Source organism: Amycolatopsis sp. NPDC051061 (genome assembly GCF_040682935.1).
GTDB lineage: Bacteria > Actinomycetota > Actinomycetes > Mycobacteriales > Pseudonocardiaceae > Amycolatopsis.
Map to the genome: position 1 here is coordinate 1 of NZ_JBFBBZ010000018.1, position 56,548 is coordinate 56,548.

Annotated in this window: 48 protein-coding genes and 1 pseudogene (1 of these 49 cut by a window edge); 16 read left to right on the plus strand and 33 right to left on the minus strand. The window is 71.2% G+C overall.

What is annotated here, in order from left to right:
* Window positions 1-151: 151 nt before the first annotated feature.
* Window positions 152-967, minus strand: coding sequence for a substrate-binding domain-containing protein (locus AB0N03_RS24265; RefSeq protein WP_364375842.1), 816 nt, complete (start codon window positions 965-967; stop codon window positions 152-154).
* Between the two features lie 253 nt (window positions 968-1,220).
* Between AB0N03_RS24265 and AB0N03_RS24270 the strand changes: the two genes are divergently transcribed.
* Window positions 1,221-2,660: a DUF1996 domain-containing protein gene (locus AB0N03_RS24270; protein WP_364375845.1), complete on the plus strand. Its 1,440-nt coding sequence runs from the start codon at window positions 1,221-1,223 to the stop codon at window positions 2,658-2,660.
* 6 nt (window positions 2,661-2,666) lie between these two features.
* Here the strand turns inward: AB0N03_RS24270 and AB0N03_RS24275 are convergent, their stop codons facing one another.
* The 17 genes and pseudogenes from AB0N03_RS24275 to AB0N03_RS24355 form a co-directional block, all read right to left on the minus strand.
* Window positions 2,667-3,359, minus strand: coding sequence for a hypothetical protein (locus AB0N03_RS24275; protein ID WP_364375847.1), 693 nt, complete (start codon window positions 3,357-3,359; stop codon window positions 2,667-2,669).
* A gap of 155 nt (window positions 3,360-3,514) precedes the next feature.
* Window positions 3,515-4,735, minus strand: coding sequence for a multiple monosaccharide ABC transporter permease (mmsB, locus tag AB0N03_RS24280; RefSeq protein WP_364375850.1), 1,221 nt, complete (start codon window positions 4,733-4,735; stop codon window positions 3,515-3,517).
* Window positions 4,732-6,252: a multiple monosaccharide ABC transporter ATP-binding protein gene (gene mmsA, locus AB0N03_RS24285; RefSeq protein WP_364375852.1), complete on the minus strand. Its 1,521-nt coding sequence runs from the start codon at window positions 6,250-6,252 to the stop codon at window positions 4,732-4,734. Before mmsA ends, mmsB begins: the two co-directional genes overlap by 4 nt.
* Entirely contained in the window at window positions 6,249-7,352 is a 1,104-nt protein-coding gene (chvE, locus tag AB0N03_RS24290; protein WP_364375854.1) for a multiple monosaccharide ABC transporter substrate-binding protein, read from the minus strand. Before chvE ends, mmsA begins: the two co-directional genes overlap by 4 nt.
* Before the next feature lie 30 nt (window positions 7,353-7,382).
* Window positions 7,383-8,882: an L-arabinose isomerase gene (araA, locus tag AB0N03_RS24295; RefSeq protein WP_364375856.1), complete on the minus strand. Its 1,500-nt coding sequence runs from the start codon at window positions 8,880-8,882 to the stop codon at window positions 7,383-7,385.
* 18 nt (window positions 8,883-8,900) lie between these two features.
* Window positions 8,901-9,578, minus strand: a complete 678-nt coding sequence (locus tag AB0N03_RS24300; RefSeq protein WP_364375859.1) for an L-ribulose-5-phosphate 4-epimerase — start codon at window positions 9,576-9,578, stop codon at window positions 8,901-8,903.
* Window positions 9,578-11,215, minus strand: coding sequence for a ribulokinase (gene araB, locus AB0N03_RS24305; protein ID WP_364375862.1), 1,638 nt, complete (start codon window positions 11,213-11,215; stop codon window positions 9,578-9,580). The genes AB0N03_RS24300 and araB overlap by 1 nt, the downstream gene beginning before the upstream one ends.
* A gap of 71 nt (window positions 11,216-11,286) precedes the next feature.
* Window positions 11,287-15,099, minus strand: coding sequence for a LamG-like jellyroll fold domain-containing protein (locus AB0N03_RS24310; RefSeq protein WP_364375865.1), 3,813 nt, complete (start codon window positions 15,097-15,099; stop codon window positions 11,287-11,289).
* A gap of 29 nt (window positions 15,100-15,128) precedes the next feature.
* Entirely contained in the window at window positions 15,129-16,112 is a 984-nt protein-coding gene (gene yjfF / locus AB0N03_RS24315) for a galactofuranose ABC transporter, permease protein YjfF (protein WP_364375868.1), read from the minus strand.
* The gene (locus AB0N03_RS24320; protein ID WP_364375871.1) at window positions 16,109-17,152 is read right to left on the minus strand and encodes an ABC transporter permease; all 1,044 of its coding nucleotides are present in this window, start codon (window positions 17,150-17,152) and stop codon (window positions 16,109-16,111) included. Before AB0N03_RS24320 ends, yjfF begins: the two co-directional genes overlap by 4 nt.
* A complete protein-coding gene (locus tag AB0N03_RS24325; RefSeq protein ID WP_364376277.1) occupies window positions 17,149-18,642 on the minus strand; it encodes a sugar ABC transporter ATP-binding protein in 1,494 nt (497 codons plus the stop codon). Before AB0N03_RS24325 ends, AB0N03_RS24320 begins: the two co-directional genes overlap by 4 nt.
* A gap of 30 nt (window positions 18,643-18,672) precedes the next feature.
* Entirely contained in the window at window positions 18,673-19,653 is a 981-nt protein-coding gene (locus AB0N03_RS24330) for an ABC transporter substrate-binding protein (RefSeq protein ID WP_364376280.1), read from the minus strand.
* 76 nt (window positions 19,654-19,729) lie between these two features.
* Window positions 19,730-20,773: a LacI family DNA-binding transcriptional regulator gene (locus AB0N03_RS24335; protein ID WP_364375874.1), complete on the minus strand. Its 1,044-nt coding sequence runs from the start codon at window positions 20,771-20,773 to the stop codon at window positions 19,730-19,732.
* Window positions 20,774-20,996: 223 nt separating this feature from the next.
* Window positions 20,997-21,956 carry an endonuclease/exonuclease/phosphatase family protein gene (locus AB0N03_RS24340; RefSeq protein WP_364375877.1) on the minus strand — a complete coding sequence of 320 codons (960 nt, stop codon included), beginning with the start codon at window positions 21,954-21,956 and terminating at the stop codon, window positions 20,997-20,999.
* Window positions 21,953-22,876: a serine hydrolase gene (locus AB0N03_RS24345; RefSeq protein WP_364375880.1), complete on the minus strand. Its 924-nt coding sequence runs from the start codon at window positions 22,874-22,876 to the stop codon at window positions 21,953-21,955. Before AB0N03_RS24345 ends, AB0N03_RS24340 begins: the two co-directional genes overlap by 4 nt.
* Before the next feature lie 226 nt (window positions 22,877-23,102).
* Window positions 23,103-23,942: pseudogene (locus AB0N03_RS24350) on the minus strand (glycoside hydrolase family 16 protein); the annotation flags it as partial.
* Window positions 23,943-24,112: 170 nt separating this feature from the next.
* Entirely contained in the window at window positions 24,113-24,367 is a 255-nt protein-coding gene (locus AB0N03_RS24355; RefSeq protein WP_364375883.1) for a hypothetical protein, read from the minus strand.
* A gap of 559 nt (window positions 24,368-24,926) precedes the next feature.
* Between AB0N03_RS24355 and AB0N03_RS24360 the strand changes: the two genes are divergently transcribed.
* On the plus strand, window positions 24,927-26,381 hold the full coding sequence (locus AB0N03_RS24360) for a cellulose binding domain-containing protein (RefSeq protein WP_364375885.1): 1,455 nt from the start codon (window positions 24,927-24,929) through the stop codon (window positions 26,379-26,381).
* On the opposite strand, the gene AB0N03_RS24365 is transcribed toward AB0N03_RS24360, so the two are convergent.
* Together AB0N03_RS24365 and AB0N03_RS24370 are read right to left on the minus strand one after the other, a co-directional pair.
* Entirely contained in the window at window positions 26,382-26,507 is a 126-nt protein-coding gene (locus AB0N03_RS24365) for a hypothetical protein (protein ID WP_364375888.1), read from the minus strand.
* 296 nt (window positions 26,508-26,803) lie between these two features.
* Window positions 26,804-27,598 (minus strand): SDR family oxidoreductase, encoded by a 795-nt coding sequence (locus AB0N03_RS24370; RefSeq protein WP_364375891.1) that lies wholly within the window; start codon window positions 27,596-27,598, stop codon window positions 26,804-26,806.
* Window positions 27,599-27,819: 221 nt separating this feature from the next.
* Here AB0N03_RS24370 and AB0N03_RS24375 point away from each other — a divergent pair, with 221 nt between their 5' ends.
* Window positions 27,820-28,437, plus strand: coding sequence for a LysE family transporter (locus AB0N03_RS24375; RefSeq protein WP_364375894.1), 618 nt, complete (start codon window positions 27,820-27,822; stop codon window positions 28,435-28,437).
* 111 nt (window positions 28,438-28,548) lie between these two features.
* Complete coding sequence (locus AB0N03_RS24380; RefSeq protein ID WP_364375897.1) at window positions 28,549-29,256, plus strand: DUF6008 family protein; 708 nt, start codon at window positions 28,549-28,551, stop codon at window positions 29,254-29,256.
* Window positions 29,257-29,344: 88 nt separating this feature from the next.
* Here AB0N03_RS24380 and AB0N03_RS24385 read toward each other — a convergent pair whose 3' ends face one another.
* The 3 genes from AB0N03_RS24385 to AB0N03_RS24395 form a co-directional block, all read right to left on the minus strand.
* A complete protein-coding gene (locus AB0N03_RS24385) occupies window positions 29,345-33,418 on the minus strand; it encodes a beta-galactosidase (RefSeq protein ID WP_364375900.1) in 4,074 nt (1,357 codons plus the stop codon).
* Between the two features lie 156 nt (window positions 33,419-33,574).
* Window positions 33,575-34,618, minus strand: coding sequence for a LacI family DNA-binding transcriptional regulator (locus AB0N03_RS24390; RefSeq protein ID WP_364376283.1), 1,044 nt, complete (start codon window positions 34,616-34,618; stop codon window positions 33,575-33,577).
* A gap of 83 nt (window positions 34,619-34,701) precedes the next feature.
* Complete coding sequence (locus AB0N03_RS24395) at window positions 34,702-35,589, minus strand: serine hydrolase (RefSeq protein WP_364375903.1); 888 nt, start codon at window positions 35,587-35,589, stop codon at window positions 34,702-34,704.
* A 328-nt stretch (window positions 35,590-35,917) separates the two neighbouring features.
* On the opposite strand from AB0N03_RS24395, the gene AB0N03_RS24400 reads away from it, so the two are divergent.
* The 3 genes from AB0N03_RS24400 to AB0N03_RS24410 are packed head-to-tail and all read left to right on the plus strand — an operon-like array spanning window position 35,918 to window position 38,406.
* Window positions 35,918-36,661, plus strand: coding sequence for an FCD domain-containing protein (locus AB0N03_RS24400; RefSeq protein ID WP_364375906.1), 744 nt, complete (start codon window positions 35,918-35,920; stop codon window positions 36,659-36,661).
* A complete protein-coding gene (locus tag AB0N03_RS24405) occupies window positions 36,655-37,383 on the plus strand; it encodes a sulfite exporter TauE/SafE family protein (RefSeq protein ID WP_364375909.1) in 729 nt (242 codons plus the stop codon). Before AB0N03_RS24400 ends, AB0N03_RS24405 begins: the two co-directional genes overlap by 7 nt.
* Before the next feature lie 12 nt (window positions 37,384-37,395).
* Window positions 37,396-38,406, plus strand: coding sequence for a D-cysteine desulfhydrase family protein (locus AB0N03_RS24410; protein ID WP_364375912.1), 1,011 nt, complete (start codon window positions 37,396-37,398; stop codon window positions 38,404-38,406).
* A gap of 2 nt (window positions 38,407-38,408) precedes the next feature.
* Here the strand turns inward: AB0N03_RS24410 and AB0N03_RS24415 are convergent, their stop codons facing one another.
* The gene (locus AB0N03_RS24415) at window positions 38,409-39,065 is read right to left on the minus strand and encodes a helix-turn-helix domain-containing protein (RefSeq protein ID WP_364375915.1); all 657 of its coding nucleotides are present in this window, start codon (window positions 39,063-39,065) and stop codon (window positions 38,409-38,411) included.
* 86 nt (window positions 39,066-39,151) lie between these two features.
* Between AB0N03_RS24415 and folE the strand changes: the two genes are divergently transcribed.
* Both folE and AB0N03_RS24425 read left to right on the plus strand, forming a co-directional pair.
* Window positions 39,152-39,772 (plus strand): GTP cyclohydrolase I FolE, encoded by a 621-nt coding sequence (gene folE, locus AB0N03_RS24420; protein WP_364375918.1) that lies wholly within the window; start codon window positions 39,152-39,154, stop codon window positions 39,770-39,772.
* Window positions 39,772-40,977, plus strand: coding sequence for an FAD-dependent oxidoreductase (locus AB0N03_RS24425; RefSeq protein WP_364375921.1), 1,206 nt, complete (start codon window positions 39,772-39,774; stop codon window positions 40,975-40,977). The genes folE and AB0N03_RS24425 overlap by 1 nt, the downstream gene beginning before the upstream one ends.
* A 104-nt stretch (window positions 40,978-41,081) precedes the next feature.
* Here AB0N03_RS24425 and AB0N03_RS24430 read toward each other — a convergent pair whose 3' ends face one another.
* From AB0N03_RS24430 to AB0N03_RS24445, 4 genes are all read right to left on the minus strand, one after another.
* A complete protein-coding gene (locus AB0N03_RS24430) occupies window positions 41,082-41,516 on the minus strand; it encodes a hypothetical protein (RefSeq protein WP_364375924.1) in 435 nt (144 codons plus the stop codon).
* 109 nt (window positions 41,517-41,625) lie between these two features.
* Window positions 41,626-42,288, minus strand: coding sequence for a response regulator transcription factor (locus tag AB0N03_RS24435; protein ID WP_364375927.1), 663 nt, complete (start codon window positions 42,286-42,288; stop codon window positions 41,626-41,628).
* Window positions 42,285-43,793, minus strand: a complete 1,509-nt coding sequence (locus AB0N03_RS24440; RefSeq protein ID WP_364376286.1) for a GAF domain-containing protein — start codon at window positions 43,791-43,793, stop codon at window positions 42,285-42,287. The genes AB0N03_RS24435 and AB0N03_RS24440 overlap by 4 nt, the downstream gene beginning before the upstream one ends.
* Window positions 43,794-43,956: 163 nt before the next feature.
* Window positions 43,957-44,361 carry a pyridoxamine 5'-phosphate oxidase family protein gene (locus AB0N03_RS24445; protein ID WP_364375930.1) on the minus strand — a complete coding sequence of 135 codons (405 nt, stop codon included), beginning with the start codon at window positions 44,359-44,361 and terminating at the stop codon, window positions 43,957-43,959.
* A 233-nt stretch (window positions 44,362-44,594) separates the two neighbouring features.
* On the opposite strand from AB0N03_RS24445, the gene AB0N03_RS24450 reads away from it, so the two are divergent.
* Complete coding sequence (locus tag AB0N03_RS24450) at window positions 44,595-45,212, plus strand: sigma-70 family RNA polymerase sigma factor (protein ID WP_364375933.1); 618 nt, start codon at window positions 44,595-44,597, stop codon at window positions 45,210-45,212.
* A gap of 89 nt (window positions 45,213-45,301) precedes the next feature.
* Window positions 45,302-45,817 (plus strand): AAA family ATPase, encoded by a 516-nt coding sequence (locus tag AB0N03_RS24455; RefSeq protein ID WP_364375935.1) that lies wholly within the window; start codon window positions 45,302-45,304, stop codon window positions 45,815-45,817.
* Here AB0N03_RS24455 and AB0N03_RS24460 read toward each other — a convergent pair.
* On the minus strand, window positions 45,786-47,180 hold the full coding sequence (locus AB0N03_RS24460; protein ID WP_364375938.1) for an MFS transporter: 1,395 nt from the start codon (window positions 47,178-47,180) through the stop codon (window positions 45,786-45,788). The genes AB0N03_RS24455 and AB0N03_RS24460 overlap by 32 nt on opposite strands.
* A gap of 360 nt (window positions 47,181-47,540) precedes the next feature.
* Entirely contained in the window at window positions 47,541-48,335 is a 795-nt protein-coding gene (locus AB0N03_RS24465; RefSeq protein ID WP_364375941.1) for an IclR family transcriptional regulator, read from the minus strand.
* 116 nt (window positions 48,336-48,451) lie between these two features.
* Here AB0N03_RS24465 and AB0N03_RS24470 point away from each other — a divergent pair, with 116 nt between their 5' ends.
* Both AB0N03_RS24470 and AB0N03_RS24475 read left to right on the plus strand, forming a co-directional pair.
* Window positions 48,452-49,660: a CaiB/BaiF CoA-transferase family protein gene (locus tag AB0N03_RS24470; protein WP_364375944.1), complete on the plus strand. Its 1,209-nt coding sequence runs from the start codon at window positions 48,452-48,454 to the stop codon at window positions 49,658-49,660.
* A 2-nt stretch (window positions 49,661-49,662) separates the two neighbouring features.
* Window positions 49,663-50,565 (plus strand): hydroxymethylglutaryl-CoA lyase, encoded by a 903-nt coding sequence (locus tag AB0N03_RS24475; RefSeq protein WP_364375947.1) that lies wholly within the window; start codon window positions 49,663-49,665, stop codon window positions 50,563-50,565.
* A gap of 52 nt (window positions 50,566-50,617) precedes the next feature.
* Here the strand turns inward: AB0N03_RS24475 and speB are convergent, their stop codons facing one another.
* Window positions 50,618-51,655: an agmatinase gene (speB, locus tag AB0N03_RS24480; RefSeq protein WP_364375949.1), complete on the minus strand. Its 1,038-nt coding sequence runs from the start codon at window positions 51,653-51,655 to the stop codon at window positions 50,618-50,620.
* Between the two features lie 556 nt (window positions 51,656-52,211).
* Here speB and AB0N03_RS24485 point away from each other — a divergent pair.
* Together AB0N03_RS24485 and AB0N03_RS24490 are read left to right on the plus strand one after the other, a co-directional pair.
* Entirely contained in the window at window positions 52,212-53,642 is a 1,431-nt protein-coding gene (locus AB0N03_RS24485) for a DUF1996 domain-containing protein (RefSeq protein ID WP_364375951.1), read from the plus strand.
* Window positions 53,643-53,704: 62 nt separating this feature from the next.
* Window positions 53,705-54,055 (plus strand): MmcQ/YjbR family DNA-binding protein, encoded by a 351-nt coding sequence (locus tag AB0N03_RS24490; protein ID WP_364375954.1) that lies wholly within the window; start codon window positions 53,705-53,707, stop codon window positions 54,053-54,055.
* On the opposite strand, the gene AB0N03_RS24495 is transcribed toward AB0N03_RS24490, so the two are convergent.
* Entirely contained in the window at window positions 54,031-55,254 is a 1,224-nt protein-coding gene (locus tag AB0N03_RS24495) for an MFS transporter (RefSeq protein WP_364375957.1), read from the minus strand. The genes AB0N03_RS24490 and AB0N03_RS24495 overlap by 25 nt on opposite strands.
* A gap of 75 nt (window positions 55,255-55,329) precedes the next feature.
* On the opposite strand from AB0N03_RS24495, the gene AB0N03_RS24500 reads away from it, so the two are divergent.
* On the plus strand, window positions 55,330-55,875 hold the full coding sequence (locus tag AB0N03_RS24500) for a winged helix-turn-helix domain-containing protein (RefSeq protein WP_364375960.1): 546 nt from the start codon (window positions 55,330-55,332) through the stop codon (window positions 55,873-55,875).
* Between the two features lie 243 nt (window positions 55,876-56,118).
* Here the strand turns inward: AB0N03_RS24500 and AB0N03_RS24505 are convergent, their stop codons facing one another.
* Window positions 56,119-56,548, minus strand: the 3' portion of a protein-coding gene (locus tag AB0N03_RS24505; RefSeq protein ID WP_364375963.1) for a hypothetical protein. The gene runs 329 nt beyond the window's last position; the window shows 430 of its 759 coding nt (coding positions 330-759); its start codon lies off the right edge, out of view — the gene reads right to left on this strand; it ends in the stop codon at window positions 56,119-56,121.

Below are 56,548 nucleotides of genomic sequence, written 5' to 3' on the forward strand. Positions count from 1 at the left end.
CGAATGAGTCATTCGCGACGTTCGGCGAGGGTTGGCGACGTCATGAACGACTCTTTCCTGTCGTCCAGCGTCATGAACGACCCTTTCATGACGTCCCGGCCGGCAACGCGACTTTGCCGAGGCCCTGGTCCGCCCTGACGCTGCTTGCCACTCACGACCGGGTCGGACGGCTGCTTTCGCGCACCACCAGCTCGGCCCGGACCGCTCCGCTGCCCGGCGCCGCGAGACCGTCGATCCGGGCGGCGAGCACCGCCAGCGTCTGCCGGCCCGCCGCGACGAAGTCCTGGCGGACCGTCGTCAGCGGAGGCGCGAAGTACGCTGCCTCGGGGACGTCGTCGAAGCCGACGACGTGGGCGTCGCGCGGGACCCGGACCCCCGCTTCGGCGAACGCCGCGAGCAGCCCGAGGGCCATGTGGTCGTTGGCCGTGAACACCGCGCACATCCGGACCTCGACGGCGAGCGACTGCCCGGCCCGGTAACCGGAACGGGCCGACCAGTCGCCGCGGACCACCGGCGGTACGTCCGCGCCGTGCCGCTCCAGGGTCTCGCGCCAGCCGCGCTCGCGGGCGCGGGCGATCGGCGCTTCCTCCGGGCCGCCCACGTGCCAGACCGTCGGGTGGCCGATGTCGAGGAGGTGCTCGGTGGCCCGTCTCGCGCCGTCGTACTGATCGGCCGCCGCGGCCGGGACGAGCGGGACGGCGGTGACCGGCGGGGGCTCGGCGAACAGGTGCGGGTCGAGCAGGATGATTCCCGCCACGCCCTGCAGTCGCAGGCCGGCCACCGCGGCCGGCACCGCGGAGCGGCCGTGGCCCGGCACGCTGAAGACGACGAGCGCGTACCCGTGTTCCCGCGCCGCCGCGCGCAGGCCGTTCAGGACCGGCCCCGACGCGGCGGTTCCCGTGGCGATCACGCCGAGCGTGCCCCGCCGGACCGGTGTGCGGAGGGGACCTGCGTCGTCCACGGGCATGCACCCGATGTTAACGATCACACCAACGGACGTGAACTTCCTTCACTTTCCATAAATAACGAAATAGTAACGCGCGCGACGGGCTGTGAACCGGCCCCTCGCGGGAGCCGTTTCAGCCAGTGCCGGAACCAGTGACACCAGGCGCGGTTCCCCGATCAACGCGCCCCGCGGTGCCACTCCCCCCGGGTTCCGCGCGTCTCCCATCGGGCACGCCGCTTTCGTCGTTGTGCCCGAAAACCCGAAGAAGGTGACCATGCCCCGGAAAACATCCCCCGCCACGGGCAGACATCGCATCACCCGCCGCACCAAGATCGCGACCGGCGGTCTCGCCCTCGCGCTCGCGGTCGGCGGCATCGTCGTCGCGACCACCGCCGGGCGCACCGGCGAAGCGAGCGCCGATCCCGCCGACGCGTCGTTCTTCCTCGACATCGCGAAGGTGCCCTCCGGTGTTAACGTGAACAAGGCGCTGCAGGGGAAGGGCGCACGCGGCACGTTCACCGTGGACTGCGGACGCAACGAGAACCAGCACTTCAACCCCGACAACTTCATCGCCCAGCCCGGGGTCAAGAACGGTGCCCAGCACCTGCACGACTACGTCGGCAACCTCTCCACCAACGCCGACTCCAGCAACAAGAGCCTGGCGAAGGCCGGTACCACCTGCAAGAACGGCGACAAGTCCGCCTACTTCTGGCCCGTCGTCCGCATCGACACCGGCGAAGAGGACGAGAACCCGCCGGCCACGCAGCCCGACCGTGCCGGCAGCGCGGCCGACAAAGCGAGCAGCCAGGTCGACTGCCCGGACGTCGCCAGCAAGCTCCCCGACGTCCCGGACCAGGCGATGGACGAGGTGAACCGCAACCTCGACCTGCTCGACAAGCAGATCGACGAGGCGAACGCGCGGATCGCCAAGGGCGACCTGAAGACCCCGCAGGACATCCAGAACGCCGTGGTGGGCCCACTGAAGGACAAGCGCGCCGCGACGATCGACCGGATCGCCATCGCGATCGGCCGCCGGGCCGCGAAGCCGACGAACCTGGGCGGGCTCGCGGCGTGCGTGCTCAAGCAGAACGGCCAGGGCGGCCTCGACAACGGCGGCCAGAACAGCACCGGCCAGCCGGCTGAACTGCCCGGCGTCAACGACCAGAACGAAGTGGCCGGCAACGACGGCGAGATCCAGCGCGTCCGGTCCGCGACCATCTCGTTCACCAGCGGCGGCGCGAACAAGGTCGTCGCGATGCCGCAGTTCCTCCGCATCCTCTACGGCGACGCCAAGCAGAGCACCAACGGCCCGGCCAACGCCCGGCCCAGCTGGACCTGCACCGGCTTCGAGGACCGGCTCACCGACCACTACCCGATCTGCCCGGCGAACAGCAAGGTCGAGCGGATCCACGCCTTCCCGAACTGCTGGGACGGCAAGAACATCGACAGCACGAACCACCGCACGCACATCGTGTTCGCCGACCAGCAGGGCAAGTGCCCGCAGGGGTTCAAGAACGTGCCGCAGCTGGTGATGAAGCTGGTCTACGACATCCCGCACGACATCCAGGTCAAGGGCCAGTACAAAGTGGACGCCTTCCCGGAGGAGAAGCACAACCCCCGCTCCGACCACGACGACTTCGCGAACGTCATGGGCCAGCGGCTGATGAACCAGGTCGTCAAGTGCATCAACACCGGCCAGCGCTGCAAGCAGTGACCGGCGTCAGGAGACCGTGACCGAATAGCTGTTCGCGGCGAAGTCCAGGCCACCGGCGGACGAGGTGATCTCGAAGCCGAACTGGACTTCGCCGAGCGTCACGTCGCCGAACCACCCGCGGGCACGGATCCAGTTCAGCACGGCCAGGACGTCGACCGTGCCCGCGTTGGTGTTCGAGGTGCGCACGAACGAGAAGACCGCGTTCGAGCCGTTGGATCCCTTGTAGACGTCCCAGGTGTGCCCGCCGACCGTCGCGGTGGTCTGCTTCGTGCCCAGCGGGCCCACCGCACCCTGCTTGTCCATCCACAGCATCGTCTCGTAGGCGTTGTTGTCCGCCCAGATGTCGTACGCGGTCTCGTACGCACCACTGCCGGGGCGGGTGACGGAGAAACTGCTCGACACCCGGCCGAGGGCACTGAGCTTCTTGCCGACGTTCTTCGCCGCGTGCGGGTACGACTTCACCCCGCCCGTGTTCGGATGATCGGCCCAGACGCCCCAGTTCGAATACGAATTCGCCCAGATGGTCTGCGACCCGGCACCGCTGCCCCAGACGTCGTTGCGGATGGTGTAGCCCCCATTCGACCAGGTCGCCCATTGGTCCGAAGACGACCACGTCGCCGCCGACGCCACGCCGGCCGAAGCGGCCACCGAAGCGGCCACAGTCAGGGAAACGACAAGGGAACGCACGACTTCGCGCATGGTCACGTCCTCCACGGGTGAGGGATTCACCAAGACTATGACCGTCCCGTTACCGCGCGGTCAAGCAATTCGAGAACTTCGAAGAAACAATTCCTTCGAAATAGGCGAAAGGGGCTTTCCCCGACCACCGGGGAAAGCCCCTTCCGACGAGGAACTCAGGAAGCCGCGCGGCGTTTCGTCCAGATGTCGTACGCCACGGCCGCCAGCAGGACCACGCCCTTCACCAGCATCACCCGCTCGCTCGGCGCGCCGATCAGGGACATCCCGTTGTTGATCACGGCCATGATCAGGCCGCCGGTGATCGCGCCGACCACCTTGCCGACGCCGCCCTGGACCGCAGCGCCGCCGATGAACGCCGCCGCGATCGCGTCCAGCTCGAAGTTCACGCCGGCCGTCGGGCCCGCCTGGTTGAGCCGGCCCGCGAAGATGATGCCGGCCAGGGCCGCCAGCACGCCCATGTTGACGAAGATCCAGAACGTCACCGACTTGACCTTGACGCCCGAAAGCGTCGCGGCCTGCAGGTTGCCGCCCACGGCGTAGATGTGCCGGCCGAACACCGACTTCCCGGCCACCAGCGAGTAGCCGAGCACCAGCACCGCCAGCAGGAGGAGCACCCACGGCAGGTTCTTGAACCGCGCGAGCTGCACCACCAGGGCGAGCACCAGCACCGCGATCCCGGCGATCTTCAGCACGAAGACGCCGAACGGGTCGACGTCCTGGCCGTAGCCCAGGCGCGCCGAGCGCTTGCGCCACTGGGTGAACGCGATCCCGGCCACCGCGACTACGCCGGCGAGCAGCGAGACCACGTCGGCGCCGCCGAGCGGGCCGAGGCCGATGTTGCCCAGGTAACCGTCGGTGAAGCCGTTGGACAGCGTGCGGATCGTGTCCGGGAACGGGCCGATGCCCTGGTTGCCCAGGACCGTCAGGGTGAGCGCCCGGAACGCCAGCATCCCGGCCAGCGTCACGATGAACGCCGGTATCCCGAAGTAGGCGACCCAGTAGCCCTGCCACGCGCCGATCGCCGCGCCGACGACGAGGGTGGCCAGCACCGCCCAGAACCACGGCAGGTGCCAGTTCACCATCAGCACCGCCGACACCGCGCCGGTCATCGCGACGACCGACCCGGCGGACAGGTCGATGTGCCCGGAGATGATCACCAGGATCATCCCGATCGCGAGGATCAGCACGTACGAGTTCTGCACGATGATGTTGGAGATGTTCTGCGGTTCCAGCAGCGCGCCGCCGGTGAGCACTTCGAACAGGACCACGATCAGCGCGAACGCGACGTAGATGCCGCTCTGGCGCGGGTTGATCGAGATCCGCCGGGCGGAGCGCTCGGCCGGGGGCGCGTCGGGCCGCGCTTCGGTCGTGGTCATTGCCGTTCCTTGGTCATGTACTGCATGAGCAGTTCCTGGGTGGCTTGTTCGCGGGTCGCCTCGCCGGTGATCCGCCCCGCCGACAGCGCGTAGATCCGGTCGCAGAGCCCGAGCAGCTCCGGCAGCTCGGAGGAGATGACCAGCACGGCCTTCCCCTGCGCGGCCAGCTCGTTGATGATCGTGTAGATCTCGAACTTCGCGCCGACGTCGATGCCGCGGGTCGGCTCGTCGAGGATCAGCACGTCCGGGTCGGTGAAGATCCACTTGGCCAGCACGACCTTCTGCTGGTTGCCGCCGGAGAGCTTCCCGGTCACGCTGCGCACGGTCGGCGCCTTGATCCGCAGGTCCCGGCGGAACCCGACGGCCGTGTCGTGCTCGGCGTGCTCGTTGACCCAGCCGCGCTTGGCCAGCTTGCCCAGCCCGGCCGCGGACACGTTGCGCTGGATGTCCTCGATCAGGTTGAGCCCGTAGCGCTTCCGGTCCTCGGTGGCGTACGCGATGCCGTGGCGGACGGCGTCGCGCACCGACCGGACGTCGATCTCCTTCCCGTGCTTGACGATCCGCCCGGAGATGTCCTTGCCGTAGGACCGGCCGAACACGCTCATCGCGAGCTCGGTCCGGCCGGCGCCCATCAGCCCGGCGAGCCCGACGATCTCCCCGCGCCGCAGCGAGAGCGACGCGTGGTCGACGACGACCCGGCCGGCCTGGGTCGGGCTGTGCACGGTCCAGTCCTCGATCCGCAGCACCTCTTCACCGATGTCCGGCTCCCGGGGCGGGAACCGGTGCTCGAGGTCGCGGCCGACCATCCCGGTGATGATCCGTTCCTCGGTCAGGCCGGCCGCGTCGAGGGTGTCGATCGTGCGGCCGTCGCGCAGGATCGTGACGGTGTCGGCGATTGCGGTCACCTCGCCGAGCTTGTGCGAGATGATCACGCACGTCACGCCGTCGGCGCGCAGTCCGCGCAGCAGGTCCAGCAGGTGCGCCGAGTCCTCGTCGTTGAGCGCCGCGGTGGGTTCGTCGAGGATCAGCAGCCGGACCTCTTTGGACAGTGCCTTGGCGATCTCGACGAGCTGCTGCTTGCCGACGCCGAGGTCCCGCACCGGGGTGACCGGGTTTTCGGCGAGGCCGACGCGCTTGAGCAGCGCGCCGGCCTCGTGGTTGGTGCGGTTCCAGTCGATCCAGCCCCGCTTGCCGCGTTCGTTGCCGAGGAAGATGTTCTCGGCTATCGAGAGCTGCCCGCACAGCGCGAGCTCCTGGTGGATGATCACGATTCCGTGCCGCTCGCTGTCGCGCACCGAACCGAACTCACACCGCTGCCCGTCGAAGTGGATCTCACCGTCGTACGTCCCGTGCGGGTAGACGCCGGAGAGCACCTTCATCAAGGTGGACTTCCCGGCGCCGTTCTCCCCGCAGATCGCGTGGATCTCGCCGCTGTTCACGGAAAGCGTGACGTCCGACAGCGCCTTGACCCCGGGGAAGGTCTTGGTGATCCCGCGCATGCCGAGCAGTTCGGTCATTTCAGCTGACCTGCCGTGTAGTAGCCCGAGTCGACGAGTTCCTTCTGGTAGTTGGCCTTGTCGACGGTCACCGGCTGCAGCAGGAACGACGGGACGACCTTCTTGCCGTTCTCGTAGTCGGTGGTGTTGTTGACCTCGGGCTTGCCGCCCTTGAGGACCGCGTCGGCCATCTTCACCGTGGTGTCGGCGAGGATGCGGGTGTCCTTGAAGATCGTCGAGTACTGCTCACCGGCGATGATGGACTTGACCGAGGCGACCTCGGCGTCCTGCCCGGTGACGATCGGGTACGGCTGGCCGGCGGAGCCGTAGCCGTTGCTCTTCAGCGCCGAGAGGATGCCGATCGACAGGCCGTCGTACGGCGAAAGGACCCCGGCGACCTTGGCGCCGCCGGTGTAGGTCTTGGTGAGCAGGTCCTCCATGCGGCGCTGCGCGGTGGCCGGGTCCCAGCGCAGGATGGCCGCCCGGGCGAAGTCGGTCTGCCCGCTCTTGACCACCAGCTTGCCGCTGTCCAGCAGCGGCTTGAGCACGGACATCGCGCCGTTGAAGAAGAACGTCGCGTTGTTGTCGTCCGGCGAGCCGGCGAACAGCTCGACGTTGAACGGCCCCGGGCCGTTGCCCAGGCCCTTGACCAGCGAGTTCGCCTGCTCGACGCCGACCTTGAAGTTGTCGAAGGTCGCGTAGTAGTCGACGTTGGGCGAGTTGCGGATCAGCCGGTCGTAGGCGATGACCGGGATCTTGCGGTCGGCCGCCTCCTGCAGCTGCGTGGTGATGGCGGTGCCGTCGATCGAGGCGACGACCAGGAGCTTGGCGCCCTTGGTGATCTGGTTCTCGATCTGGTTCACCTGCGTCGGGATGTCGTTCTCGGCGTACTGCAGGTCGACCTTGTACCCGAGCTTCTCCAGCGCCGACTTGATGTTGTCGCCGTCGTGGATCCAGCGCTCCGACGACTTCGTCGGCATGGTGACGCCGACCAGGCTGCCCGCCGCGCTCGCGCCGGACGGTGCCGCCTGGTCCGCGGTCTTCTGGCTCGAGCCGCACGCCGACAGCGTCAGCACGAGTCCCGCGGCGGCGATCCCCGCGAGTGTTCTGGTGAACTTCATTGTTCTTTCTTCCTTTCTCAGAAGCCTGGGTCAGAAGCCCTGGGCGAGGCGGTGGTACGCCTGGTTCCAGCGGATGCGGTCGGCGAAGCCGTGCGGCGTGGTGTCCTTGTCGATCACCAGCAGCTCGACGCCGAGCAGGTTCGCGAAGTCGCGAAGGGTTTCGGTGCCCACGGCCTGGGTGAGCACGGTGTGGTGCGGGCCGCCCGCGGTGATCCACGACTCGGCGGACGTCGACAGGGACGGCGCCGGCTCCCACACCGCCCGGGCCACGGGCAGGTTCGGCAGCGGCTCGTCCGGCGCGACGACCTCGATCTCGTTGGCCACCAGCCGGAACCGGTCGCCGAGGTCGACCAGGCCGAGGGTGACGCCGGGGCCGGGCGCGGCGTCGAACACCAGCCGCACCGGGTCCTCGCGACCGCCGATGCCGAGCGGGTGGATCTCGCACGACGGCTTCGCGGCGGCGATGCTCGGGCAGACCTCGAGCATGTGCGCGCCGAGGATCTTCGGCGTGCCCGGCCCGAAGTGGTAGGTGTAGTCCTCCATGAACGACGTGCCCCGCTCGGCACCCACGCCCATCGCCTTGACCGCGGCCAGCAGCGCGGACGTCTTCCAGTCACCCTCGCCGCCGAAACCGTAGCCGTCGGCCATCAGCCGCTGGACCGCGAGCCCGGGCAGCTGGCGCAGGCCGCCGAGGTCCTCGAAGTTCGTGGTGAACGCGCCGAACCCGCCGTCGGTGAGGAACTTCCGCAGCCCGGCTTCGATCTTCGCCGCGTAGCGCAGCGACTCGTGCCGCGCTCCCCCGGCGGCCAGCTCCGCGACAACGTGGTAATCCTCGGCGTACTGCGCGACGAGCGAGTCCACATCGGATATTTCTTCGACCAGCTCGACCAGGTCGTTGACGCCGTACGTGTTGACCGAGACGCCGAACCGCAGCTCCGCCTCGACCTTGTCCCCCTCGGTGACGGCGACGTCGCGCATGTTGTCGCCGAATCGGGCGAGCCGCAGGTTGCGCAGGTGGTCGGCGCCGATCGCGGCCCGGGCCCACGCGTCGATCCGCGCGACGACGACCGGGTCGGAGACGTGCCCGGCGACCGTCTTGCGCGGGACGCCGAGGCGCGTCTGGATGAACCCGAACTCACGGTCGCCGTGCGCGGCCTGGTTGAGGTTCATGAAGTCCATGTCGATGGTGGACCACGGGAGTGCCTCGTTGAGCTGGGTGTGCAGGTGCAGCAGCGGCTTGCGCAGCGCGTCCAGCCCGGTGATCCACATCTTCGCGGGCGAGAAGGTGTGCATCCACGCGATCACGCCGACGCAGGCGGCGTCGGCGTTGGCCTCCTGCAGGACCCGCCGGATCGACGAACCTTCGGTCAGCACCGGCTTGCCGACGATCTCGGCCGGGAGCCCGCCCGAAGCGGCCAGGAGCTGCTGGATGCGCAGGGACTGGCCGGCGACCTGCTCGAGGGTCTCCTCGCCGTAGAGGGCCTGGCTGCCGGTGAGGAACCAGAGCTGGGGTTTCGACGCGCGGGTCATCGTTCTCCTAGAAACGTTTCAGTGCTGGCCGTAGACGTTCTGGTACCGGGCGTAGAGCCGGTCGACGTCCTCGGGTGGGAGGGGTTCCGGGGTGCCGAGCTCGAAGGCCTTGTGCACGGTGCGGGCGACGTCCTCGACCAGCACCGCGGCCTTGACCGCGTCACGCGCCGTGCGGCCGACGGTGAACGGGCCGTGGTTGCGCATCAGCACGGCCTTGGAGCGGCTCGTGCGCAGCGTTTCGACGATGCCGCGGCCGATGGAGTCGTCGCCGATCAGGGCGAACGGCCCGACCGGGACTTCCCCGCCGAACTCGTCGGCGATCATCGTGAGCACGCACGGGATCGGCTCACCGCGCGCGGCCCACGCGGTGGCGTACGTCGAATGCGTGTGGACGACCCCGCCGATCTCGGGCAGGTGCCGGTAGACGTAGGCGTGCGCGGCGGTGTCCGACGACGGCGCCAGGTCGCCGTGCACCAGCTCGCCGTGCAGGTCGGTGACGACCATCGTGTCGGCGGACAGGTCGTCGTAGGACACGCCCGAGGGCTTGATGACCATCAGCTCACGGCCCGGGACCCGGGCCGAGACGTTGCCCGCGGTCCAGATGACCAGCGCGTTGCGGGTCAGCTCGCCGTGGAGGTTCGCCACGGTCTCCCGGAGTTCGGCGACGGTGTCGAGGACTTCACCGGTCAGCGACATCAGGACCGTCCTTTCGCAACAGCTCGGCGGCGGGCCGCGAGACGGTGCATGACATCGTTGGCGCCACGGCCGAAGTAGTCGTGCAACGTCGTGTATTCGGCGTACAGCTCGTCGTAGGCGGCGACGTGCGCGGGCACCGGCTGGTAGACCGCGCGCTGGACCGAGCCCATCGCCGCGGCGGCCACGCGGATGTCCGGGTGGGCCCCGGCGGCGACGGCCGCGTGGATGGCCGAACCCAGCGCCGGTCCCTGGTCGGAGCCGATGACCGACAGCGGGAGGTTCGTGACGTCGGCGTAGATCTGCATGAGCAGCGCGTTCTTGACCAGGCCGCCCGCGATGATCAGCTCGGTGACCGGGACGCCGGCCTCGCCGAACGTCTCGACGATCTTGCGGGTGCCGAAGGCCGTGGCTTCGAGCAGGGCGCGGTAGGTGTCCTCGGCGCGGGTGGCCAGGGTCTGCCCGACGATGACACCGGACAGCTCGTGGTCGACGAGTACCGACCGGTTGCCGCTGTGCCAGTCCAGCGCGACGAGCCCGTGTTCGCCGATCTCCTGCTGCGCGGCCAGGCGCGTCAGCTGCTCGTGGCCTTCGTAGGACGCCGGGACGCCGTGTTCGGCGAACCAGCCGAAGATGTCGCCGACGCCGCTCTGCCCGGCTTCGTAGCCCCAGAGCCCGGGGACGATCCCGCCGTCGACGACCCCGCACATGCCGGGGACCTCGTGCAGTTCGGCGCCGTTCATGACGTGGCAGGTCGAGGTGCCCATGATCGCGACCATCTGGCCGGGCTCGACCGCGTTCGCCGCGGGCGCGGTCACGTGCGCGTCGACGTTGCCGACGGCGACCGCGATGCCTTCGGGCAGCCCGGTCCAGGCCGCGGCCTCGGCGGACAGGGAGCCGGCGCGGGCGCCCAGCTGTCCGAGGGGGTGTTCGAGCTTGTCGGCCACGAAGGACTCGAAGCCCGGCGCGAGCTCGTGGAGGAAGTCGCGGCTCGGGTACTGGCCGTCCTGCAGGATGCCCTTGTACCCGGCCGTGCAGGCGTTGCGGACGTACACCCCGGTCAGCTGCCAGACGATCCAGTCGGCCGCCTCGACCCAGTGCCGCATCGCCGCGTAGACGTCCGGGGCCTCTTCGAAGACCTCGAGCCCCTTGGCGAACTCCCACTCCGAGGAGATCAGCCCGCCGTAGCGCGGCAGCCACTTCTCGCCGCGGGCGCGGGCCAGCTCGTTGATCCGCACGGCCTGCGGCTGGGCCGAGTGGTGCTTCCACAGCTTGACGTAGGCGTGCGGGTTGCCTTCGAACTCGGGCAGCTCGCACAGCGGCGTGCCGTCGACGGTCGTCGGAACCATGGTGCACGCGGTGAAGTCGGTGCCGACGCCGACGACGTCGCGCCCGTCGGCGCCCGCGTCCCGCAGCGCCGCCGGTACGGCGTTGCGGAGCACTCCGACGTAGTCCGCGGGCACCTGCAGCGCCCAGTCCGGCGGCAGGGCGCGGCCGGTGGCGGGCAGCGTCTCGTCGAGCACCCCGTGCGGGTACTCGAAAACGGCGGAGCCGAGCTCGGCCCCGTCCCGGACCCGCACGACCACCGCGCGGCCCGACAGCGTGCCGAAGTCGACGCCGACGGTGAGTGGTTCTGCCACGGTGTCCTCTCCCTCCTGGTTGGTACCGGGGCGCGGCGCGGGCGGCGGTGGACGCGCCGCGCCCCAGGGTTCTAGCGGCCGGTGATGACGAGCGTCGTCACGGAGTTGGCGGGCAACGTCAGCTTCGACGTCGCCGCCAGCCCGGTGATCTCCCTGGTCTGCGGCACGATGGCGGTCGGCGCGGCGAGGCTGTTGCGCCCCGCCGGGTCGCCGGTGAGCGTGGTGAGCGTCCCGGTGCCGTCGACCGCGGTGACGCCGGTGAGCGCCAGCCGCGCGGTCTGCACCTGGCCGGTCGGGTTGACGAGCTTGACGGTGAAGGTCTTCTTGCCGCCCTTGGTGGTCACGTTCACCACCTGGCGCAGCGGGCTGCCCTGGTTGAGGCGGCTGGTCACGATCTGCTTGCCGAGCGTGCTGGAGAACATCTGCTGCACCCAGTAGGACGGCGAGCCGTAGCTGCTCCCGGCGTCGAAGCCGATCAGGTTGACCGGCCAGTTGGACTGGTTTTCGTGCACCAGCACCGGCGCGTACATCGAGCCGATGACGACGTCGCTGTTGCGTTCGAGCCCGGTGAGGAACGCGGCCTCGCCGACGGCGGCGGCCAGGGTGCCGGTGGGCCGGCCGTCCTGGGCGCCGTACTCGCCGACGAGGATGTCCGGGCCGGACCGGTCGGCGGTGTCGTAGCGGGTCGAGTTGTCGGTGAACCACTGCGGCGACTGGTAGTAGTGGTCGTCCGCGGCGTCCGGGCGCACGCCGGTCGAGGTGCTCGACGCGGCGCCGCCCTGCAGTCCGCCGGTCGTGGCGATGACCGTCAGCTGCGGGTACTTCGCCTTGATCGCGTTGTACATGTCGGTGAAGCGCCAGGCGTAGCTGCCCGAGCCGTCGAACCAGTCCTCGTTGCCGACCTCGACGTAGTGCAGGTCGAACGCGGCCGGGTGCCCGTCGGCGATCCGCTTCGCGCCCCACGTCGTGGAGGCGTCGCCGATGGCGTACTCGATCTCGTCGAGGGCCTCCTGGACGTACTGCGGGTAGTCGGCCTGGTCGACGTGTTGCCCGTTGAGGGTGTAGCCGGCGAACAGAGCGAGCAGCGGCTGGGCGCCGATGTCCTCGGACAGCTTGAGGTAGTCGAGGATGCCGAAGCCGTCGGTGGACCAGTAGCCCCACGCCGTGTTCTGGTGTCCGGGCCGCTCTTCCTGCTTGCCGATGGTGTTCTTCCACGCGAAGCGCGTGTCGAGGGTGTTGCCTTCGAGGTAGTTGCCGCCGGGGACGCGGAACAGGCCGAGCTTCATCGCGGCGAGCTTCTGCCCGAGGTCCAGGCGGACGCCGTGGTTTTTGAAGGTCGGCGGGAACAGCGACACCTGCTGGAACCAGGCGTCTCCGGCGAGTGCCTTCTTCTCCTTGTTCACCAGGGACACGACGATCCGGTTGTCCGTGGACGTGGTGATCGTCGATGGCGTGGTGAAGCTGAACGTCTGCTGCGCCCAGCTCGCGCCGACCGGCTGGACGTCCTTTCTCGCCAGCACGGTGCCGTCCGGCTTCTCCAGGCTGACGCGGACCGCGCCGGTCCACGTTCCCTTCGCGAAGAAGCTGCCGGTGTACTTAGTGGACGGTTTCGCGGCGACGCCGTAGTAGCCGACGTTGGCGGCGGCCACGCGTCCACCGGCCGGGACGGTGTCGGCGCGCAGCTTCAGCGACCGGTCGAAGGCGGTGTTGAGCGGGGTGGCGGTGTCGATCGCGTACGTGCCGGTCGCGCCCGCCGAGGTGAGCAGCGACCAGTACGGGACCGGGGTGTCGCCCGCGCCGCTGCCGCGCTGGTAGGCCTCCTTGAAGGTGCGGTTGCGGACCAGCTCGGCGTACAGCCCGCCTTCGACGGAGTGGCTGATGTCCTCGAGGATCGAGCCGTAGGTGGTCGGGCGGGTGTTGGCGCGGACGACGTTGGCGTCCACCGCCAGCTGGTTCGCTCCCGCCAGGGTGCCGATCTGCGCGGCAGTGAGCGGGAAGCGGCGCAGTTCGACCTCGTCGACCGCGCCGGTGAACCCGGATCCGACGGTGAAGGCGGCCGTGCTGGTCCCGGACGCCGGGCAGGCGGAGACGTCCAAGGTCGTGCCCGTCGGCGTGCCGCAGGTGCTGGTGACCGCGGCCGCGTCGCCGTCGGCGTAGACGGTGAGCCGCTGCGAAGCGCGGTCGAGGACCACGGCGGCGTGGTGCCAGTTGCCGTCGGCCAGGCCGCCGCCGTTCGCGGTCACCTGGATTGTGCCGACGCGGGCGGTGAGCTTGCCGCCGGCCACGCCGAGGGCGTAGCCGTCGCCGTGGTCGACGAGCGTGCCGTCCGACGCCGTGCGGAACCACGCGGCCAGGGACAGCGAGCCGGTGCCCGTGTCGAACGCGGGCGAGGTTCCCATGTCCACAGTGGACTTGCCGTCGAGCTGGACGGCCTTGCCCGCCGCGCCCGCGGTCCAGGTCGCGCCGTTCAGTGTGCCGTCGGCCGCGTTCGCCGACGAGTCGCGCGCAACGGTGCCGGCGCCCTCGTCGAAGTGCCACGACCCGCTCGCGGCCAGTGCGGCGATGGCGGGCGCGGTCAGCGGCGTCGGGTACGCGCGGACGTCGTCCACGCCCCCGGCGAACCAGTCGGCCGGGCTGCCGGCCCACTTGCCGCGCCCGATGACCAGGTGCCCGGCCGCGGTCCACGGCGTGGTGAACGGGACGCTCTGCTGCAGGGTTCCGTTGACGTACAGGGAAAGCGTCCCGGCCGCGCGGTTGTAGACGCCGACGACGTGCTGCCACTGGTCGACTTGCGCGGGCAGGGTCGACAGGGCCGAGGACGACGCCGAGTCGCCGTCGGAGGCACGGCGGGTGAAGGCGAACCGGCCGTCGGCCGTGCGCTGGAGGTAGAACCCGCTGATCGCCGCGCCGTCGACGCTGACGGCGGTCCGGAAGCCGGTGGCCGCGGCCGGCTTGACCCACGCGGATACCGAGAAGCTCTGCGCGGTGTCGACGACCGGGGCCGGAACGTCGACCGCGGCGTCGGTGCCGTTGAGCGCCACGCCGTGCGGGCCGACGACGCCGTCGCCCCAGGTGGCGCCGCCGGTCAGGGTGGCGGTGCGGCCGTCGAGGGAGTCGTCGGCCGCCGTGGTGCCGGTGCCTTCGTCGAGGGTCCAGTGCCCGGCGATGGCCAAGCGGGCGGCGTCGGCCGCGGTCAGCGCGCCGCGGTAGGCGCGGACGTCGTCGATCGTGCCGTCGACGTAGTCCACCGGGTTGCCGCCGTACTTGCCGCGGCCGATCACCAGGTGGCCGGGGCCGGCCCAGCCGGCGGGCGCGGACACAGTCGCCTGCCGGGTGCCGTCTACGTAGAGGGCCAGCGTCGACGCGGCCGCGTCGAACACGCCGGTGAGCTGGTACCACTGGTTCACGACCGGGTCGAAATTCGCCGAGGCGACGACGCCGTCGGCGGGCGCGTCTCCGGCGAGACGGGTGAAGGCGAACCGGCGGGAGTCGTCGCGGAACTGCAGGAAGAAGTTGCTGACCTGGTTTCCGTCGATGCTCACGAACGTCTGGTAGCCCGAGATCTTGTCGAGCTTGACCCAGCTGCTGACGGAGAAGCTCCGGGTGGTGTCCAGCACGGGCGCGCCGGCGTCGGCAAAACCGCTCGCGCCGTCGGTGGTCAGGGCGCCGCCGCGGATGCCGGGGCCCCAGCCCGCGCCGGAGTTCAGGGTGGCCGGGTGCTCCCCCGCGGTGTCGGCGGCCGTCGTGCCGCTGCCTTCGTCGAACGTCCAGTGCCCGGCCAGTGCCGGGCCGGCGTCGGCCGCGTCGGCGGCGGTCACGGGTATTGCCGAGAACAGGGTCAGGGCCGCGAGCACGGCCAGGGAACGCCGGAATCTGTGGAGCATGACTCTCCTTCGAGTGTGAGCGCTCACAGTCATCGTGTCCGTCGGGTCACGAGGCGTTGCAGGACGATGAAGACGAACAGGAGGGCCCCGGTGATGATCGAGGTCCACCAGGAGTTGAGGGTGCCGTCGAAGGTGATCAGCGTCTGGATGATGCCCAGCACCATGATCCCGAGCACGGTGCCCAGCACGTAGCCGGAGCCGCCGGTGAGGATGGTGCCGCCGATGACCACCGCGGCGATCGCGGTCAATTCGAGGCCGACGCCGTTGAGCGGGTCGCCGGAAGACTTGTACAGCACCAGGAGCAGCCCGCCGAGGGCCGAGCAGAACCCGCTGATCGTGTAGACCGCGATCTTCGTGCGCCCGGTCTTGAGGCCCATCAGCATCGCCGACTGCGCGTTGCCGCCGATCGAGTAGACGGTGCGGCCGAACCGCGTGAACGCGAGCACGTAGACCGCGACGGCGACGACGACCAGGGCGGCGACCACGCTGATCGAGATGTGCAGCTCCCCGCCGAGCGGGATCTGCGTCTGGGCGAGGGTGGCGATCGTCGCGTTGTCGATCGAGTAGGCCTCGGTGCTGATCGTGTAGCAGAGCCCGCGGGCGAAGAACATCCCGATCAGCGTCGCGATGAACGGCTGGATCTCGAAGAAGTGGATGAGCGCGCCCATCCCGGCGCCGAGCAGCGCCCCGACCACCAGCACCACCGCGATCGCCGCGTACGCGGGCCAGCCGTGCTTCTGCAGCAGGTCACCGGAGATCACCGTGGACAGGGCGACCACCGACCCGACGGACAGGTCGATGCCGCCGGTCAGGATCACGAACGTCATCCCGACCGCGACCACGAGCAGGAAGGCGTTGTTGATGAACAGGTCCAGCACGACCTGCCCGGAGCCGAACGCGTCATAGCTGGACGCGCCGAAGATGTACGCCCCGATGAGTAGCGCCATCGTGGCGAGGATCGGGAGGTGCCGCTGCTGGGGCCGGTAGCCCTTGATGCGGGTGAGCGTGGTCATGCCGTGACCTCCACCTTCTCCGGAGCGGGTGCGGGAGCCGGCTGCCCGGGCCGGGGCGGGCGGCGCCGGAGCCTGCGGCGGAACGCGGGCGACTGCAGCAGGCACACCGCCAGCACGACCACGGCCTTGAACAGCATGATCGCCTCGGGTGGGATGCCGAGGGCGTAGACGGTGGTCGTCAACGTCTGGATGAGCAGCGCGCCGATCACCGCGCCACCCACGGAGAACCGGCCGCCGGTCAGCTGCGTGCCGCCGACGACGACGGCGAGGATCGCGTCGAGTTCGATGAACAGCCCGGCGTGGTTGGCGTCGGCGCTGTGCACGTTCGCGCTGATCATCAGCCCGGCGATGCCCGCGCACAGGGCGCAGAAGACGTAGACGAGCCAGGTCAGCCGGGCCGACCGTAGCCCGGCCAGCCGGCTGGCCTCCGGGTTGCCGCCGACGGCCTCGACGAGCAGGCCGAGGGCCGAGCGGCGGACCAGCAGCGACGCGAGCACGAACACGGCCAGGGCGATGAGGATCGCGCTCGGCAGGGTCAGCACGAACCCGCTGCCGATCCATTCGTACGGGGCGGAATTGATCGTGATGATCTGCCCGCCGGAGATCAGCTGCGCGATCCCCCGCCCGGCGACCATCAGGATGAGCGTGGCGATGATCGGCTGGATGCCCAATGCGGCGACGAGCCAGCCGTTCCACACCCCGAGCACCAGGGACAGCCCCAGCGCCAGCCCGACCGCGACGAGCGTCGCGCCCAAGCCGTCGGGGTGGTCGGCGATCCAGAGGCAGGCCAGCGATCCGCTGATCGCGACGACCGCGCCCACCGACAGATCGATGCCGCGGGTGGCGATGACGAGCGTCATGCCGATCGCGATGAGGATCAGCGGGGCGCCGTTCTTCAGGATGTCGACGAGGTTCCCGTAGAGGTGGCCGTCCCGGAGCTCGATCTTGAAGAACGACGGGCTCGCGATGAGGTCGCCCAGCAGCAGCACCAGCAACGCCACCACGGGCCAGAAGAGCCGCTTCTTCGTCAAGCCGGTCATGCCTGCACCCCTTCGGCCATCGTGGCCATGACGTCGTCCGCGGTGAGTCCCTGGTTTTCGCGCTTCGCCACCACTTTCCGGTCGCGCAGCACCACGACGCGGTGGCTCAGCCGGAGCACCTCCTCCAGCTCGGCGGAGATGTAGACGACGGCCATCCCGTCGGCCGAGAGCTGGGTGACCAGCCGCTGGATCTCCGTCTTGGCGCCGATGTCGATGCCGCGGGTCGGCTCGTCGAGGATGAGCAGCCGCGGCTCGGTGATGAGCCAGCGGGCCAGCAGCACCTTCTGCTGGTTGCCGCCGGAGAGGTTGCCGACCAGGGCTTCCGGGTCGGCGGGGCGGATGTCGAGCGTCTTGATGTACTTCCGCGCGATCTCGTCCTGACGGCGGCGCGACAGCGGCCGCGCCCAGCCGCGTGAGGCCTGGAGCGCGAGGACGATGTTCTCCCGGACGGTCAGCTCCTCGACGAGCCCCTCGGACTTGCGGTTCTCCGAGAGGAACGCGATCCGGTGGTCGAGCCCGGCGCGCGGGGTCCGCAGCGACGTGGCGTTGCCGTCGATCTTCACGGACCCGGTGTCGGCGTGGTCGGCGCCGAAGAGCAGCCGGGCGAGCTCGGTGCGCCCGGAGCCGAGCAGGCCGGCCAGCCCGACGACTTCACCGGCGTGGATGTCGAGGCTGAACGGCTCGACGCCGCCCTTGCGGCCGAGGTCCTCGGCGGACAGCAGCACCGGCGCGCCGGCGACCTCGGCGCGGGTCGGCCCGGAGTCCTCCAGCGTCTCCAGGACCTGCAGTTCCTTGCCGATCATCTTGGTGACCAGCTCGACGGGCGTGATGTCCGCCGTGCGGTACTCGCCGATCAGTTTTCCGTTGCGCAGCACGGTCATCCGGTCGGCGACGGCGAAGACCTGGTCGATGAAGTGGGAGACGAACAGGATCGCCAGTCCCTGCTCGCGCAGGGACCGCACGACCTTCAGCAGCTGTTCGACCTCGCCGGTGTCCAAACTGGACGTCGGCTCGTCGAGCACGAGGACCCGCGCCTCGACGTCGAGGGCGCGGGCGATCGCGACCAGCTGCTGGACGGCGATCGAGCAGGTGCTCAGCTCGGCCGAGACGTCCACGTGGACGTCCAGCCGGGCGAGGAGCTCCTCGGCCCGCCGCCGCATCGGACCCCATTGGATGCGGCCGAAGCGGCGGGGTTCCCGGCCGAGGCAGACGTTCTCCGCCACGGACAGGTTCGGGCAGAGGTTGACCTCCTGGTAGACCGTGCTGACGCCGGCCTGCTGGGCCTCGCCGGGGCCGCCGAAGGCGACGGCGGTCCCGGCGAGGGTGGTCGTGCCCGCGTCCACCCCGTACACCCCGGTCAGCACCTTGATCAGGGTGGACTTGCCGGCGCCGTTCTCCCCCATCAGCGCGTGGACCTCGCCCGGGAACAGGCGGAAGTCGACGCCGTCGAGGGCGAGGACGCCGGGGAACTCCTTGCGGATGCCGGTCATGGTGAGCAGTTCGGTGGACACGGGGACCTCTCAGTACTGGCGCTGCGGCAGAGCGGCCTTGGCCGACGCCTGGTCGAACTCGGTCTCCTGGGTTTCGATGCGCGCGGGCACCGACTCACCGGCGGAAACCTTCTTCACCAGGTCCATCAGCTGCGGGCCGAGCAGCGGGTTGCACTCGACGACGTGGTTGATCTTGCCGTCGGCCAGTGCCGTCAGCGCGTCCTTCACGCCGTCGACCGAGACGATCTTGATGTCCTTGCCCGGGACCTTGCCCGCGGCTTCGATCGCCTCGATGGCGCCGAGCGCCATGTCGTCGTTGTGGGCGTAGAGGACGTCGATCTTGGGCTGGGACTTGAGGAAGGCCTCCATGACCTCCTTGCCCTTGGCGCGGGTGAACTCACCGGTCTGCGAGGCGACGATCTTGTACTTCGGGTCCGCCGCGATGACGTCCGCGAAGCCCTTCTTGCGGTCGTTGGCCGGGGCCGAACCGGTGGTGCCCTGCAGCTCGACGATGTTGACCTGGCCGGTGGCGCTGCCGAACTCCTTGGTCAGCCACTCCCCCGCCTTCTTGCCCTCGGCGATGAAGTCCGAGCCGAGGAAGGTCTTGTAGAGCGACTTGTCCGGCGAGTCGATCGCGCGGTCGGTGAGGATGACCGGGATGTTGGCCGTCTTGGCCTCCTTGAGCACGGTCTCCCAGCCGGACTCGACGACCGGCGAGAAGGCGATGACCTTGACCTTCTGCTGGATGTAGGAGCGGATCGCGGAGATCTGGTTCTCCTGCTTCTGCTGCGCGTCGGAGAACTTGAGCTCGATGCCGGCCGTCTTCGCCGAGTCCTGGATCGACTTGGTGTTGGCCGTCCGCCACCCGCTCTCGGCGCCCACCTGGGCGAACCCGAGCGTGATCGCCCCGCCGGAGCTGCCGGAGGAACCACCACTCCCGCAGGCGGTGAGCAGCACGAGTCCCGCTGCCGCGGCCGCCGCGGCGGCCCATCGCTTCTTCAGCACGTTCACTCCTCGATCGACGGTGATCATTTTTGTTAGCGTTAACATTCGGAGCTGGTCTTCTTCGGTCCGGCGCGGTGCGGCGCTAACGCGGGCCGGTGCTCTCGCGCACGATCAATTCGGGCACGACCAGGGCGCGAGCATGCCGGTCGCCCCCGTCCATCCGCTGGGTGAGCAGGCCGAACGTGCGCCGGCCGACTTCGATGAAGTCCTGGCGCACCGTGGTCAGCGGCGGTGTGAAGTACGCCGCCTCGGGCACGTCGTCGAAGCCCGCGACGCGCACGTCCCGCGGCACCGAGACGCCGGCTTCGGCGAACGCGCGGAGCAGGCCGAGCGCCATCTGGTCGTTGCCGGCGAAGACGGCGTCGAGCCGGCCCTCCTTGGCGAGGGATCGCCCCGCCTCGTAGCCGGAGCGCGAGCTCCAGTCGCCGCGGATGACCTGCGGGACGTCCACGCCGTGGCGTTCCAGGGTCTCCCGCCAGCCGAGCTCGCGGTCGCGGGCCTCCAGCCAGTCCTCCGGCCCGGCGACGTGCCAGACCGTGCGGTGCCCCAAGGCCAGCAGGTGTTCGGTGGCGCGGCGGGCGCCGTCGCGCTGGTCGACGGAGATCACCGGGACCGGCGCGGCTTCCCCGCCCCCGACGGCGACGACCGGGAAGTCCGCGGGCGCGGCTTCCAGGGCGCGGCCCGCGGTGACGTGCGGGGCGATGACGATGATGCCCTCGACGGCCTGGCGGCGGAGGTTCTCCACCGCGTCGGCGATCGACGACCGGCCCGGACGGCTCACGCTGGAGATCGTGATCGCGTACCCGGCTTCGCGGGCGGCGTTCTCGATGCCGTAGAGCGTGCTGGCCGGACCGTAGAGGTTGGACTCGAGCGCGACGACACCGAGCGTGCCGGTGCGTCCGGTGACGAGCGCGCGGGCCGCGGAATTCGGGCGGTAGCCCAGTTCTTCGATGGCGGCGAGCACCCGGGCGCGGGTTTCGGGACGCACCGGACCGGTCCCGTTGATGACCCGGGAGACGGTCATGTGCGACACGCCCGCCACGCCCGCGACGTCGGTCAGGCTGGGCTGCCGCGTACCGGCGGCGGTCGCCCTGACGGGGCCGCCGGAGCGGGGTCGTTCGGCCACTGGCGTCCCCTTCCCGCACCTCGACGTGGTCTCCGTCACCCGTTCGGGTGGCGGCGAGGAGTCAGTGTTAGCGATAACACCGACGCGGTCAAGACTGGGCCGCGTAACGGTCTAATCACGTGCGTTCACCGGCCGCAGACACTCGCCGACCAGCGAAGGGCGTCGTGAGAAATTCACCGGGAGCGGCGCAGGGGCGGTGTTCAGGGCGCATGTTCGGCCCGCGTCAGAGCGCCAGCGAAGCCGCCACCGGGAGGTGGTCGCTGCCCGTCGCGGGCAACGTCCACGCCGCCACCGGCCGCACCCCCGTCACGAAGACCTGGTCGATCCGGGCCATCGGCAGCCCGGCCGGCCAGCTGAACCCGAACCCGTCGCCCGCATGGTCCTGCGCGTTCTCCATCCGCGCAGTGATGGGGGTCAGGGCCCGGTCGTCGGCCGTGCCGTTGAAGTCGCCGACCAAGACCGTGCGCGGCGACGGCTCCCCCGCCACCGCGTCGGCGAGCAGGCCGATCGCTTCGTCGCGGCCGTTCGCCGTGAAGCCCGAGTCGAGCCGGATCCGCACCGACGGCAGGTGCGCCACGAAGACCGCCACCGGGCCCTTCGGAGTGTCCACTGTGGTCCGCAGCGCGCGGGTCCACGGCATGATCGCCACCGGCCGTGTGTCCCGCAACGGCACCGTGCTCCAGATCCCGACCGTGCCCTGCACCGAATGGTGCGGGTAGCCGGCCGCGAGCGCGTCCTCGTACTTCGGGATCTCGGACTTCTTCAGCTCCTCCAACGCGATCACCTGAGCGCCCGAGGCGGCCAGGGCACGCGCGGTGCCGGCCGGGTCCGGGTTCTCGTCGTTGACGTTGTGCGAGACGATCGTGAGATCGCCGCCGGCTTCCGTCTTGTCGAACAGCCTGCCGCCGAAGAACCCGCCCCAGACGAGCGCCGGCAGCAGCAGCGACACGAGCGCGAGCGCCGAACGCCGGATCAGCGCCGCCCCGAGCAGCGGCAGCACGAGCAGACCCGTCCACGGCAGGAACGTCTCCAGCAGGCTGCCGGCGTTGCCCACCCAGTTGGGCACCAGCGAATGCGCGAACACCAGCACCGCCGTCAGCGCGGAGAACACCGCGATGACCCGGCCCCGGCGCCAGGTCCCGCGGTCCGGCACGGTCTGCTCCGGTTCGAGGGTCGCGGTCACCGGGTCGCCGCCGGCAGCTCGCGCTGGATCGCCGAAATGAGCGTCTCGCTGGTGTCGAGCGCGGCCCGCAGCCCGGCCGCCGGGCTGCCGCCGGGGTTCTGGTGCAGGACGACGCCGAGGATCAGCGCGCCGCCGTCGGCCCGCGCCGCCCACATCAGGGCGCCGCCGGCCGCGGTCGACGAGCCGGTCTTCAGCCCGATCACGCCGTGGCGGCCGAGGAGGGTGTTGGTGTTCACGACGTCGCCGGGCACGCCGTCGACGCGCAGGCTCGCGGTGCCGACGATCGCGCGGATCACGTCGTTCTTCATCACCTCGCGCGCCAGCCGCAGCTGGTCGGTGGCGGTGCTCGTCGTCGAGTCCTCGACGCCGCTGGCCCCGGTGTAGGTGGTGCTGGTCATCCCGAGCGCCGCGGCCTCGCGGTTCATCTTCGCGACGAACGCGTCCTGGCCGCCGGCGTCCCACCGGGCGAGCAGGCGGGCGACGTTGTTGCCGGACGGGACGAGCATGAGCGACAGGAGGTCCCGTTCGCTGATCTCGCGACCGGCCCGGACCGGGGCGCTCGATTCTTCGGACGACGTCGACTCGGCTTCGGCCTGCTGGTCGACGGTGATCTTCGGGCCCGCCTCGCCCGCGGCGAGCGGGTGGTCCTTGAGCACGACGTAGGCGGTCATCACCTTGGTGACGCTCGCGATCGGCACCGGCCGCTGTTCCCCGCGGCTGCCGAGCGAGCCCAGGCCCTGGACCTCGGCGCTGGCCTGCCCTTCGGCCGGCCACGGCAGCGGCAAGTCGACGGCGGGTCGCGCGGCACTCGCCCGGCCGTCGACGGTGGGCGGGAAGAGGACCCAGCAGGCCACGGCGAGAGCCACCGCGACGGCGGCGGCGACCCCGCCGGCGACGGGTGGGATGCGGGTGCGGGCCATGGGTCTCCTCCGGGTGCCGGGGCGCTTCGTGAGCGCTCACCGATCACTCTGTCCGGAGAAGATCGCCGGGCCGTCGGGGTTGTTCGACAGGTCTGAACCAGAAATGTCCCGATTCTGTACCAACGGCCGGGTCCCGAACGACGTGAATGACTCATTCCTGTCGTCGGACGACAGGAATGAGTCATTCACTACATCCGGAAGCCGGCACGCGGGCCGGAACCCCTCAGCTCACGTGGACGTAGTCGACCACGAGCTGCTGCGGGAACTGGGTGCTGCCGTCGGGGTCGCCGGGCCAGTAGCCGCCGACCGCCAGGTTCAAGATCACGAAGAAGTCGTGGTTGAACACCCACTGGTTGCCGCCGACGTCGGCCGGCGTGCGGGTCTGGTACGCGTTGCCGTCCACCGACCAGACGATGCGATCGGCGGACCAGTCGATCGCGTACGTGTGGAAGTCGTCGGAGAAGTTCGGCCCGTTGTAGGCCGCGCCGATCCCGGCGGAGCCCGAGTAGCCCGGGCCGTGGATGGTGCCGTGCACGGTGTTCGGCTCGAACCCGACGTTCTCCATGATGTCGATCTCGCCGCACTGCGGCCAGCCGACGTTGCCGATGTCCGAACCCAGCATCCAGAACGCGGGCCACATGCCCTGCCCGCGCGGCAGCTTCATCCGGGCCTCGATGTGCCCGGACGACGCGGTGAACTTGCCGGACGTGTTGAGCCGCGCCGACGTGTACTCGCAGGCGCCGTACCAGCAGTTGTTGCCGCTGTTCTCTTTCTTCGCGGTGATCACGAGGTGGCCCTGGCCGTCGAGCGCCGCGTTGGCGGTGCCGTCGGTGTACCACTGCCGCTCGTGGTTGTTCACGTTGTCGCCGGTCTCGTGGACCCACTTCGAGCCGTCGACGCCGCTGCCCGCCGCGCCGTCGAAGTCGTCGGTGAAGCTCGCGAGCGGTGCCGCGGGTGCGGCCTGGACCTGCGGTGCGGCCACCACGGCGCCTGCCACGAGCAGAGCCGCGGGCGCCACCAGCATTCGGGCGGTCCGCCGCCATCGGGCGGAGTTCCTGGTCGACATCGTCGTCGCCCCTTCCGTTCCGCGGGCGACGGCTGGCGGCTCACCGGCACCCTATTTGTTGTGGATGGCAACAAAGTATGAACGGGTCCCTGGCGAAGAACAAGACCAACCGGTCGGACATTTTCCGACGAGTACCCGATGGTCCGGACCACCGGGTATTTTCGGGCAAGTCACGCGGCCGAGCGCTGGATGCAGTCGAGACCGAGGCCCAGCGGAGTGGCCAGGTACTGGCAGATGTGGGACGCGTGGGCCTCGTCGGTCTGCGTGCACGCCACCGGCACGCCGAGCAGGTCGACCGAGCAGTAGGCGTAGAACTGGTACGGGTTGCCCGGGACCGGGTCCGCCGCGGCCGGAGCCGCCGCGGCGACCACCGCGGAAACCGTGAGCGCAGTAGCCGTCACCCAAGAAGCGATTCGGGTCTTCATCGTGCTCTCCTTCCGCAATCTCCCCCGTGGGCCAGGGGTTTGTGCTGGAAGAGATTCCCTTCCCAGCGCGGGTTCACCTCCGGGTCACCGGAAAGTGTCACGCGGCCGGGCCGTGAATCGACCAGCTCGTGAACTTCACTCTGCATGATTCCGTCCGAACGTCGGTGGTTCTGTGCAGCTTCGACCACCTACGCTGGCGCAGCCCCGGCTCCGGTTCCTCGAACGCTGGACCGGCGTGGCCGAGCCGAACATCAGCGCGTGGCGCCGCGCGATCTGCGGCGACCTGATGACGTGCTTCGACTTCGGTACCCCCAACGAACCCCGTCGTCTACGGTTCCGGCTGGTACGACCTGTCGGCGACGCTCGACGCCGACCCGAAGTTCCTCCGCCGGTTCAGCGGGCACGTCGAGACGGGGCCCCCGAGCGTCACCGGCTGATCTTGTTCACGTACTTGACGGTCGTTCAGCTCATTGACGCACGTCACATTCGTGACCTATAAAGGGAACGTCCGGGTGTACGCCGCAGCACCCTCCGCTGTCCCCCACTCCGGAGGCCCCTGGTGTCCCCACGAAGTCGTCGTGCCGTCCTGCTCGGCGCTGCCACCGTTTCCGCCGCGCTCGCGCTGACCGGCGCGGTCACCGCGCAGGCCGCGGCGGCGAACCTGTCCGCCACGTTCGCGCAGGCCTCGGTCTGGACCGGGGGCTACGGCGCCGGATACACGATCGCCAACCGCGGCGACGCACCCGCGACCGGCTGGACCGTCGAGTTCGACCTGCCCGCCGGCACGTCGGTGAGCGGCTCGTGGAGCTCGGTGAAGACGCAGACCGGGCAGCACTACAAGTTCACGAACGCGGGCTTCAACGGCACGGTCAAGCCCGGCGCCACCGCGAACTTCGGCTTCACCGTCGCCGGTTCCGGACTGCCTGCGGGCTGCACGATCAACGGGCTCCCGTGCGCGGGCGGCGGCCCGGTCACGACCACACCGACGACACCGGCCACCACCACGACTCCGACGACGACCACCACTGCCCCGCCGGCCGGCGACACGGTGAACGTCTCGACGGCCGCCCAGCTGCAGGCGGCGCTGGCGAACGCCGCGCCCGGGCAGGCGATCAAGCTGGCGGCCGGGACCTACCGCGGCTCGTTCGTCACGACGAAGGCCGGCACGGCCGCGAAGCCCATCACGCTGTCGGGCCCAGCGAACGCGGTCCTGATCAACGACGGCCCGTCGGGCGACGCCCCGGACTGCCCGGCGCCGACCGCGGGCTGGGACTCCGGCTACGGCCTCTGGCTCTCCGGCGCGCCGTACTGGAACCTGACCGGCTTCACCGTGCAGGAATCCAAGAAGGGCATCGTCGTCGACAACTCGCCCCACACGACGATCGACGGCGTGAACGTCCACCACGTCGACGAGGAGGCGATCCACTTCCGCCGCTCGTCGGCCGACAGCGTGCTGAAGAACTCGACGATCACCTCCACGGGGCTGGTGCAGCCCGGCTACGGCGAAGGCGTCTACCTCGGCTCGGCCAACTCGAACTGGGCCTGCCACGGCAACTCCGGCGGCGTCGACCGGGGCGACCGGATCCAGGTGCTGGACAACCACATCGGCCCGTTCATCGCGGCCGAGCCCATCGACGTCAAAGAGGGAACGTTCAACGGCCTGATCCGCGGCAACACCTTCGACGGCCGCGGCATCTCCGGCGAGAACTCGGCGGACTCCTGGATCGACGTCAAGGGCATCGGCTACACGATCGAGAACAACACGGGCACGTTCTCGGCACCCGGCACGTTCGCCAACGGCTACGAAACCCACAACACGAGCACGTCCCCGTCGTTCGACAACGGCTGCGGCAACGTGTGGCGCGGCAACAAGTCCGACCTGGGCGGGGTCGGCGCCTACGCGATCAAGATCAGCTCGGTGTCGAAGTGCGCGGCGAACCCGAACGTGGTGTACGCGTCCAACACGGTCACGAACGCGACGTCGGGTCTGACGAACATCCCGGTCACGCCGTAGTCAGAGGTTCATGGCCAGCCACAGGGCCACCCAGGCGGTGGCGGCGAGCACTGCGCCCGCCGCCGCCGCGAGGAGGACCCGCCGCAGGCCTCGGGCGGGTTTCGCCGGTGTCTCGATGTGGTCCATGAAGTCGATCATGAACCACCGGCGCGGATCCCGACACCCGGCGCGCCCGTCCGGGCGACCCCGGCGCGGGGTACCCGGCGACGCACGTCACTCCCGGCCGCGGAACACCGGACGCCCCCGGGCGTTGTAACGGGTGTCGGTACGGCGGTGCCCCCGGGCCTACCCCTTGCCTTCACGGAATACCGGTAACGCTGGAGCCGTGTCGTGCCTTCCGCCGCGAGGCGGCCCCCGTACCGACGCAAACTCCCGTTCCCTCCCGGGGTTCCCCCGTGCCCTTGGGCGGGAACGGGTCCCGGCTAGGGAACGATCGAGTCGACGTACCCGCCGTCGACGCGCACGGCCGCCCCCGTCGTCGCCGAGGCGAACGGGGAACTGAGGTACACCACCATGTTCGCGATCTCCTCGGGCTCGATCAGGCGCTGCAGCAGCGACTGCGGCCGGTGCTTCTTCATGAACTCGTGCTGGGCCTCGTCCCACGGCAGGTCCTTGTCCACCAGCTCGTAGACGAAGTCCTCGACGCCACCGGTGTGCGTCGGGCCCGCGATCACGGCGTTGACCGTGACGCCGGTCCCCGCCGCGTGCTTGGCGAACCCGCGCGATACCCCGAGCAACGCCGTCTTCGACACGCCGTAGTGGATCATCTCGGCCGGGATCACGACCGCCGAATCGCTGGCGATGTACTGGATCCGGCCCCAGCCGCGCTCGGTCATGCCCGGCAGGTAGGCGCGGGTGAGCCGCACCGCGGCCAGGACGTTGACCTCGAAGTAGCGCCGCCAGTCGGCATCGGTGATCTCGAGGGGCTCCTGGGCGCCGAAGATGCCGAGGTTGTTGACGAGGATGTCGGCGTCGGGCACCTCTTCGACGACCTGTGCCGCGCCGGCCTCCTCCGAGACGTCGCCCGGGGCCGGCACCAGGTCGGCGTCCGGCAGGTCCTCCTTCAGGCGCGCGATGGCCTTCGCGACCCCGGTCTCGCTCCGGCCGTTGATCGCGACCCGCGCACCGGTGGCCGCGAGGCCCGCCACGATCGCCGAGCCGATGCCACCGGTGGACCCGGTGACCAGGGCCGTCTTCCCGCTCAGGTCGACCCGCATCGTGAAAACCCTTTCTCGCCTCGGCCGCTCCCTCGGCGCCGATTCAAGCACAGCTGCCCGACGCGCACCGGCTGGGAAATCCGGTTGCCGGCCCGGCCCCCGCGGCGACACCATCTGCGCATGACCGCCTACCGCACCCCGCTCCTGCCGACCGTCGCCGCGACCACCGCGCCGGTCCGGCAGCAGCCGTGCCGTCCGCGGAGGTCGATCACTCCCGTGCCGTGACCGGCGCCCTGCTCGCCGGCCTGCTCGCCGGCTACGGCATCGCGATCCCCGTCGGCGCGGTCGCGACCTACCTCGTCGCGCTCACCGCCCGGACCTCGTTGCGGACCGGCCTGGCCGCGGCCCTCGGCGTCGCCACCGCCGACGGCGTGTACGCGCTGGTGGCGGTACTCGGCGGCGCGGCGATCGCGGGACTCGTCGCCCCGGTCGCCGGGCCGCTGCGGCTGGTGTCGGCCGGGATCCTGGTCGTGCTGGCGGTCCGCGGGGCCGTTCTGGCGCTGCGCTCCCACCGCGAGGCCACCGCCCGCGCCGTCACGCCGCTCGCGCCCGGCCGCGCCTACGTCAGCCTGCTCGGCATCACGCTGGTGAACCCGACCACGGTCGTCTACTTCACCGCCCTGGTCGTCGGCGACCGCGCCGGCACGGCCGTCTCGGTGCTCGAGCAGGTCGTGTTCGTGCTCGCCGCGTTCGCCGCCTCGGCGAGCTGGCAAGCACTGCTGGCCGGCGGCGGCGCGCTGCTCGGGCGCGTCCTCACCGGACCGCGGGGCCGGTTGGTGACGGCGCTGGCGTCGAGCGCGGTGATCACCGGCCTGGCCGTCCGACTTGTCCTCACCTGACCGGACAACCGTTGGGGTGTAACGGTTTGTCCAGTTATCGGGCGCACATCGGAAGACGTCGCACGGCGCTTTTCCCCGTTAAGCTCGGCCCGTCGATGACGGGAGGCGGCCATGACCATGCCGATGGGGACGATGTCCGGCTGGGATGTCACGGGGGCGACGCTGCTCGTGCTGTGGGCGCTGGCCATGTGGGCGGCGGTCGGTGTCCTGGCGTACGCGAACCGCGGGCCGGTGCGGCCGTGGGTGTACCGCGGCTCGGTCGCGGTGATCGGCGTCGGCGTGCTCGGGCAGCTCGGGCACGTCCAAGAGCACGTCGCGCAGGTCGGCTACTGGCTCGGCCACCCGAACGCGCCGGCGTGGATGACGCCGTGGGGCACCGGGCTCGCGAACGGGTTGCAGCTGCTCCTGCCGGACCGCAAGACGTTCGGGATGGAGCTGCTGCACCTCACCGGCAACTTCATCTTCCTGGCCGGGCTGGCCGGGGTCATGGTGATCACGCGGCGAGCGTTGGGCACCCGCGCCCGCCGCTGGGCGAAGATGGGCGTCTGGATGCAGGGCCTGCACGGCCTCGAGCACCTGGTCCTGACGCTGTCGGTGGGGTTCGGCGCGCCCCGGGCGATCGGGCTGTCGACGTTCTTCGGTCTCGTCGACCCGGGCGTCGGGCTGACGACCTACCGCGTGTGGTGGCACTTCGTCGCGAACGTGATCGGGTCGGTCATCTTCGGCCTCGCGCTGTACCACCTGTGGCGGGAGCGCCGGGCGGTCCGGGCGACGTTCTTCGTCCGGCCCGTCCCGGAGTTCACCCGGCAGGCGGCGTAGCGGCCCGGCGTCGCGAATGACTCATTCGGGGCGCCGGAGGTCGCGAATGAGTCATTCGCGACCTCCGGAAGCCGACCTCGGGAGCCGCCTACGGCCCCGTGCAGGTGAGCGTCGGCAGTGCCCAGTCCGCGTGGTCGTTGCCGTTGCCGTCGCCGCCGTCGGACACCAGCAGGTCCAGGACCTGGGCCCCGGTGACGTCAACGTCGATCGGGACCGCCGCCTGGCCGCCGCGGACCACCGGCGTCGTCACCCGGGTCGCACCGTCCGCCGAAACGCTGAAACTCACGCTGCCACCGCCACCCGTCTCGCCGTCGACGCCGGCCGAAGCCGTCAACCGCGTGCAGGCGCCGGCCAGGTAGAGCTGGACGTCGCTCGCCGCGTGCACGCCCAGGCCCTTCGCGTACGCCACCCCGCCGATGGTCATCGGCTTGCCGTCGCCCGCGCTCGCCTCGCCGTTGCTCGTGTCGCGCTCGACCGGGCCCCAGCCGTTCGTCGCCGTCAGGAACGGCAGGGAGCTCACCGCCACCGCGCCCGCGGGTGGCGCCGGCGGCACCGCGCCGACGACCCGCTCGTCGGAGACCGACCCCGGCCGCCCGGCCTGCCGGTACGCCACTGCCACCTTCAGCGCCGAGGTGTCCACTGTGGAGGGAGCGGTGACCGGCCAGGTGAAGGTCGCCGACCGGCCGCCGTCGATCCGCGCCACCGAAGGCGGGGAGGCCGCGCCGACCGTCCACCCGGCCGGCGCGGTCAGCACCGGCTTGACGTCGAACGCCGGCGGCGCGCCCGCGGGCACCCGCACCGTCGCCGAAGCGGTGAACCGCTGCCCGCCCGACGCCGTATCCGGCGCGGTCAGCGACACCGCGGCCGTCGGGGCCGCCGGCATCGCGTACCGCCCGGGGTCGTAGCCCGGCGACGGGTTCGCACGCACCGTCAGCGGCGAGCGGTAGCTGCCGTAGTTCGTCCACGCGATCTTGCCCAGGCCACCCGTGCTGCCGTCGAGGTTCCACACGGCGACGGCGATCGTGTTGTGGCCGTTGGGGTTCAGGACGCCGTTCGGGATCGGGAAGCTGTGCTGCGGCCCGAGGTAGTTGACGTACTGGCCGAGCTGCCAGCCGTTGACGAAGAGCAGCGCCCGGTACTGCCGCGCGGGGTCGTCGGTGATCGTCAGGCCGAGCGAGGTGTCCTGGCCGCGCGGCAAATCCAGGTCCGCGGTGGTCCGGTACCACGACACGCCCGGAGTCGGGTCCTTCGCCGGCAACGACGTCGACGTCCAGCGCCCGTCGGGGAAGCCGGGCAGCGACCAGCCCGCGCGTTCGCCGTACAGCCCGCCGGTGTTGAGCGGACCGCGGACCGGGTCGAGCCCGGTCTCGCCACCGCGGACGCCCTGCAGCCGCCAGGTCACCGACGTCAGCGGCGCCCCGGTCAGCCGCGCGGAGATGAGCCCGCGCGCGGCTTTGTTGCCGTTGTTCGCGCCGTAGTCCTCTTCGTGCCCCATGTTCACGGTCAGCACGGAGATCTCGTTCTCACCCTGGTGCAGCGTGCCGGCCGGGAAGGTGAACGTGTGCTGCGGGTCCGTCGAGCTGCCGAGGAAGACACCGTTGAGCCACGCCGAGAACGCGCCGGCCGGCCCGCCGCTCTGGCTCGCGAGCGTGATCCCGGTCTGCGTCCCGTCGCCGGTGAACCGGCCGCGGTACCAGGTGTTGCCGGTGTGGAAGCCGTAGTCGTCCGCGAAGAGCACCGGTTTCGTGCCGAGGGCCGTCGAGCTGTTGGAGGCGTCCTTGTCGGCCACCGGCCACGCCGAGTCGTCGAACGCCGGTTGGCTTTCCGGCGACTCCTGCTGCTGCTTCCAGCCGGTCAGGGCGGGCAACGTCACGGCTTTGGCGGTCGGCGCGGTGCCGGTGAGGCTGCCGCTCGGCGTCGGTTTCGCCGCGACGCGGGAACCGTTCCAGGAGACGGCTTTCGCGGTGCCGAAGACCTCGAACGCGCCGTCGTCGCCGGTGTCGCCGGTCAGCGCCAGGGTGCCGTGGTCGTCGGCCGCCGTCCGCACCAGGTGCGTGCCGCGGACCAGCACCGGGCCGGCGGCGGTGTCCTGACGCCAGAACGTTGCCGCCGTCGCTTTGTCCGCGAGCAGCAGGAGCAGGGGCCGCTGCCCGGGAGCGGTGACGAGCACCCGCGTCAGGCCGTCGTGGGTGTAGTTCAACCGCAGGTCGCCGCGCGTGGCGTCCCAAGTGGACGTCGCGTTGCCGCCGAGCACCTGCACGGACGGCTGCTTCGCGAACCGCAGGACGGTCTCGCCCGGCCCGCCCTTGTCCCCGTAGAGGACCGCGACGTCGCGGCCGCCGATGGCCGCGCTCGTCATGATCTCCGAAGTCGAGTACTGCATCCGCGTCCGCCCGAGGTCGTACCCGGCGACGACGATCTTCGACTGGCGGCCGTTCAGCGTGATGCCGGTGCCGGCCTGCTGCGGGACGACCGGGTAGTAGTCGGTGCTGCCGGACAGCAGGTCGACGGCGTCCACCACGACGAACGGGCCGGTCGCGCTCGCGTTCTTCTGCCCGGTGACGACGATCTTCAGCGTGTGCGCCCCCGCGGGCAGGTCGCGCGCCTCGTAGCCGGTGACCTGGTTCTGCTTGCTCGCCGCGTAGAGGTCGACCGTGCTGACCTTCGCGTCGTCGAGGTAGACGTCGGCGATGCCGTGGCTCGGATCCTTCGATGTCACCCAGCGGATCCCGGTGCCGGTGAAGGGAATGCTCACGCTGTCGCCGGTGGCCTCCGAGAACGACTCGGTGTGCTGGTAGTCGCCGCCGGTGTAGTTCACCTCCGGTCCGACGTGGCTCCAAGTGCCGGTGTAGCCGACCTCGCCGGCGCGGTCGTCGTAGGTGTAGCCGGCGTGCGCGGCGAGGTCGAGCGCGAGGCTGGTGGTGTTCGTGGTGGTGGACGTCGAATCGGTGTGCCGCAGGGTGTGGAACTGCGTGCGGGTGTCCGGGTTGATCCGGGCGGTGTCGGTGAGGGCTGGGTCCGTGAGCGGCGCGGCGGCCAGGCCGTCCGTCTTGGTCAGCGGGGCGACGGACTGGGTGAAGTAGCCGATCAGCTTGTCCTCGTTGTACTTCGGGTCGAACTGGCGCCCTTCGGTGATCGCGGCGCCGTAGTCGTAGGACGTGTAGTTCTGCGGGATCGCGCTCCAGCCCCACGACGTGCCGCCGTGCAGCATGTAGAAGCTCTGGCCGGTGGCACCGACCGCGATGTTCTGCTTGTAGAACACGTTGGCGAACTGGTCGTTGATCAGCTGCGCGCACTTCTCGTAACCCGGACCGCCCCACGGGTCGAAGGCGCCGCCCTGGAACTCGGCGGTGATCAGCGGCTTGCCGGGGACGTGGTCGTAGCTGATGTCCGGCACGCCGTTCCACCGCGTGGGGTTGGAGCAGTCGAAGCCCTGCGGGTAGGAGTCGGCGGCGTCGACGTCGAGCGCGGCCTCGCCGGCGTTGAAGGTGCCGTTGTTGTTGCCCACCAAGGGAACCGTGATGCCGTCGGCGCGGGCCTTGTCCTCGAGGTGCTTCATGTAGGCGCGGCCGTCGGCGTTGCCGTTGTAGTACTCGTTCTCGACCTGGTAGGCGAGCACGCTGCCGGTGCCGTTCGTGAGCTGGTGGCGGGCGATGATCCGGTCGATCTGCGTCTGCCACTCGTCGGAGTACTTCAGGTAGACGGGATCGGCGCTGCGGGTGTGGCCGGGGGTGGTCGACAGCCAGGTCGGGAAGCCGCCGCCGTCGACCTCGGCGTTGATGTACGGCCCGGGCCGCGCGATGACGTAGAGCCCGGCCTGCTGGGCCATGTCCAGGAGCTTGTCGAGGTCGCGGACGCCGGTGAAGTCGTAGACGCCCTGGCGCGGCGAGTGGTAGCCCCAATCGAAGTAGAGGGACGTCGAGTTGAAGCCGGCCGCCTTCATCTTCTGGAAGATGTCGAGCCAGAGGTCGGGGCTCGGGAGGCGGTAGGAGTGGAACTCCCCCGACCACAGGTAGGTCCGGTTGCCGTCGACCAGGAAGGAGTAGCCGTCGTAGGTGACGGTGTGCGCCGCCGCTTTCGGGGGCGCGGCCGTGGCTTGCGGCACGGTCACCCCGATCAGGGCGAGCACGGCGACGAGCAGAGTCCGGACGACGGCACGCATGCGGGGACCTCCGGGCGGCGGGGACCAGAACCGAACACGATCCTTTGCCGATCACACAGAAGTCGTCAAGATACAACACCGGGATGGATCAGTGCCGAGGTCGTGTTAACGCTAACAGTCCTGGTCGGATGTCCTGAATGAGTCATTCAAGACGTTTCAGCGGGGGCCGGTGCTCTCCCGCACGATCAGCTCCGCCGGCACGAGGTGCCGCGCCCTGACGTCGCCGCCCGCCATCCGGTCCTCCAGGAGCCCGAACGTCTTTCGGCCGACCTCGATGAAGTCCTGGCGGACCGTCGTCAGCGGTGGATTGAAGTAGGCCGCCTCGGGGACGTCGTCGAAGCCGGCGACGTGGACGTCCTCCGGCACCCGGATCCCCGCCTCGGTGAACGCGCGCAGCAGGCCCAGCGCCATCTGGTCGTTGGCCGAAAACACCGCCTTCAGCCCGCGCTTGCCGACGAGGGCACGGCCCGCTTCGTAGCCGGACCGCGGGCTCCAGTCGCCGCGCACGACCGCCGGCACCCGCAGGCCGCGGCGTTCCAGGGTCTCGCGCCAGCCGCGTTCGCGGTCGCGGGCCTCCAGCCAGTCTTCCGGCCCGGCGACGTGCCAGACCGTCCGGTGCCCGAGGGCGAGCAGGTGCTCGGTGGCGCGGCGGGCGCCGTCGTACTGGTCGACCGAGATCACCGGGACCGGCGCCGACTCTCCGCCGCCGACGGCCACCACCGGGATGTCGCCCGGCACCGCGGCCAGCGCCCGCCCGGCCGTGACGTGCGGGGCGATCACGACGATCCCCTCCACAGCCTGGCTCCGCAGGCTCTCCACCGCGTCGCCGATCGACGTCCGGCCCGGGCGGGTGACGCTGCAGATCGCGATGCCGTACCCGGCTTCGCGCGCCGCGTTCTCGATGCCGTACAGGGTGCTCGCCGGCCCGTAGAGGTTCGACTCCAGCGCGACCACGCCGAGGGTGCCCGACCGGCCGGTGACGAGCGTCCGCGCGGCGGTGTTGGGCCGGTACCCGAGCTTGTGCACGGCGGCGAGGACCCGCTCGCGGGTTTCCGGGCGCACCGGCCCGCTCTCGTTGACCACGCGCGAAACGGTCATGTGCGACACGCCGGCCATGCCGGCGACGTCGGCCAGGCTGGGCTGCCGCGGTCCCGGGGCCGACGTCCTGGCCTGCTCCCCCGGCTTCGCCCGGTCCACCACCCTGGCCCCTTCCCACTCGCACCGTGTCCCCACGCACGAAACCGTACCGCCGAGGGGGCCGTCCCCGGCGGACGCCGGGCGCGTCAGGACCAGCCGAGCGGACCGGAGAGCGCTTTCACGACCGCCGTGACGTTCTGCGACGCCTTCGCCCAGGACGTGGCGGCGGGCTGGGCGCTCAGCACGACGACGATGTAGCGGCGGCCGCCGACGAGCCCGCTGGTGTGCAGGTCGCGGCCCGGGTCGCAGCAGGACCAGCCCTGCTTCACCGCCCAGTCGGCGGCGGTGACCGCGCCCGGGATGCCGAAGAACTGGTCGAAGCCGTCCGCGCCGTGCTCGGTGGCGCCGTCGAGGGCGCGCAGGACGACCTGCCGCGTCCCTTCGGGGGCCTCGTCCATCAGATAGGCGTAGAACCGCGCCAGGTCGGTCGCGGTGACGAGGGTGCTGCCCCAGTGCGTGGGGTCGGCGGGTGGGCGAGTCGAGGTCATGCCGATCCGCTTCGCCCACGACGTCACGATGGCGGGCCCGCCGAGCTTCATCCACAGCCGGCTCGCGACGTCGTCGTCGCTGCGCGAGAGCATCTCCGCGACCTCGGCGGCGGGTTCGCCCCGCTGCAGCGCTTCCACGGCGATGAGCAGCTTGACCAGCGACGCGGAGGTGTAGGTCGCGTCCGGGCGGTAGGAGACGACGTCCCCGGACTTGCGGTCGCGAACCAGCACGCTGACCTTCCCGGGCACGAGCGCCGCGAGTGCGGCGCCCTCCGGCACCGCCTTCGCCGACGGCTTCGCGGACGTCTCCGGCGGCGCCGAAGTCGCCGTCGTGGCCACGCTCGTCGTGTACGACGGCGCGGTCGTGAGCTCCGGTCCGGCCGCCGCGGCGGGTCGAGGCGGCCGGACCGCCGCGGCCACGACGAGCATCGCCGCCACCGCGCCGGCGCACGTCCCGGCCAGCAGCATCGCGTTTCCCCTGTGCATACCGGCTCTTGTCGCGCACCCCCCGGTGCGTTCGGCCGGACGGGCCCGGATGTAGCCGGTGTCTCATCCGGCCGGGATCGGGGACGCGGGCGGGGGTCGCGACAACCAGTAGCGTGACCGGAATCGTGGAACGGCTCGATCTCGCCGCGAAGGATCCCAAAGACGCCTTCTCGCGGCTCTTCGACGAGTACGCCCCTCCCCTGCGCGGGTACCTCCCTCCCCGCTGACCCCAAGCCGTGCTTACTGGCGCCCTGCCGGCCAACAGCGGCAGCCACTGGTCTGACAATGAGGGCCGATATGTCTGACATATCGTGCTAGCCTCGGCGGTATGGAGACCACCGCCGGGCTGCGGATCGCCGCCGAGATGCGGTCCCGCGTCGATGACGGACGGTGGCCCGCCGGCACCATCCTGCCCACCGAACTGGAGCTGGCCCGCGAGTTCGAGGTCAGCCGGCCTTCGGTGCGCGAAGCACTGAGCGCACTCCAGTTCGCCGGATACGTCGAGCCGCGACGACGTCGGGGCACCGTCGTGCTCGGTGGCTCGCCCGTCCCCGGCGCGGCCCGGCACGTCCGCGCCGCGCGGTCCTTCGAGGAGGTCGTGGACCTCCTGGAAGCCCGGCTGGTTCTCGAACCGGCCGTGCTGGCCCTCGCCGCCGCCGACCCGGACCCCGCCGCGCTCGACCAAGCCCACGAAGCCGTCGCGGGGATGGCCCTCGTCACCGGCGGCGACGCGATCCCGGCCGACACCGACCACCGGCTGCACGCCGCGATCGCCGGCGTCTGCCGGAACCCGGACCTGCGCGAGCAGGTCGGCACGCTGCTCGAACGGGCGTCCGGACCGGTCTGGCGCGAAACCCAGGCGAGCGCGTGGGCCGGCGACACACCACGCCGGTGGACCGACGACCACCGCGAGATCGTCGCCGCCCTCGCCCGCGGGGACGGCCCGGCCGCGGCCGCTGTCTCCCGACGGCACCTGCTGTCCGCTGTGGACAACGCCGCCGGCTGCCCCGGCCTGCCGCCTTCGCAGCTTCGGCGGCTGCACCGGCTTCGCGAGCACTTCGGCTCGTGTTAGCCGTCCTGCTGCTGGCGGTGCCGGTCGGCGTCTTCATCGGGACGATCGGCATCGGCGGCGTCCTCCTGCCGCCCGCGCTCACCTGGCTCGCCGGGCTCGACATCCACGCGGCGGCCGGCACCAGCAGCTGGGCCTTCCTGTTCACCGGCATCGTCGGCACCACCGCCTACGCGCGCCACCAGGCCATGCCGTGGCGCTTCGGCGGCTGGCTCACGCTCGGCGCGGCCCCGGCCGCGGCGGCCGGCGCGCTGGTGAACGGCGTCGTCCCGGCGACGGTCCTCTGGCTGTTCCTCGCCACCGTGACCGCCGGCTCCGGCGCCTTCAACCTCTGGGCGCGGCCTCGCGAAGCGCGCGAACTACCCGCGCCCGCCGCGGTCGCGGTCGGCGCGGCCGTCGGGTTCGGCTCGGCGCTGACCGGCACGGGCGGCCCGGTCCTGCTCGTCCCGGTGCTGCTGGCGCTCGGCGTGCCCGCGTTGACGACGATCGCGGCCGGGCAGCTGATCCAGCTCCCGCTGGTGGGGTTCGCGACGCTCGGCTACGCGGCGCAAGGCTCCGTCCACTTCGGACTCGGCAGCGTCCTGGGCGTGCTGGCCGGCGCCGGGACCCTGCTCGGCACGCGGCTGGCGCGAAAACTGCGTGGCCGCCACCTCCACCGCGTCGCCTCGGCGGCGCTGGTCGGCTTCGGCGCCTTCCTCTTCGTCCTCCCGTTCCTCCCGCGCTAGAAGGGAAAACCCATGGACCTGGCCACCCGGCTCGAGAGCTTCCCGCGCGAACACCTCGCCCTCACCCCCACCCCGCTCGACGTCCTGACGCGCCTGGGCCAGCGGCTCGGCCCCCGCGTCCTCCTCAAGCGCGACGACCTCACCGGGCTCGCGCTCGGCGGCGACAAGCCCCGCAAGCTCGAGTACGAGCTGGCGCGGGCCCGCCGAGCCGACGCGGACGTCGTCGTCACGTGCGGGTCGATGCAGAGCAACCACGCCCGCCTCACCACCGCGGCCGCACGCCGGCTCGGGATGGACTGCACGGTCGTGCTCAGCCGGGACGCCTACGACGAGTTCCAGGGCAACCTGCTCACCGTGCGGCTGCTCGGCGCCGACGTCCGGGTGGTCGACGTCGAGGACCACTGGGCCCTCGACGAGCACGTCCGCGCGGTGTGCGACGAACTGCGCGCGGCGGGACGCCGGCCGCACGCCGTGCCGATCAGCGGTACCACGCCGCACAGCTGCCTCGGCTACGTGCGCGCCGGGCTGGAGCTCGCCGCGCAGCTGCGGGAAACCGGCGACCGGCCGGACGCCGTCTACCTGCCGTTCGGCACCGGCGGGATCTTCACCGCCTTGACGCTCGCCCTGCGGGATCAGGGTTTCGGCTGCCCGATCATCGGCATCAGCGTCAACCAGGACCGCGCCGGCTGCCACGCCGAGTACCGCCACTGGTGGGCTGAGCTGACCACGCTGCTCGGGCTCGGCGGAGCGCCGCCGGAGGTCGAGCTCCACGACGAGTTCGTCGGGCGCGAGTACGGCGACCCGACCGAGGAGTGCCTCGACGCGATCCTGCTGCTGGCGCGCACCGAGGGCGTCCTGCTCGACCCCGTCTACAGCGGGAAGACCTTCGCCGGGTTCCTGTCCCACCACGCGGCCGGGCGCTGGACCGCCGGGCACCGGGTGGTGGTGCTGCACAGCGGCGGCGTGCCCGCGCTGTTCGCCTACCACGACGCGCTCGCCGGGCACCTGGCCCGGCGCGGCTGACCTCAGGCGGGAGCGAGCCGCACGCAGCAGAGCCCGGGCCGCGGGTCCAGGCAGGCACGCAGGCGACGGTCGCCCGCGCCGTCGAGCATGCCTTCGACCAACCCGAGGTTCATCTCGCACACCAGCCGCGTGTGCGTCCGGGCGAGCCGCTGGAACGGGCAGTTGCCGAGCAGCACCCCGTCGCCCTCGACGCGCGGCTCGAACCCGTGCTCCTCGAGCGTGGCGACGACGTCCGGGACACCGGCGGCCAGCTCGGCCCCGTGGTCGCGGGCGAGCCGCCCCAGGATTTCCCGTGCCGAGCCGCCGGTCTCGTCGGCCTCCTCGATCGCGGACGCGAGGAGCTCGCCGGCCAGCTCGTAGTGCCGCTCGGGGACCGAGACGCTCACCTGCCGGTCCGACCGGCGGTAGAGCTTGGCCGGGCGGCCCGCGCCCGGCCCGGTGCGGCCGCTGCGGCGCTCGTACTCGGCCACCAGGAGCCGCTCCTCCACCAGACGGTCGAGGTGGAACGCGACGGTCGCCCGGGGCACGGCGAGGGCCGAGGCGACGTCGTCGCGGCTGACCGGATCCGGGCGCCGGACGACGTATTCGTACAGCCGCCGGCGCGTCGGCTCGTCGAGCGCCGCGACCGCGGCCAGCGCGCCGGCCTGGGACTTGTGCATCCGAGCACTCTAAAACACACAACCGTTGACGAAAACCCCGGCGGGCTTCTAACGTCGGCTCGTCTTGGTTTTAGAAGGAGGCCTCCGTGACCGTCGATCCCGTCCGCGAACCAGTGCCGCTGCGGCACCTGGGTGTCGTCCACGACCGCGACACGATGGACCTGCACGCGGCGGAACGCGCGGTCGCCGACCTGCTGCGGGCGCTGGGGAAGGACCCGTCGTCGGAGCACCTGGGCGACACGCCGCGCCGGGTGGCCAACGCCTACGCGGAGATGCTTCGGCCGCGCGACTTCCGGCTGACGACGTTCCCGAACGACGAGGGCTACGACGAGCTCGTGCTGGCTAAAAGCATCCCAGTGCAGTCCCTGTGCGAGCACCACTTGCTGCCCTTCCGCGGCGTCGCGCACGTGGGCTACCTGCCCGGCGAGCGGATCCTGGGCCTGTCGAAGCTCGCCCGCGTCGTCGAGATGTTCGCGCGGGACCTGCAGGTGCAGGAACGGCTGACCAAGCAGGTCGCGGACTGGCTGCAGGAGCACCTGGCACCGAAGGGCGTCGGCGTCGTGATCGAAGCCGAGCACCTGTGCATGTCACTGCGCGGGGTACGGGCGATCGGCGCGCTCACCGTGACGTCGTCGCTGCACGGGCTGCTGCGGGAGGAACCCAAGACGCGGCAGGAGTTCTTCGCGCTGACCGGGGTGAGCGCGTGATGGACAGCTACGTCATCGTCGGCGCCGGGCTGACCGGCGCGAAGGCCGCGGAAACGCTGCGGGCGGAAGGGTTCGCCGGGCGCGTCGTCATCGTCGGCGCGGAGCCGGACCTGCCCTACGAGCGGCCGCCGCTGTCGAAGGGCTACCTGCTCGGCCAGGACGACCGCGCGTCGGTCTTCGTCCACGACGAGAAGTGGTACGCCGACCAGGACATCGAGGTGCTGACCGGCCGGCGCGTCACGGCGCTGGACCGGGCGGCCCACGAGGTCGAACTGGCGGGTGGCGAACGCCTCGGCTACACGAAGCTGCTGCTGGCGACCGGGGCGTCGCCGCGGCGGCTGCGGGTGCCCGGCAACGACCTGAAGGGCGTCCACTACCTGCGCCGGCTCGCGCACGCGGACCGGCTGCGCGACGCGCTGGCCGCGGGCGGGCGGGTCGTCGTGGCCGGCGCGGGCTGGATCGGCCTGGAAACCGCGGCCGCGGCGCGGACCTACGGCTGCGAGGTGACGATCGTCGAGCCCGGCCCGTCGCCGCTGCACGCGACGCTCGGGCCGGAGCTGGGCGAGTACTTCGCGAACCTGCACCGCCGCCACGGCGTCGACCTGCGGCTCGGCACCGGCGTGAAGGGTTTCGCCGGCGATGGCGCGGTCGGTGCGGTGTGGACGGACGCGGGCGACATCCCGGCCGACGTGGTGATCGTCGGGATCGGCGCGCGGCCGGAGACGCAGCTGGCCTCCGACGCGGGTCTGGCCGTCGACGACGGCGTCAGCGTGGACGCGTCCCTGCGCACCGAGGACCCGGACGTCTTCGCGGCGGGCGACGTCGCGAGCGCGTGGCACCCGGGCTACGACCGCCGCATCCGGGTCGAGCACTGGGCGGCGGCGACCAACGGCGGCCCGGCGGCGGCGCGCTCGATGCTCGGCCACGAGGTCGTGCACGACGACCTGCCGTACTTCTTCTCGGACCAGTACGACGTGGGCATGGAGTTCACGGGCTGGTTCCCGCCCGGCGGGTACGACCGCGTGGTGCGGCGCGGGAGCGACGAGGCGTTCCACGCGTTCTGGCTGGCGGGCGGCCGGGTGGTCGCCGGACTGCACGTCAACCGGTGGGACGACGGCCTCGACGCGGTCCGCGAGCTGATCCGCAGTGGACGGACGGTGGACCCGGACGCGCTGGCGGATCCCGCGCGTCCCCTCACGAGCTAGCCGCGCCGGCTACCGGGCCGTGGGCGGGGAACGCACTGTTCCCCGCCCACGGCTGTTCCGGCTCATGTGACGTCGGCGCGCGGCCGTCCGATCCGGACGGACCGTCAGTTGTCCCGCCGGTGCCGGCCACCGCGCGACCCGGCGATCGCGCGCACCCGCAGCTCCAGATCATCCCGGCGGGCGCGGCGCGCGTACTCCAGCAACGCCTCCACCTGCTCCTGCGGCAACCAGCCTTGATCCGCCCCGGCCTCCAGCCGCAGCAGGTGCGTCACCAGCTCGCGCGAATCCTCGTCGTGCTCGCCGGCCAGCTCCGCGAACCGGCAGGCCGCGTCGGCCTCGCCGTCGCACCACGCCGTCATCGCCAGGAGCGTCGCCGTCGCCGTCAGGATGTCGCCGCGGTGGACGCCTCCCTCCGCCGCCAAGTGCTCCGCCAGCTGGAAGCTGCGCGTGCCGACGCCACCGGCGCCTTCCCGGCGCACGGCTCTGGCCAGCGCCTTGATCTGCTGCGTGACATAGTCCCCGCTCGACAACCCCGACATGCCGTCCCCTCCGCCGCGCACGACAATTCGTGCGTCACCCGTCAGGTGTATCGCATCGGTGACCAGATACGTCGGATGCCCCACCGGTTTGCGCCGAGTGGGCGCGTGATCAGCTCGAACGGCCGCCGTCGGCGCGTCGCTGCGACACGTACACCGCGGCCGAGGTCCGCCGCTCGACCCCGAGCTTGTGCAGCACCGACGACACGTAGTTCTTCACCGTCTTCTCGGCCAGGAACAGCCGCTCGGCGATCTGCCGGTTGGTCAGGCCTTCGGCGACCAGGTCCAGCACCCGCCGCTCCTGCGGGCTGAGCTGCTCGTACCGCGGGTCCGGCGCCGAGGAGGCGGTCTCGCCGCGCAGCTTGTTCATCACCGACGCGGTCAGCGTGGCGTCCAGCAAGGAGCCGCCGACGGCGACCGTGCGGACGGCCTCGACCAGCGACCGCCCGGAGACCTGCTTGAGCATGTACCCGGCCGCGCCCGCCATGATGGCGCCGAACAGCGCGTCGTCGTCCGAATAGGACGTCAGCATCAGGCAGGCCGGCGCCGGCTCGACCGTCGAGCGGATCTCGCGGCACACCTCCACGCCCTGGCCGTCGGGCAGCCGGACGTCGAGGATCGCCACGTCCGGGCGCGCCTGCGGGATCCGGACCAGCGCCTCGGCCGCGGTCCCCGCCTCCCCGACCACCTCGATGTCCTCTTCGGACTCGAAGACGGTCTTCAGGCCGGTGCGGACCAGCTCGTGGTCGTCCAGCAGGAACACCGAGATCGTCATCGCCCACTCCCCTGCTCGCCGGTCCGAGCCGGCAGCTCGGCGGTCCATTCCAACCGGGAGCCGCCACCTTCGGCGGCCACCAGCGCGCAGTCGCCGCCCCACCGCACCGCACGGGCGGCCAGGTTGGCGAGCCCGCTGACGCGGCCGGGTCCTTCGGGCGGCGGCCCGGTCCCGTCGTCGCGCACCACCATGCGCAGCCGCCGGCCGGCGCCGTCCACGGTGACCTCGACCGAAGACGACGTCGCTCCGGCGTGGCGCGACACGTTCGTCAGCGCCTCGCGCAGCGATGCGATCAGGTCGGACCGGACGGCGTCCGGCACCGCGGCGTCGAGCGGCCCGTCGAAGCCGACGCGCGGCTCGAAGCCCAGCGTGTCCCGCGCGTCGACGGCGACCCGCAGCAGCTCGGCACGCAGGCTCCCCTGCGCCTGCGCGGGCGCCTGCAGCGAGAAGATGCTGTTGCGGATCTCGCGGATCGTGCCGTCGAGGTCCTGGGCGAAGCCGGCGACGCGCGCACCGACGGCCGGGTCGGCGATCAGCCGGCTGACGCCCTCGAGCCCGAGCCCGGTCGCGAACAGCCGCTGGATGACCAGGTCGTGCAGGTCGCGGGCGATCCGGTCGCGGTCCTCGAACACCGCCAGCTGCTGGCGCACCTCCTGCGCCCGGGAGAACTCGACGGCGAGCGCGGCGTGCCCGGCGAAGGTCTCGGCCAGCTGGACCTCGGCCTCGGTGAATGGCGTCTTGTCCCGGAACTTCGCGACGACCAGCACGCCCAGCGTCTCGTCGCCGACCAGCAGCGGCACCGAGATCGCCGAGTCCAGGTCCTTGATCATCGCCGGCATCGGCCCGGCGCGGTCGCGCTGCTCCTCCTGCACGCGGTCGCCGTAGTCGCGCACGACGACCGGGCGGCGCGTGGTGAACGCGACCCCGGTGGCCGTGCCTTCGGTCGGCACGGTCAGCCCGATGAGCCGGTCGGCGTCCTCCCCCGGCGGCTCGACGACGTCGAACACCAGCCGCCCCGGCCCGTCGGGCCGCGCGATCGCCCCGGCGGTACCGCCGGCGACCACGCGCGCGCGTTCGGCGACGAGCCGGAGGGTGGCCCGCAGGTCCTGCGCGGCGAGCAGGGCGCGCGTGACGTCGTAGGACGCTTCGAGCCAGCGTTCGCGGCGGCGCATCTGGTCGACGAGCTGGGCCTTGTCGACGGCCATCGCGGTCGCGGCGACGAGCGCGCCCAGCACCTCCCGCTCGCGGCGGCCGAACTGGCGGCCGGCGGCGGGTTCGATCTCGAACCGGCCGAGCGTCTTCGGCCCGGCCCGCACGGGCAGCTCCACCACCCCGTTGCCGCCGGCCCGGCCGTACTCGGCGACACCGCCTTCGGGACCGGTCACCTCGACGCGGCCGTGCCGGGCGCCGACGAGGTCGCACACGGTCGTCACCGCGGTGCCCAGCACCGCCGGCACCTCCAGCTCGCGCGCGATCCCGGCCACCGCGGCCAGGATCGCCGGCATGCCGATTTCGTCCGCCACTTCCCGCCGACCCCACATGAGCCCGATCCCGGGGGTGTCCCCGGGCCGTCAAGGGTCCCACAGGCGACTGCCCGTGTCGGCCCAAGCCGGTGCGTCCATCCGGTGGGTCGATCGCCGGAGCGGCTCTGTTACGGATAGTGCGGAGTTACTCGGCGTGACAGGCGATGCGGTGACCGGTGATGGCCTCCACCGGGATCCGCAGGAACCGGCGGCCGGCGAGGGTGGGACACGGGCACAGGCAGGCGACGCCGGCGTCGCCGCCCGGGGATTCGGTGGCGCGCCCCAGGAGGCTGACGTACCAGCCGGCGCCGAAGTCCTCGGCGAAGTCGTCGGCTTCGAACGCCACGACGGCGTCGCGCGCGCCCGCGTAGAGGAGACTGCTGGTGGGGGCGGCGAACACGACGGCCTCGTCGACGACGGTGAAGCGCACCGGCCGGACGGCCGGCATCGCCCGGTGGGTGAAGATCACCCGGCCGAGACTCGCCGTCCGGAGCAAGGCGAGGCACTGCTGCCGATCGAGCAACAGCCCGAAGCCCACGTCGTCCACCATCGCGCCCCTGTGTTCCTTTCTGTGAAAAATCCGGTCTTCAGCGTGATCGGTACGCCGAGGCGGCCGGTAGGGCCGTTCGGCCCGGCCGCGCCGCGCCGGTGCGGCGGGCACACGGAGGGGTCCCGCGCCAGGGCCGGAAGACCCGGGCCGCGGCGGCCGCCCGGCCGGTGCGGCGGCCACACGGCGTGACCTAGCGTCGTGACCGTCAGTTGCCGAGGAGAGGTGAGAACTCGATGCCGCCGCAGTCCGCCGCGGGCGAACCCGCACCCACGGCGACGTTCACCCTCGATCCGGAGCTGGTCCGGTCCGCGATGACCGGCCACCGCTCCGCGATCGCGGGCGTGCTGCGCGCGCTGCGGCCGATGGTGTTCCGCTACTGCCTCGGCCGGCTCGGCTCGTGGCAGGACGGGTCGTCGGACGCCGAGGACTGCGCGCAGGACGTGCTCCTGGCGGTCGTCGGCGCGCTGCCGGGGTACCGCCACGAGGCCGAGAGCTTCCTGGCGTTCGTGTTCGGCATCGCGGCGCACAAGGTGGCGGACTTCCAACGCCGGCGGGCGCGCGACCGCACGAGCCCGGTGGCCGAGCCCCCGGCCGAGCGCTGGACGGGCGGCGACCCGACGGGCGAAGAGGTGGAGCGCGCCGCGGGCCTGGACTGGTCGGCGGATCTGCTCGACACGCTGCCGCCCCGGCAGCGGGAGATCTTGGTGCTGCGCATCATCTTGGGCCTTTCGGCCGAGGAGACGGCATCGGCGGTGGGGTTGAGCAGCGCGGGAGCGGTCCGGGTCGCCCAGCACCGAGCGCTGACGACACTGCGGCGCGGGTTGCTGGCCCAGAAGCGGGCGGCTTCCTGAGGGCCGCGGCGCGGAACGCCGTATCGAGGGACTTGCCCTCCTCCGATGCGGCGTCCCCGGCCGCCTGAGCGCCGTGGGATCATGCGGATGTGCCTCCGCTGCTGATCGTCGTCGGTGGGCTGCCGGCCTCCGGGAAGACCACCGTCGCCGCGGAACTGGCCCGGCGCACCGGTTTCTCGTTCCTGCGGGTCGACACCGTCGAACAGGCCATCGTCCGCACCACTCCGCTGGCGCAGCCGCTCGGGCCGGTCGGGTACGTCGTCGCTCGGGAGGTCGCCGCCGATCTGCTGCGGACCGGGGTCAGCGTGATCGCCGAGTGCGTCAACCCCCTCGCCGTCACCCGCGACGCCTGGCGGGCCACCGGCCTCGGCCTGGGCGCGCGCGTGCTCGAAGCCGAGATCGTCTGTTCCGACCCCGCCGAACACCGGCGCCGCGCGGAAACCCGCGACACCGGCATTCCCGGACACGTCCCGCCCACCTGGGCGGAGATCGTCGGCCGCGAGTACGAACCGTGGACCCGCGACCGCCTCGTCGTCGACACCGCCCGGCTGCCGGTCGACGAGGCGGTGGCGGTCATCGAAGCTGCGGCGCGACCTCGTCGTTGAGGTTCTCCAGCCGGCGGCCGGTCGTGCGCGGGCCGAGCACCGCGATGTCCACCGCGACCACCACCAGCGCGCCGGCCACGACCAGGAACAGCGTCGTCGGGCCGTGCGAGTTCAGCAACGGCACCAGCACGAACGGCATCGCGCCGCTCGCCAGCCGCGAAAGCGAGTACGTGCCGCTCGACGCCGTCGAGCGCAGCGCCGTCGGGAAGATTTCGGCCTGGTAGATGTGGTAGGCGTTCGAGAACACGTTGCTGGTCGCGGTGTAGAGGAAGCCGAACACGAGGATCAGCCCCATCGAGCCCGCGTAGCCGAACGCGATGCCGAACACCGCCATCGCCAGCACCGAGCCGACCACGAGGTACTTCCGCTCGACGCGTTCGACGAGCGGCAGCGACAGCGCCGAGCCGACCGGGTAGCCGATGTAGGTCAGCGCGGCGAACAGCAGCGACTGCGAGAGGGCGTACCCCTTGGCCGCCAGCACCAGCGGCACGAGCGTGCCGAAGCCGTAGTAGCCGAGCGTCTGCAGGATGTGGAAGACGACCATCATCCAGGTCCGGCGGCGCAGCGCGGAGCCGAACAGCTCGCGCACCGGCGCGGCGGCGCGCTTGCGGGTGGTGCCGCGCGACGGAGCCGGGTTTTCGTTGACAGCGCCGCGCGCCTCGGCCTCGAGCCCGGCCACGAGGTGCTCGGCCTCCTCGGTGCGGCCGACCGACTCCAGCCACCGCGGCGACTCGGGCAGGCCGCGCCGCAGCAGGAACACCGCGCCCGCGCCGAGCGCGCCGATCACGAACAGCCAGCGCCAGCCGGGGACGCCGAGGATCTCGTGGTCGGTCAGGCCGCGGGCGAGGAAGCCGACGACCGGGAAGCCGCAGAAGGCGAGCGTGTACGCCCACGCGATGAACCGGCCGCGCTTGCGGGCGGGGAGCAGGTCGGTGAGGTAGGTGTCGGCCAGCGGCGGCTCCGCACCCAGCCCGATGCCGGCGAAGAACCGGGTGACCAGCAGCATCAGCGCGCTGCCGCTGAACGCGCCGAGCAGCGAGAAGACCGAGTAGAGCCCGAGGTTCAGCAGGAACGCCCCGCGACGGCCGAACCGGTCGGCGAGCCGGCCGAGCAGCAGGGCGCCGAAGAACATGCCGACGAACGTCGACGCCAGCAGCGGCGGCAGCTCCGCCTTCGTGAGGGAGAACTCCTCGACGAGCACCGAGCTGAGCACGCCGGTCAGGAACACCTCGTAGAAGTCGAAGAACAGGCCGAGCCCGACGGCGACGGTGGCCCGGCGGTGCGTGCGGGTGATGGGCAGCCGGTCGAGCCGGCCCGCGATCGTGCCGGTGTCCGGCGCGGCGGCGTCGGGGATGTTCGCCATCCGTCGTCTCCTTTGACTTCTCCACTATGTGGTTGGCCGACCCATAATGTGACGACAGCCGCGCGGAGTCAAGGACTCACGGGTCACAGACAGGATGAGCCAGGCCACGACAACTCGCCTCCCAGCGCGAACCGCAGGAGACAGGGCAGGACGGCGGCGCGATACGGACCTGGTCGCCCGCCCACCACCCGGCCAAACGTCGCGAATGACTCATTCGGGACCTCCGGCGCCCCCAATGACTCATTCGCGACACCCGACTCCGCCCGCGGCCGCGACTTTGCCGGGAGCCCAGACCTCCGACGACCCTGATGACTCATTCAAGACCACCGCGCGACCGCCGGCCGCGAGGTCCGGGAGGGGTCAGAGCGCGGCGACCCGCTCCACGCCCGGCCGGTACCCGAGCCGCTCCGACGCACGCCGGCCCGCCTCCACCACGATCGGCGCCAGCCGCGGCACGTCGGCCGCGGTCATGCGCTGGGTCGGCGCCCCGATCCCGATCGCCGCGCTGACCTCACCGTTCAGCCCGAACACCGGGGCGCTGAGCGACGCCGCGCCGAGGTCGCGTTCCTCGAAACTGACCGCGTACCCCGCGTCGCGGATCTGTCCGAGCTGCTCCGACAGCAGATCGATGTCGACCACCGTGCGCGGCGTGAACCGCGCCAGGCCGTGCCCGATCGCGTCCTTGACCGCCAGCTTGTCCCAGGCCAGGAACACCTTCCCGGCCGAACCGGCGTGCAGCGGCATCACCATGCCGACCACGAACAGCCGCACCACCGGATGCCGGGACTCGGCCAGCGAAATCACCGTGCGGTAAGCGCCGTCGCGGACGTACAGGCAAGCCGTCTCGCCCGTTTCGTCGCGCAGCTGCTGCAGCACCGGCCGGGTCAGCCGGACCAGGTCGAGGCCGAACGTGCCCGGCGCCGCCCAGCGGACCAGGCCGAGCCCGACGCGGTAGGTGTCGTCGTAGCGGTCGAGGAAACCCTCGCGCACCAGGTTGTGCACCAGCCGCTGGCACGTGCTCGCGGGCAACCCGGTCGAGCGGGTGATCTGCTGGAGCGTCAGCTCGGGGTCGTCGATGGTGAACGACTCGAGGATCTGCTTGAACTTGCGCAGCACCAGCACCGGCGTCGTGCCGCTGCGTTCTTCCTCTGCCATCGCCCCGCCCCGTGCCCGTGGTGTGCCGCACAGTCTATCCACGCTCCGCACTGTTGACTCCTCGACACTCGCCCGTATTCTGGGTTTACAACTCACATCGTGGTTTGGAGTCGGGCATGAGTCAGCAAACCGGACCCCTGGCGGGCATCCGGGTGGTCGAACTGGGGAACTTCATCGCCGCGCCGACCGCCGGCCGGCTCCTGGCCGACTTCGGCGCCGACGTCATCAAGGTCGAACGCCCCGGCACCGGGGACGAGCTGCGGCGCTGGCGGCTGCACGCCGGCGACACGTCGCTGCTGTTTCGCACCCTCGGCCGCAACAAGCGCTCGATGACCGTCGACCTGCGCCGCCCCGAAGGCCAGGAGCTCGTCCGCGCGCTCGCCGCCCGCAGCGACGTCCTCCTGGAGAACTTCCGCCCCGGCACCCTCGAACGCTGGGGCCTCGGCCCCGACGAGCTCCGCGCGCTCAACCCACGGCTGGTCGTCGTCCGCGTCTCGGGCTACGGCCAAACCGGCCCCTACCGCGACCGCCCCGGCTTCGGCGGCGTCGCCGAGGCGATCGGCGGCCTGCGCGCGCTCACCGGCTACCCCGACCGGCCGCCCACGCGCGTCGGCATCAGCCTCGCCGACTCCGTCGCCGGGCTCTACGCGGTGATCGGCGCGCTGATGGGCCTGCTCCGGCGTGATCGCGAGCCGGGCGCCACCCCGGGTGAAGTGGTCGACGTCGCGCTGTACGAAGCCGTCTATTCGCTGATGGAGTCGCTGCTCCCGGACTTCGAGGCGTTCGGCGTCGTGCGCGGCCCGGCCGGCTCCGCGCTGCCCGGGGTGGCGCCCTCCAACACCTACCGCTGCGCCGACGGCAAGTACATCGTGGTCAGCGGCAACGGCGACGCGATCTTCCGACGGCTCATGCACGCCATCGGCCGCGGCGACCTCGCCGCCAACCCGCGGTTCGCGGACAACGCCGGCCGGGTCGAGCACGCGGAGCTGCTCGACGACGCGATCGGCGCGTGGACGGCGACCCTGCCCCAGGAAGCCGCCGAAGCGGCGCTGCGGACCGCGTCCGTCCCGTGTGGACCGATCCTGACCGCCGCCGACATCGCCAAGGACCCGCACTTCGAAGCGCGCGGCATGCACGAGCGGCACCGGGTGCGCGGCCACGACACCGAAGTCACCTTCCCCGGCATCGTGCCGACGCTGACCGAGCGGCCCGGCCGCACCCGCGCCCTCGGGCCGGAGCTGGGCGAACACACCGAGGCCGTGCTCGCCGAGCTCGGCATCACCGGCGAGGCGGTCGCCCGCCTGCGTGAGAACGGAGTGATCTGACCATGACCGAAGTCCTCCTCACCGAGGTCGTGCTGCGCGACGGCCTGCAGGACGAAGCCGTCACCGTGCCGACGCACGAGAAGGTCCGGCTCGCCCGCGGCCTCATCGACGCGGGCGTGCGGTCCCTCGAAGTCGGGTCGTTCGTCTCCGCGCGCCGGGTACCGCAGATGGCCGACACCGGCGACGTGCTCCGGACGCTGCTGCCGGACGTCCCGGCCGCCCTGCACACGCTGGTGTTCACCGAACGCGGGGCGCGGCAGGCGATCGACGCCGGTGCGAAGTCGGTGCGGCTGGTGGTGTCGGCCAGCGACGGGCACAGTGTCGCCAACGCGGGCGTGCCGACCGCCGCGGCGCTCGACCGGCTGGCCGGGTGCGCTTCGCTGCTCACGGCGGCGGGCGTGGCCATCGAAGCTTCGGTGGCGACGGCGTTCGTGTGCCCGTTCGACGGCGACACGGACCCGGACCGCACCGCCGACGTGGCCGCGCGGCTGGGCCGGCTCGGCGCGCGGGTCGTCCACCTCGCCGACACGATCGGCGCCGCACGGCCGAGCCAGCTGCGCACGGTCGTGTCGGCCGTCCGCGACGAGCTGCCGGACGTCCCGCTCGGCCTGCACCTGCACAACACCTACGGGCTGGCGGCGGCGAACGCGTGGGAGGGCCTCGGCCTGGGGATTCGCCGGTTCGACGCGGCCCTCGGCGGCCTCGGCGGCTGCCCGTTCGCGCCGGGGGCGTCGGGCAACGTCGCGACGGACGACCTGGTCGACTTCTTCCACCGCGAAGGCATCGCGACGGGTCTCGACGTCACCAAGCTGGCCGAACTGCGCGACCAGGTCGGGCTCGCGGTCGGCCACCGGCTGGGCTCGGCCCTCTCCGCGATCCCCGCGGTCCCGGCCGCTCTCCGCTGACCCGACGTCATGAACGACTCGTTCCTCGCGTCGGACGACAGGAAAGAGTCGTTCATGGCGTTTCGGGGCGGCGGTCGGGACGCTCGGCCAGCAGCGGGAGCGTCGGGTCCCAGGTCGTGCCGTCCGCGGCGTCCCGGCGGCGGCGCGCGATGCCCGACAGTGCCTCCAGGACCACGCGGTTCGCCAGGAACGACGTGATCTCCGCCTGGTCGAACGGCGGCGACACCTCGACGACGTCGATCCCGACCACCGGCAGCTCGTACGCGATCCGCCGGACCGAATCCAGCAGCTGGCGGCCCGTCAGCCCACCCGGTTCCGGGGTGCCCGTGCCCGGCGCGTGGCCCGGGTCGCAGACGTCGATGTCCACCGACAGGAACACGCCGTCGCACTCGTCCAGCGCGATCGCGAACGCCTCGGTGAGGCATTCCTCCAGGCCGCGCGCGACGATTTCGGTCATCTCGTAGGACCGCATCCGCTGCTCCGCCATCCAATCCAGCGTCGCCGGTTCCGGCCAGTACCCGCGCAAGCCGATCTGCAGGAACCGGTCGCCGCGGACCGCGCCGGACTCGATCAGGCGGCGCATCGGCTGGCCGTGCCCGACCAGGGAGCCGAACGCGATGTCGCCGGTGTCGGCGTGCGCGTCGAAGTGGATCATCGACACGCGGCCCTGCCCCACGTGCTGGGCGACGCCGGCGGCGTCCGGCCAGGCGATCGTGTGGTCGCCGCCGAGGACCAGCGGGATCGCGCCGTTCGCGGTGACCGCGTGCACGGCCTCCTGCAGCGAACGCACCGAGCGCTCGGCGTCGCCCGAGTACATCTCGACGTCGCCGGCGTCGTAGACCGCGAGGTCCTTGAGCCCGTCGACGCGCATCGCGAGCGACGGGCGCGAGCCGTCGTGCGGGAGGTAGCAGCTCTGGCGGATGTACTGCGGGCCGAACCGGGTCCCCGAGCGGTGCGAGGTCCCGCCGTCGAACGGCGCGCCGAGAATGACGACGTCGGCGTCGCGATAAGTGGCGGTGTCCGCCCAATCGCACCGCTCGACGCCCAGGAATGTGATGTCCGGGCCGAACTGGGTTCCGTACCGTGCCATGGGCACGGATTCTGCCGCGCCGGCGGGTATTCGGCCAGTGGGCATTCGGCACGCCTCACTCAGGGATACGGATGCGGGTTCAAATCGGTTCAAAGTTTTTCGCCACACCCTCCGGAGCTGGACAACGCCCCGGTCAGCGGCCCAGGATGACCGCACACCGAGTACGCCGGAGAGGGACACGCGCGGCGATCCAGCGTGATCCAGCTGCGGGCCGTCGTGCCCGCGTTTTTCGCGTCCGCCATTCTTCGTCCGTTACCGACGCGTTTTCGTGACCACGCACGACTACGCAAACGGAACCCCGGGCTGACGGTTCGTAATTGCTTGAAATCCCTTCTTGCCCGGTGTCAAGCCCCGGTGTAGCTTCCATCACGGAACGATAACCAGCCGGTTGACGGCGCGGCCACGGGCAGGTGGCAGCGCACCCACCGATGTCGGGTCGGTGGCCGGCTTGGGAATCGTCCATCCCGCCGACGTAGTTCCTGGTGAGCACGAGCCTGGGCTCGTAACCGCCAGTGTCGCGCACTCCCGCCAGCCCGACACTCCGGAGGATCCACCCATGTCCCGCACCCAAGGGCGCCATCGCATTTCCCGCAGAACGAAGATCGCGACCGGCGGCATCGCCTTCGCGCTCGCGGTCGGCGGCATCGTCGTCGCGACGACCACCGGCAACACCGGTGAAGCGAGCGCCGACGAGGCCAACCCCGCGTTCTTCGTCGACATTCTCACGGTTCAGCCGAACCAGTTCGACCCGCGCCCGGTGTACGGCGCGTCGACCGGCACGTTCACCGTCGACTGCGGCCGTAACGAGAACGGGCACTTCAACCCCGACAACTTCATCGCGCAGCCCGGCGTCCGCAACGGCGCCCAGCACCTGCACGACTACGTCGGCAACCTTTCGACGAACGCCGACTCGAACAACAAGAGCCTCGCGAAGGCCGGCACCACCTGCCGGAACGGCGACAAGTCCGCCTACTTCTGGCCCGTCGTCCGCATCGACACCGGCGAAGAAGAAAAGAACGAGCCCGCGAAGGCGCCGGACGGCGACCGCGCGCAGGCCGACCAGGAGGCCAAGACCGTCCAGGTCGCGTGCCCGGACGTCGCCAGCAAGCTCGCCGACGTCCCCGACCAGGCCATGGCCGAGGTCGACGACAACCTCGACCAGCTCGACACGCAGACCGACGAGGCCAACCAGCGCGTCGCGCAGACGCAGGGCCAGGGCGGCGCGAACTTCGTGCAGAACGCGATCATGAACCCGCTCAAGGACCGGCGCGCCGCGATCCTCGAGCGGATCGCCACCATCATCGCCCGGTTCGCGCCGAAGCCGAAGGATCTCGGCGGGCTCGCGCCGTGCGCGCCGAAGCCGGGCAAGGACACCGGGACGCCCACCCCGCCGCCGAGCAGCACCGCGGGCGGCGCGCTGCCCGGGCAGGACGAGAACAACGAGCTGCCCGGCAACGACGGCAAGATCCTGCGCCCGCAGAAGGCGCAGATCACCTTCCGCGGCAGCCCGGTGGGCAAGGTCGTGGCGATGCCGAAGTTCCTGCGCGTGCTCTACGGCGACGCGAAGGTCTCGACCAACGGGCCGGCCAACGCCCGCGCGAGCTGGACGTGCTCCGGGTTCGAGAACCGCGTCACGGACAAGTACCCGATCTGCCCGCCGAACAGCAAGGTCAAGCGGATCCACACGTTCCCGAGCTGCTGGGACGGGAAGAACACCGACAGCGCCAACCACCGCACGCACATCGTGTTCCCGGACCAGTCCGGCCGGTGCGCCAAGGGGTTCAAGGCCGTTCCGCAGCTGCAGATCACGCTGACCTACGACATCCCGCACGACATCCAGGTCAAGAAGCAGTACAAAGTGGACGCTTTCCCGCAGGAGAAGCACAACCCGGGCTCCGACCACGACGACTTCGCGAACGTGATGTCGCAGCGGATCATGAACGGGCTGGTCAACTGCGTGAACCGCGGTAAGACCTGCCGGGCCTGACCCTCCCACGCCGAAAGCCGGCGGCGCGCCCGCGCCGCCGGCTTTTGCGGCAGGATGGACACATGGTCACCGGTGACGAGGTTCGCGCGTTCGCCCTGACGCTCCCCCGCGCCTATGAGGCGTACGTGCGTGACCGGGCCAAGTTCCGCGTCGGGCAGATCGTGTTCGCCGCGCTGTCGCGGGACGAGACCGAGCTGGGCTTCGGTTTTCCCCGCGACCAGCGGGAAGCACTGGTCGCGGGCGAACCGGAGAAGTTCCTGATGCCCGAGCCGGCCGATCTGCGGTACCAGTGGGTGCGCTGCCGCCTCGCGGTGATCGACGCGGACGAGATGCGTGAGCTCGTCCTGGACGCGTGGCGGATGTGCGTGCCGAAGAAGGTCTGGAACGCCTACGCGGAGACGCACCCGCTCTGATCGCGCTCGGCCGCGGCGAGCGCGTCTTCGGTGATGACGAGCAGGCCCGCGAGCACCGCGAAGGCCAGCACCGCCATGACCACGAACACCGTGTGCAGCCCGAAGGCCTGTGCGATCGCGCCGCCGGCGAGGGCCCCGAGGGACTTGGTCCCCCACGCGACGAGCCGGTAGCTGCTGTTCAGCCGGCCCAGCAGCCGGTCCGGCGTCAGCCGCTGGCGCAGGGACACCATGACGACGTTCGACACCATGACGCCCGCGCCGCCGAGGAAGAACCCCGCCCCGGCCGCGTACGGGTTCGCGGTCACCGCGAGCGTGCCGACCGAGAGCCCGCCGGTGAGCCAGGAGATCCAGAGCGCGCGGACGCGGCCGAGCCGGCGTTCCACCGCTTCGGCGAGCAGCGACCCGATCAGGCCCCCCGCGGCGCTCGTGGCCATCAGCAGGCCGAACGCCGGTGCGGACAGGCCCATCGCCGATCCGGGGCCCACCGCGTAGAGGACGAGGACGGCGAAGGTCGCGCCGGTGGCGAAGTTGAACGTGCCGACCATGGCCGAGAACGTCCGCAACACCTGGTGGCGCAGCAGGAAACGCAGGCCTTCGGCGATGTCCGCGCGCAAGGTCGTGGGCTTTTCGCGCGGGATCCGATACTCGCCGCGCACGAGCAGCAGGGCCGCGACGGCGACGGCCCACAACGCCACCGGCGTGACGAGCGCGGCGACGACCCCGGCCGCGGCCAGCACCCCGGCGAGCGGCGGGCCGGCGAACTCGTTGGCCGTCTGCTCGGCGGCGAACATCCGGCCGTTGGCGCGGGCCAGCTGTGCGCGTCCGACGACCTGCGGGACGATCGACTGCGCGGCGGTGTCGTAGATCGTCTCGGCGCACCCGACGCCCACGGCGGCGACGTACAGCGCCCAGATCGATCCCCCGCCGAACACGGTCAGCAGCGTGACGCCGGCGAGGAGGCCGCCGCGCACGAGGTTCGCGGTGAGCATCGCGCGGCGCCGGTCGAGGCGGTCGACCAGGGCGCCGGCGGGCAGCGCGAACAGCAGCCACGGAATGCTGAAGGCGAAGGCGAGTCCCGCGATGAGCGCCGGCTCGCGGGTGTAGCCGACCGCGACCAGCGGTAACGCGACCTTGAGGACGCCGTCGGCGAGGCTGGACAGACCGGCGGCGGACCACAGCCGCCAGAACACGGGGTTCATGGGTGGAGGATCGCACATCGATGGGCTTTTCTCCATCGATGTGACCGGATTCCATCGATGGACTACGCTCCGCTCATGACGGAACCCCGCCGCCGGCGCCCCGCCACGCCGGCGGAGGCCAAGGCCCTCGGCCACCCGCTGCGGCTGCGCATCATGCGGATGTGCCTGGTCGAGGAGCTGACGAACAAGCAGCTGGCCGACCGCCTCGACCGCGACCCCGGCACGGTCCTGCACCACGTGCGCCAACTGGTCTCGGCGGGCCTGCTGGAACCGGCCCCGGTCCGCACGGGGTCGAGCGGCGCGCTGGAGAAGCCGTACAAGTCGAACAACGAGACGTGGTGGCTGGACGGCCCGCTGGCCGACGCCGACGCCGAGACGCGGTTCGCGCCGATCGAGATCTTCCAGGAGGAGGTCCGGGCGGCGGGTCCGGAGTCGGTGGCGGTGCACGAGAAGTTCCTGCTGCACCTGTCCCCCGACGAGGTCGAGGAGCTGGACCGCCGGATCCTGGCGGTGCTGGACGAGTACGTGGCCACCGACCACGAACGGCTCGACCGCCCGGCGCTCGGCGGGATCTTCGTGCTGCACCACGTGAAGCGCGAGGTGCCGGACGAAAAGCCGTGAACGACTCATTCACGTCGTCCGGCGACGTTTGGCGGGGTTGGCGACGTCATGAACGACTCTTTCCTGTCGTCCAGCGTCATGAACGACCCTTTCATGACGCCCCGCCCGCCGGCGACAGCGATGAGTCATTCACGTCGTCCGTCCGGCCGGGCACGCGAGCGGCCCCGGCCCGGGGAGGTGGGCAGGGGCCGCTCGGGCGTACCGGTCCCGGCCGGGGATGGTGGCCGGGACCGCGTCAGGACGTCAGTGGTTCACCTTGAACCACGGCTGCGACCAGCCGAGGTAGGTCTGGCCCCACTTGCTCTTGATCTGCGCGATCGTCGTCTCGGTGTAGCTGCCGTAGCCGTTGATGTCGTTCGACAGGAACTTGCCGCCGCCGATGGAGATCATCGTGTGCCCGGCGCCGCTGCTCTTGAAGAAGGCGAGGCCGCCGGCCGGCACCTGGGTGTCGCCCGGGTGCTTGAACGAGGCCGGGATCTGGGTCCAGTGGATGTAGGCCGTCTCCGAGCCCGAGGCGGACCAGCCGTAGTTCTGCGCGTTGATCCGGTCGCACCAACCCTCGTAGGAGTCGATGTCGTTGGTGTGGACGCGGGTCTTGGCGTAGGCCACCGCCTGCGCGCAGGTCTTCGAGTCGCCGGTGCCCGCGGTGGTGCAGGTCAGGGTCGAGCCCGCG

What these genes read in the sequence shown, in the direction of transcription:
- AB0N03_RS24265 (WP_364375842.1), bottom strand. Translation starts at nt 967, where the DNA reads ATGCCCGTGGACGACGCAGGTCCCCTCCGCACACCGGTCCGGCGGGGC.
- AB0N03_RS24270 (WP_364375845.1), top strand. Translation starts at nt 1,221, where the DNA reads ATGCCCCGGAAAACATCCCCCGCCACGGGCAGACATCGCATCACCCGC.
- AB0N03_RS24275 (WP_364375847.1), bottom strand. Translation starts at nt 3,359, where the DNA reads ATGCGCGAAGTCGTGCGTTCCCTTGTCGTTTCCCTGACTGTGGCCGCT.
- mmsB (WP_364375850.1), bottom strand. Translation starts at nt 4,735, where the DNA reads ATGACCACGACCGAAGCGCGGCCCGACGCGCCCCCGGCCGAGCGCTCC.
- mmsA (WP_364375852.1), bottom strand. Translation starts at nt 6,252, where the DNA reads ATGACCGAACTGCTCGGCATGCGCGGGATCACCAAGACCTTCCCCGGG.
- chvE (WP_364375854.1), bottom strand. Translation starts at nt 7,352, where the DNA reads ATGAAGTTCACCAGAACACTCGCGGGGATCGCCGCCGCGGGACTCGTG.
- araA (WP_364375856.1), bottom strand. Translation starts at nt 8,882, where the DNA reads ATGACCCGCGCGTCGAAACCCCAGCTCTGGTTCCTCACCGGCAGCCAG.
- AB0N03_RS24300 (WP_364375859.1), bottom strand. Translation starts at nt 9,578, where the DNA reads ATGTCGCTGACCGGTGAAGTCCTCGACACCGTCGCCGAACTCCGGGAG.
- AB0N03_RS24310 (WP_364375865.1), bottom strand. Translation starts at nt 15,099, where the DNA reads ATGCTCCACAGATTCCGGCGTTCCCTGGCCGTGCTCGCGGCCCTGACC.
- yjfF (WP_364375868.1), bottom strand. Translation starts at nt 16,112, where the DNA reads ATGACCACGCTCACCCGCATCAAGGGCTACCGGCCCCAGCAGCGGCAC.
- AB0N03_RS24320 (WP_364375871.1), bottom strand. Translation starts at nt 17,152, where the DNA reads ATGACCGGCTTGACGAAGAAGCGGCTCTTCTGGCCCGTGGTGGCGTTG.
- AB0N03_RS24325 (WP_364376277.1), bottom strand. Translation starts at nt 18,642, where the DNA reads ATGACCGGCATCCGCAAGGAGTTCCCCGGCGTCCTCGCCCTCGACGGC.
- AB0N03_RS24345 (WP_364375880.1), bottom strand. Translation starts at nt 22,876, where the DNA reads ATGGCCCGCACCCGCATCCCACCCGTCGCCGGCGGGGTCGCCGCCGCC.
- AB0N03_RS24355 (WP_364375883.1), bottom strand. Translation starts at nt 24,367, where the DNA reads ATGAAGACCCGAATCGCTTCTTGGGTGACGGCTACTGCGCTCACGGTT.
- AB0N03_RS24365 (WP_364375888.1), bottom strand. Translation starts at nt 26,507, where the DNA reads ATGGACCACATCGAGACACCGGCGAAACCCGCCCGAGGCCTGCGGCGG.
- AB0N03_RS24370 (WP_364375891.1), bottom strand. Translation starts at nt 27,598, where the DNA reads ATGCGGGTCGACCTGAGCGGGAAGACGGCCCTGGTCACCGGGTCCACC.
- AB0N03_RS24380 (WP_364375897.1), top strand. Translation starts at nt 28,549, where the DNA reads ATGACCATGCCGATGGGGACGATGTCCGGCTGGGATGTCACGGGGGCG.
- AB0N03_RS24385 (WP_364375900.1), bottom strand. Translation starts at nt 33,418, where the DNA reads ATGCGTGCCGTCGTCCGGACTCTGCTCGTCGCCGTGCTCGCCCTGATC.
- AB0N03_RS24395 (WP_364375903.1), bottom strand. Translation starts at nt 35,589, where the DNA reads ATGCACAGGGGAAACGCGATGCTGCTGGCCGGGACGTGCGCCGGCGCG.
- AB0N03_RS24400 (WP_364375906.1), top strand. Translation starts at nt 35,918, where the DNA reads ATGGAGACCACCGCCGGGCTGCGGATCGCCGCCGAGATGCGGTCCCGC.
- AB0N03_RS24410 (WP_364375912.1), top strand. Translation starts at nt 37,396, where the DNA reads ATGGACCTGGCCACCCGGCTCGAGAGCTTCCCGCGCGAACACCTCGCC.
- AB0N03_RS24415 (WP_364375915.1), bottom strand. Translation starts at nt 39,065, where the DNA reads ATGCACAAGTCCCAGGCCGGCGCGCTGGCCGCGGTCGCGGCGCTCGAC.
- AB0N03_RS24425 (WP_364375921.1), top strand. Translation starts at nt 39,772, where the DNA reads ATGGACAGCTACGTCATCGTCGGCGCCGGGCTGACCGGCGCGAAGGCC.
- AB0N03_RS24430 (WP_364375924.1), bottom strand. Translation starts at nt 41,516, where the DNA reads ATGTCGGGGTTGTCGAGCGGGGACTATGTCACGCAGCAGATCAAGGCG.
- AB0N03_RS24435 (WP_364375927.1), bottom strand. Translation starts at nt 42,288, where the DNA reads ATGACGATCTCGGTGTTCCTGCTGGACGACCACGAGCTGGTCCGCACC.
- AB0N03_RS24440 (WP_364376286.1), bottom strand. Translation starts at nt 43,793, where the DNA reads ATGCCGGCGATCCTGGCCGCGGTGGCCGGGATCGCGCGCGAGCTGGAG.
- AB0N03_RS24445 (WP_364375930.1), bottom strand. Translation starts at nt 44,361, where the DNA reads ATGGTGGACGACGTGGGCTTCGGGCTGTTGCTCGATCGGCAGCAGTGC.
- AB0N03_RS24450 (WP_364375933.1), top strand. Translation starts at nt 44,595, where the DNA reads ATGCCGCCGCAGTCCGCCGCGGGCGAACCCGCACCCACGGCGACGTTC.
- AB0N03_RS24460 (WP_364375938.1), bottom strand. Translation starts at nt 47,180, where the DNA reads ATGGCGAACATCCCCGACGCCGCCGCGCCGGACACCGGCACGATCGCG.
- AB0N03_RS24465 (WP_364375941.1), bottom strand. Translation starts at nt 48,335, where the DNA reads ATGGCAGAGGAAGAACGCAGCGGCACGACGCCGGTGCTGGTGCTGCGC.
- AB0N03_RS24470 (WP_364375944.1), top strand. Translation starts at nt 48,452, where the DNA reads ATGAGTCAGCAAACCGGACCCCTGGCGGGCATCCGGGTGGTCGAACTG.
- AB0N03_RS24475 (WP_364375947.1), top strand. Translation starts at nt 49,663, where the DNA reads ATGACCGAAGTCCTCCTCACCGAGGTCGTGCTGCGCGACGGCCTGCAG.
- speB (WP_364375949.1), bottom strand. Translation starts at nt 51,655, where the DNA reads ATGGCACGGTACGGAACCCAGTTCGGCCCGGACATCACATTCCTGGGC.
- AB0N03_RS24485 (WP_364375951.1), top strand. Translation starts at nt 52,212, where the DNA reads ATGTCCCGCACCCAAGGGCGCCATCGCATTTCCCGCAGAACGAAGATC.
- AB0N03_RS24490 (WP_364375954.1), top strand. Translation starts at nt 53,705, where the DNA reads ATGGTCACCGGTGACGAGGTTCGCGCGTTCGCCCTGACGCTCCCCCGC.
- AB0N03_RS24495 (WP_364375957.1), bottom strand. Translation starts at nt 55,254, where the DNA reads ATGAACCCCGTGTTCTGGCGGCTGTGGTCCGCCGCCGGTCTGTCCAGC.
- AB0N03_RS24500 (WP_364375960.1), top strand. Translation starts at nt 55,330, where the DNA reads ATGACGGAACCCCGCCGCCGGCGCCCCGCCACGCCGGCGGAGGCCAAG.